This window comes from Flavilitoribacter nigricans DSM 23189 = NBRC 102662, assembly GCF_002646595.1.
Taxonomy (GTDB): domain Bacteria; phylum Bacteroidota; class Bacteroidia; order Chitinophagales; family Saprospiraceae; genus Flavilitoribacter; species Flavilitoribacter nigricans.
The window spans coordinates 1-42,286 of sequence record NZ_PDUD01000006.1; the positions used below are offsets into that span (position 1 = coordinate 1).

Consider the following 42,286-nt stretch of genomic DNA (forward strand, 5'->3'; position numbering starts at 1 on the left):
CCTGTTCAAAATACCGAACAAGCCTTGCAAATTGTTCAATGGTATTTATGGCGATGGACTATCGAACAATTATTCCGAACCCTTAAATCTAAAGGGCTCAACATGGAAAAAGCGGAAGTAGAGTCGTTCCATGGACTGGTTAATTTAGCCACTATGGCCTTAATAGCGGCCGTGCAAGTCATGCAACTAGTCCAGGCCAGAGATGGGCAAACACTACAAAGAATAGGCGATGCCTTTTTTGAGCCTGAAATACAATGCCTGACTGCCCTAAATACCAAAGTAGAAGGCAAAACCCAAAAACAAAAAAATCCACATCCTCCAAACACCCTCTCTTTTGCCGCTTGGATCATCGCCAGACTCGGAGGATGGTCAGGTTACCAAAAGGACAAACCACCAGGACCCATTACTTTTATTAGAGGCTTAAACCGCTTCTATAACATCCTCGAAGGATATTATTTATTCAGGTAGCAATCTTGTCAAAGAACTTACACAAAATGTGTGCATACCGTAAGTTTCGAAAAAACTTAGAAAGTCTTGTAAGAAAGTCTCGTAATCAATTACCGGATCACCACCGGAATATAAAATCCTTTGATCTTGCTATCAAAAGCCACCGTACCGGGCTGAAACCGAATAATCCCTTTGGAGGTAAATGTTTTGGGAACTTGGGCCGGTATATACCGGTAGCGGAAGGGGAGAGTTAGACTTTCTAAGTTTCGAAAAAACTTAGAAAGTCTTGTAAGAAAGTCTCGTAATCAATTATCGGATCACCACCGGAATATAAAAGCCTTTGATCTTGCTGTCAAAAGCCACCGTACCGGGCTGGAACTGAATAATCCCTTTGGAGGTAAATTGTTTGGAAACGTGAGCCGGTATCGTTACCGGACGGGGGATCTCCAGCATCTGGATCATTTCCATCGCCGGACCGTTATAGCTCATGCGCATGAAAGTCTTTCCGGAATTATCTTCCACCAGGGTCTGGCGGAAAGAGTAGCTAGAGACCGGCTTGCCGCGCTTATCGGCCATGAAATTGCTGAAATCCTTACCGCTATTGCCTTTACGCTTTTCGTCTTTCAGGTAGTTCTGGGGAGACATACCCCGCAGGCCGCTGTTGCCTTTGATCCCGTTCAGGACCAGTCCGGCCCGGCCGGATTTCCAGGCATTAGCCATTTTGAACTGCACGTACATGCCTTTGCCTTCGATCTTCCGGTTCATGCTCAGTTCCACTCCGGTATAATCCATCGCATTGATGGAAAAATCCAGGGGTACTTCCTGGCTGACCTCCGCTACAATAGTTGGAATAGGGGGAAGCGGTTCGCGGACAAAGCCCATCCAGGCCAGACTGCCGGCCACCAGCACCATCACGATGAAAGCAAACTTTTTCATATTTTAATTTTTTCCGAAAGTAAGATTATTCCGCCAGCTTTACCAATTGCTGACGGATTTCTTCGACCATTTCTGCCGCCTTTTCGTGAGTGGTTTCCGCCGTGAGATAAGTGAAATCCAGACTGATGGACCCGAACAGGACTTTTCCGAAGGCGGACAATTCCGGTCCGTACTGATTATTGGTAATGAAGGCCCGTACGTGCCGCAAATTTACCGGTCCGTAGGACTCCTGCAGGTCGAGTTTGCCGATGAAACTGATCGCTCCGATACCCAGCCGACTGTTCTTCAATGTAAAAGCCAGCTGGACCAGCCGCTTGCTCATCATCGACATGAGAAAAACGTCACCACGCCGACTGGCCTGAAACATCGCCCGCCGGATCTCGCGGGCCAGTTGCCAGATATCCGGTTCGTCCGTCAGCGGCACGCTCAGCCGCAGCATGGAAATATAGCAGCCCATCTGCTGTCGGGAAACGGAAGGCTCCAGCGCCGTTCGCAGATCGGCAAAGCTGAGGACGCGCGCCAGTTTGCCGGCATCCGAACCGTAGCGCTGCCGTATGACCGCCGCCGCGATGGCCGCCAGCAGAATGGTATTCAGGCTCTGCCCGGCCCGACCGGCTTTCACGCTTAACCGGCGGGAAACATCGGCCTCCAGCCGGAGACTGATGATCGCATTTTTGGAATTTTTGGGAACGGGATTGGCCAGTCCGCCGGACCGGTAGCGCCATTCGTCCTTTAACTGAAAGGCCGCAAAATGCAGCATTTTCTTCAGGAGGCCGGTTCCCCGACGATAAGGAGCCGGAAAGCGGGGCGGTTCCACCGGAACTTCCGGTTCCGGCAGGGAAACGCCGCCGGCCAGCGATAGTATTTCGTGCAGGATCAAACGGGCGGAAGCTCCGTCGATGATCGCGTGGTGGAAGCAGATGATCAATTCGGATTCCTGCTCTCCGGGCCGGTTTACCAGCCAGCAGCGCATCAGCGGTCCGCCGGCATCGAAGCTGGTATTCACGGCATCGGTCGCCGTCGGTTGCCAGCTTTCTGCGTGTTGGCGGTCCACAGTAGTGAAGGAGATCGGCGGTACCGGATCCAAAGTTTCAAAATAGGACCGGCTTCCACTTTCTACGATCCCACAACGCAGCAGTGGGTGCCTTTCCTGCAATTGCTGCAATGCGTCGGCCCACTCGTCGGTTCCCGGTGCATTTTCCAGGTGGAGAACGCAGACCACACAAAGCGGCAAACGGGCGTTGGACCAGGTGAAGGCCGCCTCCATGTCATTGAGTTTCCGAACGATACTGGATCTGCTAATCATCGAATTGTCGGTGAGCTTAAGTGCCCGAAAATAAAGATATTTTGCTCATGAACCGACTGGCAGGGGGAAAGACGAAAAAAATTCCTAATTTGAAATGCAAAACCAACTTTTATGAGTTTCCGGAATATCCTCCTGCCGGTGCTGGTGATCGGGCTGATCGGTAGTCTTTCCTTCTGGCAGTGCCGCTCCACGTCGGCTACCATCAGTTACAATCAACACATCCGGCCCATTTTCAATGCCAAATGTCTGGCTTGTCACGGCGGCGTTCGCAAAAGCGGTGGTTTCAGCCTGCTTTTCGAGGAAGAGGCGTTCGCCGCCACGGAATCCGGCAAAGCGGCCATCGTACCGGGCCAACACGGAAAGAGTGAGCTCTTCCGGCGTCTGACCCACCAGGATCCGGAGTTGCGTATGCCGCTGGACGGGCAGCACCTGACAGAGGAGGAGATCGATCTGATCGCCCGCTGGATCGATGAGGGCGCCAAGTGGGAAGAACATTGGGCTTATATCCCGCCGCAGCCGATAGCGATTCCGCAGAGTGGCGCGGACTGGAAGAAAAATGATATTGATCCTTTTGTATTCCGGAAATTGCAGGCTTTGGAACTGGAACCGGCACCGGAAGCTGACCGCTCCGCTCTTCTTCGGCGGGTCAGCCTCGATCTGACCGGACTGCCGCCTACCCCCGAAGCGGTCGATGCTTTTCTGACGGACGATTCTCCCGATGCCTACGAAAAACTGGTCGATAGCCTGCTGGCTTCCCCGCATTTCGGTGAGCACTGGGCCGCCATGTGGCTCGATCTGGCCCGCTATGCCGATTCCAAAGGCTACGAAAAAGATCCGTACCGAAACATCTGGCGCTACCGGGACTGGGTGATCGGGGCTTTCAATCGCGACCTGCCGTTCGATGAATTTACCATCGAACAACTGGCCGGCGATATGCTGCCCGATCCCGACCGGGATCAACTGATCGCCACCGCTTTCCACCGGAATACCATGACCAATACCGAAGGGGGGACCGATGATGAAGAATTCCGGGTAGCGGCCGTGATCGACCGCCTGAATACGACCTACGAGGTCTGGCAGGCGACTACCATGAGCTGTGTGCAGTGCCACAGTCACCCGTACGATCCGATCCGGCATGAAGCCTTTTACGAGTCCTATGATTATTTCAACCAGAGTCAGGACGGAGACCTGGATAACGAAATGCCCCGGCTGGCTACTTTTCCGCGGGTGGAAGCAGAACGCGTCCGGGAGATCATCGGGTTCATTCAGGATCTGGGACCGTCGCAGACGATCGACACCAGTGCCGATCTGGAAACTCAGATCCGACAGGCCCTTTTTCCGGAATTACTCCCGACCCAGGCCGATGATTTTGAAAATGTTTCTTTCAACAATAACGGGGTCGTTTCCAACTGGATCTATAATCTGAAATCCATTGCCGGGAAGCGCTTCCGCTTTATGTTTGAGCAGGTCGATCTGGATCAGCTGGAGCAAATTCGCTTCCGCTACCAGAGCCAGGGGAACGATGCCTGGATCGAACTCCGGATCGACGAACCGGAAGGTCGGCTGCTGGCTAAGCAACAGTTTACCGCCAATGCCAATGTAAACGGCGAATGGGGTGGGGATCTGCTGGTACCGGTGGAAGCCGGTAGCGGTAAACACGATCTTTATTTCGAGATCATCAACACGACCAATAAGGCGCCCGACGGGATGGTCCGGATCAGTGAGATCGAACTACAATACGCCGAAGCGGCGGTCGCTGATCCTCAGTTGCAGGCCTACCGGAAAGAACTGCGGGAAATTCAGACCCAGCGGGTGGATTACACCCCGGTGATGAAACCCAAGGTCACCGCCATGGAACGGCAGACCAAACTGTTCGACCGCGGCAACTGGATGGTACAGACCACTCCGCTGGAAGGCGGCGTACCCCGGGTGATGCTGCAGGGAGAGGAGATGCCCGCCAATCGACTGGCCTTCGCCCGCTGGCTGGTGAGTGAGGACAACCCGCTGACGGCCCGGGTGATCGTCAACCGCTTTTGGGCCCGGATATTTGGCCGGGGACTGATCGAGACGCTGGAGGATTTTGGCACCCAGAGTGATCCGCCCACCCATCCCGAATTACTGGATCATCTGGCGCTGCGGTTTATGCAGGAGCACGGTTGGAGTGTCAAAAGCCTGCTGCGGGAGATCGTCACTTCCGCTACTTACCGGCAATCCTCGAAAGCCAATGCTCAGAAACTCGAACTGGATCCGGATAACCGCTGGTTATCGCGCGGGCCGCGTTTCCGGCTTACCGCCGAACAGATCCGGGATCAGGCGCTGGCGGTGAGCGGCCTCCTGAACGATTCTATCGGTGGGCGAAGCGTCATGCCGCCCCAGCCCGAAGGTGTCTGGCAGATCGTCTACAGCGGAGAACAGTGGCGAACCTCCTCGGATTCAATGCGGCACCGGCGCGGATTGTATACCTACTGGAAACGCACGACGCCCTATCCCTCCATGATCGCTTTTGACAGTCCGAGCCGGGAATTTTGCGTGTCCCGTCGTATCCGCACCAATACACCCTTACAGGCACTCGTAACCCTCAATGATCCGGCATTCCTGGAAGCGGCACAGGCGCTCGCCCAACGCATGCGGGAAGCCGGCGGCCAGGATTTGGAAGCGGCCATCCGTGCGGGTTACAAGCGGGCGCTGGGACAGGAAGCCGACGCGGAAACGGTGGCTATCCTGCGCGATCTGCACCTGCGGGCCCAATCCGAAATGGATGGCCCGACCGCCCGGGCGAGAACGATCGCTTTTACAGAAGACCCCAATGAAATTGAATTGACCGATCCGATGGCCGTGGTGGCCAATGCGATCCTGAATCTGGATGGGTTCCTGACCAAACAATGATTCCATTTACCAATCAACGGAATGATTTCGGACTATTGAAAAACTGACCACCGACCATGAAAATTTACGAAGAAGCCAAACATCAATACTACCAATATCATACCCGGCGGCACTTTTTAAAAAGCTGTACGACCGGACTGGGAGCTATCGCTCTGGGCTCACTTTTTGGGTGTAATACCGGAAGTGCCAATGACGTAGAAAAAGCGATACAGACCATGACGGGAGCCGGCGCCCATTTTGCGCCCCGGGCCAAGCGGGTGATCTATCTGCACATGGCCGGAGCCCCCTCGCAATTGGAGCTATTCGATTATAAACCGACGCTGAACCAGCTCAATGGTAAGCCCTGCCCTCCTTCTCTGTTGGAGGGTAAACGCTTCGCCTTTATCAGTGGGGTGCCGGATATGCTGGGCCACCAGGCGGAATTTCAGCAGCACGGGGAATCCGGAGCCTGGATCTCGGACCGGCTGCCGCATTTTTCCACTATGGCAGATGAGGTCTGTTTTTTAAAGGCCATGCACACCGATGAGTTCAACCACGCCCCGGCGCAGTTGCTGTTGTATTCCGGTAGCCCGCGATTGGGCCGTCCGAGTATGGGTTCCTGGGTGACTTACGGTCTGGGATCGATGAACGATAATCTGCCCGGCTACGTCGTCATGGTATCCGGCGGGAAGACCCCCAGTGCCGGGAAAAGCGTGTGGGGGAGCGGTTTTCTGCCGTCGGTATATCAGGGGGTGCAGTGCCGCTCCGAAGGCGATCCGGTATTGTACGTCTCGGATCCGAAAGGCATGAGCCGGGATCTGCGCAAACAGTCGATCGATGCGATCAATCGCATCAACCGCAAGGAATACGAAGAATTTCAGGATCCAGAGATCCTGACGCGGGTTTCCCAGTACGAGATGGCCTTTAAGATGCAACTCTCCGTACCGGAAGCCATGGATATCTCTAAAGAACCGGAATACATCCACGAACTTTACGGGACCGAACCGGGCCGATCTTCCTTTGCCAATAATTGTCTGCTGGCCCGGAGACTGGCCGAACGCGGCGTGCGTTTTATTCAGCTTTTCCAATGGGGGTGGGATTCGCACGGAGCGGGCAAAAATGAAGCCCTGAATCTCGGGTTCAAAGAACGCTGCAAAGAAGTAGACCAGCCGATGACGGCCCTGCTGAAAGACCTCAAGCAACGCGGCCTGCTCGAAGACACGCTCGTGGTCTGGGGTGGGGAATTCGGACGTACGCCCATGCAGGAAAACCGCAACGGCGTGGCCGTACCATTTTCCGGTCGCGATCACCAAACCGAAGCCTTTACGGTCTGGATGGCCGGCGGGGGCATCAAATCGGGCATTTCCTTCGGCGAAACGGATGAGATCGGCTACGCCGGGATCAAAGACCGGGTACATGTACACGATCTGCAGGCGACCATTCTGCACAATCTGGGGCTGAACCACGAAAAGCTGACCTACCATTTTCAGGGCCGGGATTTTCGGCTGACGGATCAGTTTGGGCGGGTGGTCAAGGAAATTTTAGCTTAATCTTTCAACCGCGTACCAGCGATGCGGCACGATTATAAATGTCTTGTAGGCGGATGGCTGCTGCCGCTACATTCCGGTCCGGATTGTAATATTTGCAAAATGCCCGCCAGTTGCGATTTCGCAGATAAACCAGTAATTCTCCGCGCTCCGGTGCATCACGATGCAGGCAATAATCAAAGAATCCAAGGATCTGAGCACGTAGACTGTTCTGAAAGGCATTATACATTTTTCGGCTGGATGTATAGCCCAGGTCGGCATAGTGAAGGGGCAAGATCTGAGGCTCTCCCAGCCGGAAAGCCTGGATCGCTTTTTCTGGATCAGCTATTTTTTTAGCAAATTGCAGTACCCGGTATTCCTGCTCCTGACTCTTGTGTACGAGTTGAAAAGCGGCAGCTTCCATTTTTCTGAATTGATGCTGTTGCCAGGCATTCCCACTAATACCGGCGTGCCCTCCGTGGCGGAAGTGGCGGTCGTAGATCTTTTGGTTATGGACTCCCCAGATCCGGTAAAAGCGGTGATTTTCAAAGCGACCCGGGGTTTTGCCCGTTCGATGTCGGCGTCCGTGACTTTCACTGACCCAAACGGCGATGGTGCAGGCAAGATCCAGGTTGACCCGATCCGCTAATTCCCGCATCAATTTCCCCTGCCGATTGTAGATCTCTGTGATCCGGCCGCTTATCCCGTCTTTTTGCGGTAGCCGATCTGCCGGTTGCAGACTTATGCTTTTTAGGGTTGCATTATCCTTAAAGTAGTCCTTATCTTTTGGTGGTGCCAGGGAAATCTTGGAAGTGATACCCAGTACCCGCCGCAAGGATCTCCAGGTAGTGGTATCTATAATACCGTTGGCGCGTATACCTTTGCGTTTTTGCCAGCGGGCGACAGCCCGGACAAAGGCCCGGTCGATCGACGAAGCGGACAACAATCCGAGCAACTTTCGAATGCGGCTTTGGTATCGATCCCATCCCAGGATGCGGGCAAATTTTAAATTCTGGCGGATCGCCTGGGGAAAACGGGAGGTTTTGATAAGTGTGCTTACTGTTATGGCGGGTCTTTTTATTCTTCTTTTTCCCAGCAGGAGGTTTCTCTTTTTTCTCCGCTTTAATTTCCATCGTTTTCCACCGGCAATTGGTTTGGTTCGTTTGACAGGTACAATTCGTTTAATCTTTTTAGCTATGATCCGTTTCTTGATCCTGGGTTTTCTCCTTACGACCCGGGTTCTTCGGGGAGATCGGCTGCGCCGAATTTCCGATTCCGGTTCAGGATAAAAAGAAAGACTGGTCTTTTGCAATCGGGTTGAATTGATCCTGGCGCGCTCTTTCCTGCAGGCGGAGCATTGACAGACCTTGGTTGGAGGAAAATCTAATATAGTATCAAGATAATCTTTCATGATCTCGGTTTTTTGAAAATTCCAAAACATATTCCGGAAATACACCCTGCGAACCTATCCATTTGTAAATCGCCGGACTGAGCAAGGCCGCAACATTGGCTTTACTACCGGGGCGATAGTCCAGAAAACTGCTATGCACGCCGACCAGTCGAAAATGATTTCCAGTTTCCCGTATCCATACCGGACTACCACTCATGCCGGCGCTGGTATCAGCCAGATAAAAGATGAGATCCTGTTGCCGATTATTGATTCGGTGAAAAGCCTCGACGATCCTTCCGGAAGACCGGTAGGCGGCCCCGCAGGCGATAGGTCCCTTTTCTCCCGGATAACCGGCAAGCTGTGCCTGCCGGCCAATGAGCCGCCTGCGTAATTTGTCGGGCACTTCTCGCAAATGATAATTTTCATTGGCTCCCCACCAACCCAGTCGGGTATCGGTCCAATCGGATAATTCTACCAAACCGACATCCTGGGAGAGCGAATTTTTGATGAGATTAATATCTGCCCGTAAAGGTGATTCCAATATTTGCTTAAAGCCCGGGTAGGTCAGTACCCGTCTACTGGTATAAGTACCCAGTGGCCAGTTGTGCCCACGATCCATTTCATTTCGTCCGGGCATCACTTTAACCCGGCTGGCCGGTACCAATTGAAAGCGTTCCCCATTTACATGACGGCTCTGCACCCTTTTTAATCCGGCAATAACATGCGCAGAGGTAAGCACATGCCGGGGAGAAATGAGCAGCCCGGAACCACAACCCTCCGTAGTGGCCTGGAGGGTCTGCCATTGTTTACCCGGTTGTTCCAGGGGACCAAGCGGGTAGAGTACCGGTTCGGGAAATTCTACTTCCAACGAGCAAACCCAACGATGGGGGATGGCGGTGGTATCCCTTACCGGGAGACGGTCATCCGAAAAAAGAACGATCTCCCGGTGTTCATCTCTATCTTTGGAACGGAAGTGCATGGAAAAATACTTTCTTTAGTAATGGTTCAAACAGTTTAAGTGTCGGCTGGTGATCCGGCAGGCGTGAGCCAGGTCCTCGAACCGGTGATCCGCCCGGATCAGAAAAGCCGGGTGGACTTGTTCCCGTGCTCCGGCCACCAGGAATATCCGGATCCCGGCCTTGTCGAGTTCCAATTGTAATTGCTGCGCAAGCGGCCCCGGCATTCCTCCTAGTTTTTGCAATGGAAAGGTCGTGTTAGAATCAAGGATCCCGTATGGTCCAAGCTTGCTCCGGAAAAATTGCACATTGGACAATAGCCGCTCGCGACATCGGTGACCGTACTTTTGATTAATGAGTAAGGCACGGTGCCCGGCCATGACGGATGCATGATCCGGTGGACTACAATGCTGACGGGTCAGGCTGTCTTTTTTTACTTTTGCGATCCGCGGGTGGCTGCCCGCGAGTACCGCCAGCGGTGTACCGAAACCTTTAGCCAGCGAACTGCCGATGATCACATTTTCTGCCTGCAGGCCCAGCCAACGTAAGGTACCTCCGCCTCCCCGGCCGTAGGGCAGATCCGGAGTAGGTCCTTGCCCCAGAATACCGAGGGCCTGGGTATCATCCATCACTAAAAGACCTTTATGCGGGCTTAGAATTTCCAGATATTGTCGGATAGGCATTACGCTTTCGCAGTGGGTACACCAGCCATCGGTTATTATGACCGGCATGCGACCCGAAGCTTTAATCCGACCTTTTAACCCTCGATGATCACCGTGGGAAAAAGTCATTACGGGAATTCGCTGGCCATTCAGCCATTTAGCACCCCAACCAGCAATTGGATAAGCTTCCCGATCGATAAAAACAGCCACCGGTCTCCGTCCCAGACTTTGGAAAAGATCCCAAAAAAGGTGCAGGGTGGATGGATAGAGCAAGCCTGCTTCCAGTCCCTGTAAGCGAGCGACTGATTGAGCCAGGGATATGGAAGCAGGATGTTCTTCCAGCAGGGCCGGTTTGCCATTGGTCAAAGGTAGCCGGGAAGTGAGCGCATTACTGCTGTGTTGCATACCTAGGTAGGACGCAGAACAGAAGTCGATAGATCTGCCCACTTACCAGGATTCTTTTTTTACCTTACCATTTGTACTGGTTGTCGTTTTACCAGATCGGGTAGAGGAACCACTAGCCGCAGCCGGTTTCCCGTTACCGTTTTGTTGTTCCGACAGTCTTTTCGCCAGATGGTAAGAGGGTGGCCGGGTATCAACATCCGTGACCATCGTTCTTTCCGCCGCCAGATCGATGCCGGTCACTGCGTGGTAGGCATGGATGTATTCCTGTACGGCCTGCCGCCAGAAATTGGCCCAGATCGCCGCCTGGTTGGCAGAAGTATTGGTGATACTCCAGCTACCAAAGCGGATGGATAAAAGCAATTGCTCTCCGAAAATGGCCAGATTGTTGAAATGGATGATCGAGGTGCCGGTCCAATCCATCATTTTGTTGACGGAGGCCACTCTGTCCATCCAGGGTTCCGGATAAGCGACCATGTTTCGACTCGGAATAAACTGACGGAATTCCGGACGGGCCAGCAGGTACTGTTGCATCAACATCTCGATCCGTGCGGTGGAAGGTAGATCGCCGTAACCGTTGTGTGCTCCTTCGGCCAGGATGAGGTGTACTTCCCGCAGTGAATTTCGAATGGGGAAGGCATCCGCCTGAATTGTTTTGTTGTCTTCCTGCTTGTAAAACTGAGAGCAGAGGTTCAGCAACTTGTGAAAGGCCTCGATGAACCGGGAACGGCTGTCCGCCGGCCGAAAATCATTGATGGCTTTACCCTTAATGGAAAATCCATAATGATGATCGTATTCGTAGGCACGGCGCACTACGGATAGGCGGTGCTGCTCGTCCTGCACGTAGCCCCAGATCAGATTATTCAAAGGCTGTAGTGGATCAATGTGAAGGCCCGCCAGCGGATCATTTTTACCGCTACCCCGGATATTCTGGAAGCGACGGGTGATCACGTTGAGCACCTGTACCAGCATGGCTTCTTCGTGCCAGTAGGACCAGATCAATTCCAGGAAGCAGGGGTTGTTTAATTTGCTTACGATCAGTCCTTTGCAGGTACTTTGCACGATACCCCGGGGAGTGGTGGATGCTTCACTACTTACCCGTTTTTTACTTTTGCCGGTGTAAACCGGTTTTTCAATATTATCCAGTATCTGATCTATCGCCGTTAATTTCAGCGGAAGATCATTCAACTTATCCCTTACCAGATATAGATAGGGAATAGTGAAAATATCCTTTATGGCCTGATTGTTAGGATCGGCCTGTTGGATCTGGACAATGTATTCGTTCCAGATCTGGTTGTATTCCGGCGGGGCATCGGCAATATTGAAAACCCTTTCCTCGATCAGATCATCGATCTCTCCCTCGTTAAAGACATCCATAGTTCCGGTAGGACTGACGTCGATCTCGCAATTGGTCATCACAAAAGCTTCCGTAGCGGCCTTAAGGGTCCGGTAGGAATCGGTATCATTAAAGGGTAGGAATCGATTTTTTACATTTCTGATCAGGTTGCTCCTCAGATTGTTTTCCTGAGGACCCGGGCCGCAGAAAAGCAGATCCATGTAATCCAGATAGTTGTTGAAACTCAGCCGTTTGGAACTTCGCAGGATCTTAATCCATAAAGGCAGATCGGTAGAACGGGGGCGGTCGGTGCTCTTCAAAGCAACACCCACTTCGTTACTGGCGGGGGTCACCGTGAGGGTGCCCGTATTGATGATATCGTCCCCATTTACAATGTCCAGGGTAAATCCCCGCGCCTCCAGGTTGGAAGTGTCTATTTCCCAGGTGTAGAGGTTAGCGTTCGCTTGTTTGGTAAATTTTTCCGGGGACAGTTCCTCAAATTCCTCCGGGCCCAATCTAAGCTGATACGGGCGTTCGTCTCCCAGCGGGTCGGGCTGGTCGATCAGTCTGATGGTCACCAGGCTGCCCTTTTTTACCGTTTCGGGTATGATCACTAATTGACTGTTATGGTCCATGATTATTTTTTTTGATGTAAAAAATTGAAAATTTCGAGCGGCTTCCGGTAAAGCGTAGGAAGCTACAGCACGCGTTTAAGCGCCCAGTACGTCAGCATATTTCTTAAATGTCGATTTTCACGCCGGGGTGAAATGACTTGATCGGCCCGGGCCTGACCGATGGCAGCGAAAACGATGGAAGGGCGATAACGCTTCATGTCCCGCGGGTTTTTCACCCATTGCTGGTAAAGCTGCCGCAGGCGCTTTGGCTGCCGGTACTCGACGGGAAATACTTCTCTGAGCATTTTTCCTTTTAGAGATGGAGGCCGGTGATTTACGAGCAGATCTGCAAATTCTGGAACGAGCTGGTCCAGATGTTGGAAGATCCGACTTTTTTCAGGCCCCGCCAGTTTGATGGGATACAGACGATCCCAGAGCTGACGTAGTCGTTCCCACTGCTGATCGGGGAAAAGTACCGCTCCAAAGGCAATGCTCAGCCGAAGGCGTATCCAGGGCGGCGGATGAGGATCATCCGGTTTCAGGCGAAACACGAAATAGCTGGGTACACTTACCACGTTCATCAGTCCGGTAGTAGAGCCGATACCGATCATAGCTACACTCCAGAAGTCGGACAGGATCTCCGATATCCAGCGATCAAACCAATTCCAGAGGGTAGCTGATTCCGGTTCCATTTTAACTCGTTCCTGGATGACCTTTCGCATGGAGGGGATCAATCCCAAAAGCGATGCCCCCTGATGACCGACCTCATGGACCAGTGACGATGCAATCCCGGTAGAGATCATCCTCTCCCGGGGTACCCGGATGACGGCAACCGGATTCGATTTGCCGCCGGGTAAGCGGGTACGGGCACGCCGGATAGCGGCGCCGTGGCCGCGGTCGAGATAAGTAACCAGCGGCGGGGCTTTAAAATAAGACCCCTTGAGCAATAGCGTATCCTCCGCGAGTACATCCATGCCCGCCAGCCAGGTTCCCGTGTGGTGCTCGCTGCGTAAACTCAGTACGTCAGCGAAAATATCCAGACTGTCCAGCAACCAGTTGAACTGAAGTTTTAACAGGGTATAAGCTTTTTGGGCGTCGGCCGCTCCAATTCGCTTATCGACCTGCAATAACTTCATAAAGTCCCTAACCTTGGCTTCCATTTCCTGTACACCTTCCGAAAGGAGATACTGGATCCCCCTCCGGGCGGGGCGGGAGAGGCTAGCTGCTTCCACCATAGGCACCATTAGTGCGAAAGGTTGCACTTGTCCCAGACGGCTAAGGAGAGCCTGAGCTTCGGAAATAAGAAAGGACCGATGATCGGTAAAACTGGATCGGGCAACAGACGTAGTCGAAAGTCTTCCGGCAGAAAGACGGCGGTGTTGAGGACCAACACGACCGGTCTTTCTGCGGAATTGCTTTAGCCTGGGGCCCTTGGTATCGGGAAACAACATAACAAGGGGTTTTAAATTTTAACCTGAGGCCGGCCGGCATATGCCGGTAGACGTGAATGTATGCTGGGGAACACAAGTTCCTGGACGCCTATAAGTTAGTATCAACTCACTACTAGCCAGAGACCGTGGAAAAGCGCATGGGTTTGACAGTGTATACGTAAAGTGGCTGTATAGCTGACGTTTACACTTATACACCTTTCCACTGCTGCCGGGGCGTAGTCTTGTTATCTACAGTTATAATTGTCCTGGTACTTACTCTTCTTAGCTTAGGCGCCAAAGAGTACGATCCGGTTTCCACGACGCATCCAACGGCCTGATTTTCCTTTGGATCTACCCCGTCCTGCCCGGCTACCGGCACCTTTCAATAGACCGGGAGCATGTTTGCGGGCAGCAGCTTTAAAGCCTACTTGAACGGCTTTGGCGGCTGGCATTTTGGTGGACAATTTCATGGAATTCCGGGCGGCATTACCTCCGAAACGTACAAAGCGGCGGGCAATTTCAAATTCCTGATCTTCAGCGCTCAGGCCTTCCAGTTCCATTTCGAACAGGTTGGAAGCCCAACTGCCAAGTTTGCTGCCTACTTTTCCGCCCAGGGGACCACCAAAATAGGTGCCAACGGCGCGTCCGGCAATGGGCAACGCTTTCTTAGCGACTTTCTTCAGCCCCTTTTTGGCGTAACTCCAGGCTTTGCCCGAATATTTTCTAACCCCCCGCTTAGCTTTTCTCCACAGGCTTTTGAGGAATTCGTCCATCTCCGCTTCATTGGTGACGGAGAGGAACTCCATGGCGAGTTCGGCTTCTTCCTCTTCGGAGAAAGGACTGTCGCTCATTTCGTATCCGAATTCATCATCGTATTCATCCTCGAATTCGTCTTCAAATTCGAATTCGTCATCAAACTCATCTTCGAATTCGTAATCAAATTCGTCTTCGTAGTCGTAGCCATTGGCCTCATAAGTGGTTCTATCCAGATCGTGCATGATAAATGGTTTTGGTTATGAAATAAGTTCTGACCCTTATTAGGCAAGCAACGTGCCAAACGACTAAATGGAGGTTTTAAGAGGGGTTTTGCGAAAAAAATTGCGGAAAGCTGGATTTTGGCCTGATCAGTACGAATTTTTTTTCGCCGTATGATACTTATTCTCAATACATCGCCGTATATTATGTAGACTTATTTGTACCCAGTTAAATTTTCAGTTGAAATTCGGTTGCCCGGCAACCCAACCATTTACTAAACTCCAAAACCAAACCCCTATGCTTGCCAACCAGCCCCTGCAGCAAGTGTGGCTACTCAGTCTGTCTGCCACTTACTCAAAGTCATTGGAAAATATCAGACAATGGCTCCTCCAGAAGAAAATTGATGGAATTCCCTACGAAAAGGCCGATTGTGATGTCGGTATCGTATTACTTGATGAGACCTGCCTCGATGAAAGCGCGGTGGCCTCTTTAAAGGCCTGCCTGGAAAAGAGCAAACATATTATTGCGATCAATGCAGGTGAAGAGATTTTACCCTTCTACAAAGCCTGGGAGCTGCTCTGTCTCGGCATTGATGACATTTTACCGTGGCGCTACCAGGAACATATTGCTCAGATCATCCAAAACCGCCTCAATCGCTGGTCGATCGTGGAGCACACCCTGGAATCGGATCGGATCAGTAATCAACTGATCGGCAGTTGCCGGAAATGGAAAAAACTGCTTCGGCAGGTAGTGGAAATTGCCTGCTTTAGCAATGCACCGGTGCTCATTCTGGGAGAAAGCGGTACCGGAAAAGAATTGGTGGCACGGCTCATCCATGATCTGGATAAAAGACCGGATAAAGAGGACCTGGTCCTGCTGGATTGTTCCACCATCGTGCCGGATCTGTTCGGCAGCGAATTTTTTGGGCATGAGAAAGGAGCTTATACCAATGCGGTCTCTATTCGTGAGGGAGCTTTTGCCCTGGCCAATAAGGGCAGCCTCTTTTTAGATGAGATCGGAGAATTGCCACTCAATCTTCAGGCCGCTCTGTTGCGGGTTATTCAGGAAGGCACTTATAAGCGGATCGGAAGTAACCAATGGCGGAAAACCCGTTTTCGGCTGATCAGTGCTACCAACCGGGATCTGGTCGATTTTGCGGAAAAAGGTTCGTTTCGTCAGGATCTTCTATTTCGGATCAATGCGCTGACCATCCAACTTCCCAGTCTGGCCGAAAGAAAAGAAGATATCCCGGCACTGGCGGCTCATTTCCTGCGGCAGGCCATGAACCGATCGGAAGTGCCGGACATTGAAAAACCGGTGTTGGAATACCTTATGACCCGGGAATATCGAGGAAACTTACGGGAATTGAAACAGTTGATGTCCCGAATTGCGTATCGATACGCGGGTACCGGTGCGCTTACCCTGGGTTGCTTACCGGAGATTGACCGCGTGACGCCCACCCGGCGACCCCGTGATTGGCAAAATAACGGACTCAGAAATGCCATTCGCCTGGCTTTGGCCAATGGGGTTGGTCTGAAAGATATCAAACGTTCGGCCGGTGATATCGCCCTGGAAATGGCGGTGCAAATGGCGGAGGGACAATTGCCGGTAGCTGCCAAAAAACTGGGGGTCTCCGAACGCCTGGTCCAGGGTTGGTGGAAAGAAAAAAGGCAGGATTAAAAAGGGTGGTTCACTATAGGTAGGGATTTAATTAGTGTCCGGGAATCCCGACCCTTCGGGAGGCTGGGCAAGTTGTTCGATGGCTCGATTGTTCGATACTGAATGGATCGAAAGGATCGGCAGTGGAGCCATTGAACAATGGAGGCGTCAAGCGAGGAATAAGGAGCGTGGAACTGAGAAAACGTCCATTTCCATATTATCATTTTCTTTGCTATGTTTGTTGCGCAACCATGTTCTATAATTGGTATTGTGATTTTCAAACGAGACCTCATGTCCAGTAAACTTATCGCTCCTTTTTGCCTGATCGCTATTTTATTATCTGTCCACCTTCCCGCTACCACCTACTATCTCGACTACACCAACGGCTCAAACGCCAACGACGGTCAGTCGGAGGCCAACGCCTGGAAAGATCTGTTCAAGATCCGGGATGTTGGGCCTATGCCCGGCGATGTCTTTCTATTTAAACGCGGAGAAGTATGGCCCGGCTTGCAAATGTACGTAACGGCCTCCGGTACAGCCGGCAACCCGATCACCTACGGGGCTTACGGCGACCTGGCGGATGATCTGCCCATTATTACAACGGTGGATGCATTGACCGATGCGAATACCGCCGGCAACTGGACCGAATCCATGACCAATATCTGGACTTTATCCCTGCCCATAACGCCCGGTCGGCTTTACCTGGACGGCACGGAGTACCTGCGTGCGAGTACACTGGCCGATGTGGGGACCAGCGATAGCGAAGGGAGCTTCGGGCACTGGTTTTACGATGCTGCTGCCGATCTGCTCTATCTCTACGCCACGGAGAACCCCGCCGGCTTATACTCACTTTTTGCGGGCAGTAAGGAGTTTTATTCCGCCCTGGTATTCGATGCTGACTACATGATCTTTGAAAATCTGGATTTCCGGGGCGGCTCGGGAGCGGCATTAGCCGTGCTGGGCGGTGCTAATATCGAGATCCGTAACTGTCGATTGGGCAATGCCGGTAATACCGGTGTCCTGCTGGCCGACGCTACGGTGAGTGCAATGAGCCAGACGAGTTCCAACATTACCGTGACGGATAATGTCTTCGATTCTGATTTTACTTTTTTCTACGGCCTGGGCTCGGAACGGGGATGCGGGGATGGGCTACGACTCCGCAAAGGGGCGAATGATTGCACGGTATCCAACAATACGTTTATCAACTGGGCGCACAACGCCATCGAATTACTGGGTGACGGCGCTACCGCCGATGGTGTGAATAACAATCAGTTTTACGACAACCATATTTCGGCACCGGATATCCCCTACGCGCATCCGCTGGGAGCTGACGGTTATTCCGGAAAATGCCAGAATAATGAGTTTTACCGCAATTATATTGAAGATTGCCGCACGGCCTCCCAGATTAATGGTAACAATAACTGGGTACACCATAACATCATTATCGGGATGCGTCGGTCGCCCTCCAAAGCCCAGGCTACGGCCCATGCTTTTGTGCTGGGGATCTACGGGACCGGATTGGTTAGTGAGAACAATCGCTTTGACCACAATCTGATCATCGATACGGACGAATCCGCCTTTCTGGTCCGCGGTTACGGGTACGCTGGGCAGGTGGAGAACAACGCCATTCGCAACAATATCCTCTACGAAACCGGACTGGCGCCCTACGGCAATGCCTATCCCACGGGCACCGGCCTGGTCATTTATGATACCAACCTGGATGGAGTAGGGGCCAATACCTACCAGAACAACCTTTTTTACAGCAGTATCCTGGGACCCGAAGCTGTGTACGATCAGGATAACGCCATGATCTATACCAGCACGGAATTCAACGCCCTCAATGGAACCGACGGTAACACCATCTCGGCTAACGATACGGGCGACCCGCTATTCACCGATTTTGCAAATGGGAATTTCCTGCCCATGGATAACTCTCCAGCCGTTAATGCGGGCATCGACGTGGGGCTGTTGGTAGACTATGCGCTGCAGGATCGCTTCGTCGGCCCGGCCCCGGATATCGGACCGTTGGAAACGGATGTGACGGCTCCGCTCCCGGTGGAATGGGGTGGCTTCGGGCTGGAACTGGTAGCAGAAACCGTGGAACTGACCTGGACCACACTCCTGGAGGTCAATGCCGATCATTTTCAGGTAGAGCGCAGTGCCGATGGGCTGCATTTCACTTCGATCGGCCGAGTAATGGCGGTGGGCAATAGCTCCGTCCCCCGGGATTATCAATTTACCGATAATTTTCCGCCCGTAGGATTGGTGTACTACCGACTGCGGCAGGTGGACGTGGACGGTGCTTTTGAATATTCCAGCATACTGAGCGTCGACATAGCGAAAGAGGTGGAACTGCAACTGATACGTCCGTACCGGGAGCAACTGCAGATCGTCGCTCCGGCGGACTGGGACTGGTCCGGAACCACCGTCCGGGTCTTCAGTATGAACGGCCGGAAACTTCTGGAAGCAAAGGGTACCGACCGCATCTCGCTGCGGGAACTGCCGCGGGCGGCCTATCTGGTATTGTTGCAAAGTGGCGGCCGGTCCGAAACTTTTCAATTTGTGAAATAATGCGGAATACCCTAAAAACCAGGTAGTACTGCCACCAGAGAGGGACTGGGATGCATCTTACCAAGAGACACAAGTTGCTGTCAAATGCTCCATACAAAAGTAGTACACCTCATGAAATGCATCCTCTTTCTGGCTTTTTTTATCAGTATTAACTGCATATATGCACAGTCCGGGACCAAGGCGGAACGTATCGCCAAACTGGTCACGGCCATTGCGGCTGAAAATACATTAATGGGTGAAGGAGTCGGGATCGGCGGGATACGGCCCGAGCAATACGACCGTTTTGAAAGGCTGAAAACCATTGCTAGTGAAAATGATCTCCGGCGATTGACCCGGCACGATAATGCCGTAGTCCGCTGCTACGCTTTCTGGGCGCTGGCGGATCAACAAAGTCCGGGTCTGTTTCCGATCCTCCGCGACCATCTGCAGGATACCGCCCGGGTGGAGCAGATTTTCGGTTGTGTCATCAGTCAGATTTCCGTAGCGGGCTTCTACATTGAATTGTTGATGCCGCCTTTTCTGGTCACCGAAGATTATTACCGGGAAAATCAGTCCCAGCTATCCGCCAGCGAGAAAAGTCAGCTGGACAGCATCGTACTTTACCAGGAAATTGCTCTGCCTTACCGTAATGATGTACTCCGTGATCATACGCCCAAAGCGGCCGACTACAATCGCATCCGGGAACTGGTAGTGGATAGGATGCACGTTGCTCTATCGGCACTGGCGCGCTACCGGAAAAAAGACGACCGGGAACTGATACTTTCCTTCCGGGAGAATATGGAAGGTAATGGTGTTTTTACCGATCAGGATGAATCGCTTTTTTCGGCTATTGCGGCTTTCCCGGATGATTACTTCCTGCCTTTTCTGGAAGATCACGGCCGGCAGATCCTGGAAAAAGATTATTTCAGTAGTCCCTGGGCTACTTTTACGAAGCCTGTGCGGTGTACGACCGGCCCCGAACCCGGGCGATCCTGGAGCGCGCGATCCGGCAAAAAATGAAGGTGTCCATCAAGGAGAGGCATCTGGAATTTATTGCCAGGGCACTAGGTAAGTATCCATCGGCGCAACATCAAGCGCTGATCGTCGAATTGTGGCGGGATCACAAATACATCAACCCGGAAGCATTTACCTATATAAGCCGACAAGATCGGGAACGTACGTTTCAGCTATTGGTCCCCTATCTGGAAGCATTCGAAAAAAACCACCGAACCATTGGTGAAGAGCGGCTGGTACAGCCTATGGTTTCATTTCTGCTCAATTATGATCGTGAAGTGGCCGTGCGGGTGATTGCTACTAATCTGCGTACCGCTGATATCCCCTACTTTGAGGAATTCGTACCCTTTGTCCGTTTGCTGAAAGAAGATGCATTTATCGAGCCACTATTTTACCGGCTTGAGCGAGAGTGGAATGCTTATATCGTCTTCGATGCGGTAGAAGCCCTACTCGTTTACGATCGCCCGGAAATCCAGGAGCGAATTTTGCCGGCAAGCCGGAAAAACGAAGAGATTGTAGATCAGTATTTTTCGAGAGCGGATCTGGAAAGGACAATCCGAAAAATGCTGGCCAAGTAACAAGCAGAGCGGGTATTGGTCGAAAGTGTTTGGATTTACGGGCCGTTTTTATCAGGTTAGCGATTTAATTTATCCCGGCGGAGCCTTATCTTAGCCCGCCATTTCCGGCCGGCCTCCGGCTCCGCCAACACCAAACCTGACAAGCATTCATGATCACTGAAAAATCAATCGCGGTACTTCCCTTTGTCAATATGAGTGCCGATCCCGAGAATGAGTATTTCAGTGACGGTATTACCGAGGAGATCATCAATGCACTCACCAAGGTGCAGGGCCTGAAAGTGACCGCCCGGACTTCTTCTTTTGCCTTCAAAAATAAAAATGCGGATGTACGTAGTATCGGGCAGCAACTGGGTGTAGCTACGGTGCTGGAAGGCAGTGTGCGCAAAGCCGGACAAAAAGTGCGGATCACGGCCCAGTTGATCCAGGCCCGGAACGGCTTCCATCTCTGGGCCCGAAATTTTGATCGGGAGCTGAAAGATATTTTCGCCGTGCAGGATGAGATCAGCTTGCTGATCGCCGATCAGATCCGCGAAAATTTTGGCCACCTCGAGATCCAGGATCATCTCATCGCGGCTCCAACTCAGAATATCCAGGCTTATAACCTATATTTGAAAGCCCGCTACAACCACCTGAAGTGGGATTCCGAAGGGATCAGTCAGGGGATCCGTTATTACCAGGAGTGTATCGAGCTGGATCCCGGGTTTGCGCTGCCTTATTTCGGCATTGGGTTCAGTTACGCCATGCGGGCCTCGTGGGGCGGCAATAATTCGCTGGTGCAAACTGCCGAAGAATATCTGCAGAAAGGCGCCCGGCTGGATGATCAGTCCTACCTTGGGCATTTCACCCGGGCAACCATCAGCTTCTGGGGCAAGTGGGATTTCAAAGCCGGTCACCGGGAATACCAGCAGGCCATGGCCCTAAATCCTTCCTTCACGGAAGCCGAAGAAGGGCTGGCGGAATTGTACACCGTTATTGGGGCATTCGAAAAAGCGATGCACCATACCCAAAACATCCTGGTCCTCAATCCGCTCTCGCCCAACCATTATTACACCAAGGGCAATATCCTGTTCCTATCGCGGCAATACGAAGCGGCCCTGGAAAGCCTGCACGCCGGCCTGCAGGTTGACCCGAATTTCCTTTTCGCGATCGAAATGAGCCAGCTTTGCTATATCATGTTGCAGGACTATGCGGGCTTAGATGCCTTCCTGCAGGCCCATCCACAGGCCCAACGACCTCATATGTGCCGGGCGCTGTACAAGTTGATGTACCCCGACGAAGCGGTCGACATAGATCTGAAAAACGCCGGCGTACTGGACAAAGCGGGCAGCGGCACCGACCTGTTTCCCTGGCATCTGTATCTCCAGATCTATCTGGGACACCACGATTTGGCGCTGGATATGCTGGAAGAAGCGGTCCGAAACCAGAGCGGCAAACTGGCGAGTTTCCGCTATTCGCCGCTGCTGGAACCCCTCCATACCTACGATCGTTTCGACGCGCTTGTCCGGGAGACGTTTCACCCATCCCGTTTACCGGAAGAGACGACCGCCGCTGCTGCCGAAGCTAGCGGTAAAAAAAGCCTGGATGAACGGGAGGTGGAGCACTATATGAACACCACCGTAGAAGTGCTGGAGCAGGAAAAGCTCTACCTCGACCCGGCATTGTCGCTCAAAACTCTCGCCGAACGGCTCGATCTGCATCCCAATAAACTGTCCCGGCTGCTCAACGATCACATCGGCAAGAATTTCAACGAATTCGTCAATTCCTATCGCCTCGAGACCTTTAAAGTATTGGCACTCGATCCGGCCAACAGCCATCTCACCCTGCTGGGGCTTGCCTACGAAAGCGGCTTCAATTCCAAAACGGTATTCAATGCGTTCTTTAAAAAAATGGAAGGCAAAACACCCCGCGCCTGGCTAAAAGCCGCCCAGCTCCGCTAGCCCCATCCCCCCTTCACCCCCTCTCCAAATCTCCCCCTCTCCCCATCACTCCCTCTCCCCCTCTCCAAGTCACCAAGTCAAAAAAACGTTCCAAATCTCACCAAAAGTCCCAAATCTCACGACTAAGTTCGAATTAACAATTGCGAACGATCGGCGGTCTCATTCCCTTCATCTTTGTCGGGTCAATCAGATCAAACATCTGATCACCTATTCCAAACTCACTATTAACAAAACGTAAAAGATGAAAATCGTTAAAACCTTGATCACCGGCCTGTTCCTGTTTATGATGCTGACCGGCAACTACGCCCAGGAGACCTATTTCGACATTATCCTGAATTACAGCCCCACCAATTTTAATTACGGCGATTCGGAAGCCCTCTTGAAAGATTACAAGAAAAACCTCGGCGGCATTCAGGTAGGAGCCGGTTTCCAGGGAGGGATCACCAAAAATTTCTCCCTGGTGTCCGAGCTGTATTTTATGATGAAGGGCGCCGGACTGGAAGCCGGGAATCCGCTGACCACCAACGAATCGAAAATCCGCTTATTTACCGTAGAAATGCCGGTGCTGGCCCGGGTACACTTTCGTGGCATCTACCTGAATGCCGGTCCTACGCTCGGCTATAATATCGGTGGTAAAGTGAAGGTAGAAGGCTCCGAAGAAGTGCCCCGGGAGTATTATAATATTTCTTTCGACGGCAGTGAAGGCGCCTACAAACGCTGGGATGCCGGTGTGCAGTTCGGCGGAGGTTACGAGTTCAAAGTGAAAAATACCCGGGTGGCCATTGACGCGCGCTACCAGTACGGACTGACGAATGTGTATCAGAGTGGAGAACGCTACAACCGCAATTTTACCTGGAATATCACCCTGTCCAAGGCCTGGAAATCTAACCCGCTGGCCAAAAAGCAGTAGTCAACAGGTTTTTAAACCGAAAGGGTGCGCGGCTGCCTGACTGGTATGTCTACCGGCGGGTAGCTGCGGACTTTCGGGATCCTATCTTCAAAACTTATCTCAAACATGAGTTTCTCATTTTCCAAAAAACTGGCGGGCATTGCGGGACTGTTGTACCTCGCCGTTATTCTGTTCGGCGTGTTCGCCGAAGTATATGTGCGGGGGGAATTGCTGGTCCCCGGTAACGCCGCCGAAACGATCACCCGACTACAAGCTGACCCGGGCTGGTTCCGCCTGGGGTTTGTGAGCGATCTGCTCATGATCACCGCTTTTTTCCTGCTGCCCCTGCCGCTGTACCGGCTGTTGCGTCCCATTCAGCGGGAACTGGCCGCCACGATGGTACTTTGCGTGCTCGTATCCGTGGCCGTAATGTGCGCAAATATGCTTAATCACTTCGCCATCCTGTTGGTGCTGGATCCAATGAACGCGCCTTTCGCTCCGGAACAAACCCAATCCCTGGTCCGGCTTTTTGCCGAACTTCACAAAAACGGTTATCGTATCGCGCAGATCTTTTTCGGTCTGTGGTTGCTTCCTCTGGGCATCCTGAGCTGGCGTTCGGGCTTTGTGCCCCGTTGGATCGCGATATCTCTGGTGGTGGCCTGTTTTAGTTTTCTGTTGGACTTCTTTTTGTTCTTTCTGCTGCCGGGGTATTCAGCGGAGACCTCTTCCTGGGTCACCTTGCCGACCGTGATCGGGGAGTTTTCTTTTTGCGGCTGGCTTCTGATCCAGGGAATTTCTTACATTCCGGGCAAAAAATAACTCGGATGTTCAAACCATATACTTATTGCCGGAGCATCAACTGGATGCCCGTCCTGCTGGCAGTTGCTCTTTCATTCCCGGGCTTCAGGCTGGTAGCCCAGTCGGTTTTACCCTATCGGCGTGCCGATCTGCCCGTTGAAACCCGGGTGGATGATCTGTTATCCCGGATGACGCTGGAGGAAAAATTCTGGCAAATGTTCATGATCCCCGGCGATCTGAGCGATGGGAAGGAAAAGTACAAAAACGGCATTTTCGGTTTTCAGGTTTCCACCAAAGGAAAGGATGGCGCGGCGGCGCAACAATTGCTGGAATACGGGCCTTCCGGCAGTGCGCAGGAAGTCGCAGCGCGCATCAACGCTATCCAGCGTTATTTTGTGGAGGAGACCCGGCTGGGTATCCCGATCATCGCCTTTGACGAAGCTCTGCATGGCCTGGTGCGGGACGGAGCTACGGCCTTCCCACAGGCCATCGCACTGGCGGCTACCTGGGACACCGCCCGCGTGGGGGAAGTCGGCCTGGCCATTACCCGGGAAACCAGATCGCGAGGCATCCGGCAGATCCTCTCGCCGGTACTGAATATCGCCCGCGACGTACGCTGGGGGCGCACCGAGGAAACCTACGGTGAAGACCCCTACCTAACCACCCAGATGGCAACGGCCTTTATCGGAGCCTTTGAACGTTCGGGGGTGATCACTACTCCCAAACACTTCGTGGCCAATGTGGGCGACGGAGGCCGTGACAGTTATCCCATCCATTTTAACGAGCGGCTGCTGGAAGAGATCTACTTCCCGGCCTTTAGGTCCATTTTTACGAAAACCGGTGCCCGTTCGGTGATGACTTCCTACAATTCGCTGGACGGAACGCCCTGCACGTCCAACGAGTGGTTGCTTCGCCAAAAGCTGAAAGGGGAATGGGGCTTCGACGGTTTTGTAATTTCCGATGCCGGTGCTACCGGTGGGGCCAATGTGCTGCACTTTACGGCCGCGGATTACGCCGAATCCACGGAGGATGCGGTGGAAGGTGGCCTGGACGTGATCTTTCAGACTTCCTACGATCACTATCCCCTATTTTGGGAAGCATACGAAAAAGGGATGATCGATCCGGAAGCCATCGACGAGGCGGTGCGCCGGGTACTGCGGGCCAAATTCGAACTGGGACTCTTTGAAAACCCCTACGTTGAACCCGAGCAGGCATCCTACTGGAATAACCGCCGGGAGCACCGGGACCTGGCCCGTACGGCGGCGGCAGAATCCATGGTGCTGCTGCAAAATAATAACGAGATCCTTCCTCTCAGTACGTCGGGTCAAAAGCTGGCGCTGATCGGCTACGATGCTAAAGCCGGTCGCCTGGGTGGGTATAGTGGTCCCGGTAACGATATCGTGTCTATGTACGACGGGATCAGCGCCGTGATTGGAGCGGAAAACATCATCTACGCAGAGGGAGTGGGTTTGCATAGCGAAACCTACGCCACCGTGGCGCCGGAATACCTGAGTACGGTGCAAAATGGCAAAAGGACGCCGGGCCTGCAGGGCGATTATTTTGATAATATCCAACTCAGCGGGACGCCGGTAGTACAGCGGACCGACGGGAGGGTAGCTTTCGGCTGGACGCTCTTTTCGCCCGATCCAAAACTCGCTTACGACTGGTATTCCGTCCGCTGGACGGGGCAGCTCCGATCTCCGAAGTCCGGTACCTACCGCATCGGTGTCGAAGGTAATGACGGCTACCGGCTCTATCTGGATGGTCAACTATTGATCGACAACTGGCAAAAGCGTTCCTATCAGACCCTGACTGAGGAATTCACCTTTGAAGCCGGTAAGAACCACGACCTGAAGATCGAATTCTTTGAGCCGGAAGGCAACGCCCGCTTTAAACTGATCTGGGATCTGCCGGTGGAAGACGACTCGGAAACGGCTATTGCCGAAGCGGTAGCTGCCGCCGAAAAGAGCGATGTGGCCGTGGTCTTCGCCGGTATTCACGAAGGTGAATTCCAGGATCGGGCCCTGCTCAGCCTACCCGGACAGCAGGAAGCGTTGATCCGGGCCGTAGCGGCTACGGGTAAACCGACGGTAGTGGTATTAGTGGCCGGGAGTGCCGTCACCATGTCCAACTGGATCAACGAAGTGGACGGCATTTTACTAGCCTGGTATCCCGGTGAGAATGGAGGTAATGCATTGGCCGATGTACTGTTCGGAAAGACCAATCCGGCGGGCCGCCTGCCCATTACTTTTCCGGTACACGAGGCGCAGTGTCCATTGTATTACAACCACAAACCGACCGGGCGGGGAGATGATTACTATAATCTGACCGGGCAGCCCTTGTTTCCCTTTGGGTACGGGCTGAGTTACACCCAATTTACCTATACCGATCTGACTTTCAGTAAAAGTGCCATCGCGGCGGACGAAACAGTGACCGTTTCCTGTACGGTGCAGAATACCGGCACCCTGGCCGGAGACGAGGTGGTGCAGCTCTACATCCGGGATGAACTGGCTTCGGTCGCCCGACCGATCAAGGAACTAAAGGGTTTCCAAAGAATAAAGCTCGAACCCGGAGAACAGCAGCAACTGACTTTTGAACTGACTCCGGAAATGCTGAGTATGCTCGATAAAGATCTCCAGCGGGTAGTGGAACCCGGTGATTTTCGCATTATGATCGGTGCTTCTTCCAAGGATATCCGGCTGCGGAGTATTTTGACCGTAGAATAGGAGAGGGAGTTTACGACGCAGCGCGGTCTGGGAACTTCCCAAACCGCGCTGCATTAGTACAATTGCCGCTAAGCGCTTATTATTTGAAAAAGTAATTGGCAAAGCGGGTGACCTTCTTATCACCGTCCAGGACGAACATCACTTCTTCGTATACCATGATCTCGCCGGCCGTCAATGGAAGCGAGAAATTGGGCTCTCCGTACTCATCGGTGATCTCTTTGCGGGCGGTGCCGATTTTATAACCGTCGAAAGTCTCTCCCGGATAGCCGGGTTTGGTAAGGTGAATATAAACGTCGGTACTCATGGCCGATCCCGTGGGTGGTTTGCAAACGTAGATCTTGGAATTTCGGAGTTCACCCATATCCTGCCAGGCCCGGAAATCGATCTGTCCGAACAATTCCTGTTCCTTTTTCTCCCGGCGGTTATTTCTGGTGAAGTTATAGACGCCATTCTGATCGATGCCGTCGATGGATTCATCCTCGGGACCGTCCTCTTTGCGGCCACGAGGAGGTGCCTGGCCGTTCATGATGAACAGGTTGTAATTGGCAACGGAGGATTGGTCCTTGATCGCGGTCAGCATACTGATGGCCTTGGTTTTATTGCCCGCCTTTTCTTCCAATAGAGCGAGCAGTACTTCCGCATCCAATGCAGTTCGTGGGTATTTATCAGCCATAGCTGCGGCTTTTTGCTTGGCTTCCACCCCCGCATAAAAGCGGGCCCGTTCGAGATTGGCCGGATCTTCCAGTAGAAAATACGCGCAGGCTTTATTTAGAAAAGCAGGCGCATAATCCGGGTCCATACTGGTGGCATTGTCGAAGTATTGGATGGCCTCCTGGAGCAGCTTTCTTCTTTTTTCTACTCTTTCCGAGAAGCCGTCCCGGGTGCCGCCTCCGGCGAAATCCAGGTCCAGTTCTACCGGCATCCGGTACTTCAGCTCGGAATCTGTGAAATAGTTGGTGATGGCCGAAAGTACGGTCAACACGCCGAGGTTGTTATAGATCTCCCGACCCTGGTACTGGGTGAGGATGTGTTTGTAAAAGGCCCGGGCGTCGTCGTAGCGGCCGATGGCCGTCATCAGGTTGGCCATTTCGAAAACTTCCACCAGGTCGTTCAATTTTTCCAGGGATTTTACCGCGAGGGCTTTCCGGTCGTCCTTGGAAGCGTAACCGGACATGGTATCCGGTAGCCGGTATTGCTGGTAGATCAGATCGTAAAAATCCGGCAGTTTAGCGTAAACGGGATAGCCGGCAGAATAGGCGAGGAAGCCGCCCAGGTAATCGGACTGGGTTTCGCAGTTCACTTTGTACAGATCGGTAGTAGACTTGAGTTCCCGGCCCACTTTCAGGTCGATATAGGCATCGGCGAAACCGCGCCGCCACTGGTGTTTCTCGTAGAAGTGGGTGAGTTCGTGCCCGAGCAGGGCCGCCATGGCGTTTTCGCCTTCTTTTTCACCCAGGCTCATGCACAGGTCGTAGGCTTTTTCTTCCAGCCCGATGCTGAGACCGTCCCCTTCCAGGTAGGCGACATTCTGCTCGCTGGAGGACATGACAAAAGCCGGCAGGGGAAAGCGACGATCGCCGCGGGCGTCGGCCAGTTTGTTGTATACTTTCAGCGCTCGTTCGTATTTGGGGCCGGATGTGAACCGGGTATCCTGAGACTCGGTAACGGATTTGGCAATGAATTCAAAACTGGTCTGTCCGCTTAAAAAAGCCGGCAGCAGGGTTGTAGTCAGGAGTATGGATAGAATTTGACGTAATCTCATGTGTCAAGCAATTTAAGTAGATGTTTATGTGAAGTGAATTGGCAATCAATCTAAATTACGGACATAGGTCTCATCGTGCTTTTAGCGAAAGCACAGGTCTTAGAGACTGTTTGAAAACCTCTCACTGGGTTACCCGTACGGGCCGCCACTTTGCACCTATTTTTAACTCCGTAGCTGGGCTATGCAGTGAAAAATAGCTTTCAATTGACGCCAAAATCCGGGTTTTTCTCCGGCAGCAGAAGTTTTCAAACAGTCTCTTAGAGCGGGACCGATCCGTTTAATTTAGGGACAGGAAGTAACCAGAGCGGGTTGTTCTTCGTGTAATGCAGGGGAAACGAAGCGCCCGGAGATCTTGCTTCGGCATTCGTTTTCATAGCGGGCGGTGAAAAAATCATAATTCACAGCTTCTATTTGATAACTTGCCGAAAAGTAACTTAGATCCTGGTAACTTTAGACACAAAATAGTAAATTATCTGGCTACTTGTTTCGATTGACGGCCGCAAGTTTCGGTAAAATTAAAATTCTCATTCTGTCGATGAAATGAACGGGCAGCCTGCAAACGAACGAGCCGTCAACTATCTTTGAAGATCCCGGATTTTCGGATACGCCGGCCGCTCTCCGGTAACTTTTTGCCTTTGCCCAAAATACATAGCTATAATGGCCATCAATTTTTTCCCGATGAGGTTATTGCAAATCGTCATATTCTGCCTGGCATCGCTGTTTTTTGGTGATAATGGGTATAGTCAGATCAGGCCCATCAAGCCTTTCGGCAAGGTGAGTGCACTGATTGTTGGGATTTCTCATTACCAAAACAGCAAGATCCCCCAGTTGGAATTCGCCCACCGGGATGCGGAAGCGTTTGCCCACTATCTGGAATTTGAAACGCCCTGGAATGTAGCGCCGGAAAATATTGCTTTGCTGACTAATGAAAACGCCACCTACGGGAAATTCATCAACGAACTGAACGCCTTGGTGGACAGCAGCCAACCCAACGACCGGCTGATCCTGTATTTTTCCGGTCACGGCGATATTGAAAAAGTAGAGGAAGAACTGATGGGGTACCTGCTGTTCTACGATGCCTCTCCCACCACATACGCTTCCGGAGGCGCCTGCATGGTCAACACCCTCAACGACTATCTCGAAAAACTGGTACTGGAAAAAAAGACCGAAGTCATCCTGATTTCCGATGCCTGCCGCGCCGGCACCCTGGCCGGAAGCGCTTCCGGCGGGCCACAGGCCACCACGTCGGCATTGTCCCAGCTGTTCAATAATACGACCAAGATCCTTTCCTGCGAATCCACCCAGAAATCGATCGAGGGTCCGCAGTGGGGAGGAGGCCGGGGCCTATTTTCCTACTACTTCCTGAAGGGGATCAAGGGAATGGCCGATAGGGATCAGGACCGCTATGTAGACCTTTTTGAGATCGAACGCTTTGTGCAGGATAGTGTACGTAAGGCCTCCAATCGCAAGCAGTTGCCGGTAGTAAAGGGGCTGAGTAGTACCCGGCTGGCCCGGGTGGATCGGAAAAAATCGGAACCTGTCCCGACCCCGGAACCGAAGGAAACGGTAGCATCAGCGCCCAAAGATACCGGTTACCTGACCCAACTGGCGCTATTTGAAGCGGCCCTGGAACGAAAACACCTCTTGTTTCCCGAAGAAGGCTCGGCCAATCAGATCTACGAATCCGTGGGGGATGAGCCGGCGGCGCGTTCCATCAAAAAGGTGATGAAGATCTCGCTGGCTACCGCCCTGCAGGATGAAGCACAGCAGGCGCTGAACGAGTATATCGTTTCGCCCGCCCGGGAACTGGCCCGCCGCTGGTCGGACGTATCGGTCTACGATTATTATCCCGATTACCTGGGCCGGGCGGCGGAATTGCTGGGACCGGATAATTATTTCTACAACGATATAAAATCCCGCGAGCACTACTTTCGGGGGGTGAACCTTCGTCTGCGGTTCGATGCCGAAAAGGACAACAAAGCGCTCTTGGAAACGGCGATGACTGAACAGCAACAGGCGCTGAAATTACAGCCCATTGCTCCCCACATTTACAATGAGCTGGGCTTACTCTACAAACGGACAGATCAGGAAATGCAGGCGATCAGCGCTTTTCAGCAGGCCCTGAACTACTCTCCGAAATGGAACCTGGCGCTGACCAATCTGGCCATCATCTACCGCGAAATGAAACAATACGCCCAGGCCGAAAAGTTTTACCGGGATGCTATCCAACTGGATACTACTTTTGCCCTTTCCCGATATAATCTGGCCGTCATGTTCGAACAGATGGAGCAGCCGGAAAAGGCAAAGGTTGAACTGGAAAATACCATCCGTGTTGATCCGAAGTTTGCGGAAGCTTATTACAATCTCGCCAGCCTGTCTCTGGGAGATCCCACGGCGGAAAAGTACCTGCTGCAGTATATTCAGTTGGAGCCCGATGACCCGGATGGATTTAACCTGCTGGGCTACATCTACCACAGTAGCGATCGCTTTCCAGAGGCCCGCCAGGCTTACCAGTCCGCCTTGATGATCAATCCTAATTCGTATTACACGCTCAGTAGTCTGGCGTATGTCCTCAAGGAACTGGGCGAATTCGAAGCGGCCGTTCAACTTTGGAATAATTACCTCCAGGAACATCCGGATAGCGGCAGGGCATTTTTCAAACTGGCCGGAGTACATTCGCGGAGCGGACAGCAGGCGGCAGCTATGGAAGCCTTCCGCAAGGCACTCGAAAAGGGTTACGATAACCAGAACGAGGTGTTGAAAGATCCGGACCTGGATGGATTGCGGGCCATGCCGGAGTACAAGTCGCTGGTGGAAAAATATTTTCCGGATAAAAAATAGCGCTGGCGGTGTTCTGCCGGCGCATGGCGGGTGATCTATTTCATGGGCGGCAGTGTCTGAGATCAGTTTCATCTGCAGCGTTTCGGGGCGAAATTAAGCAAAGGAAAATTTGCTTAACCGGTGGGGCGTTCGCCACACCACAAAAGCCTCGCCTTATGTTATATTTTCGAGACCCCGGATGGAAAAAAGCGATCGCTTATTTTTTTGTCCTGCAGTTGTTGTTCTTATCAACCGGCTGCTTTCACGAGTTCTACAAAGCCAATCCTTCTAATGTAACCTCTTTCCAGCAGATGGTCAGATCGGCCGAAATTGAGCAGGAAAGATATTGTGTGATCCACTACCAGGGTAAAGCCATGCACGTGGATCAGTTGAGTATCAATGGCGGTGACCTGGAAGGCGTTTTGAGCGAACTTCCGGCCGACCGGGCCCGGATGGTAGCGCAGGAACAGGAATTTTTAAAAACGGTGGAAAAGTTGAGAGGACGGCGTTATCGGCCGACCGAAAAATTTGTCTTACAAGATATTCACCTCTACCTGAATGATCAGGTGCCGGTACTGTTTGCCGCCGGTAAACTCTCGCTGCCCACCAGTGCGATCGAAAAGGTCTACGTCTACGGTAAGGATCAGGTAGCTACGAGTGTATCCCACATCGGAGGTGCTTTAGCTATTTCCATTCCGGTGGCCGTTGGTGTGGTCCTGGCTACCGGCGGATTGGATATGGGATTTAATTTCAATATGGCCGCTATCCGGTAATCTTTTCCGGGCCTGGACCAGGACAACTTCTACGGCTACTGGTAGGAGTGGGACTATCTTGATCGATGCCCAAATGGTATTTTATTCTGTCTCCGGAAGTGCCCGGTCCAGGGCTCTTATGATCTGCCGGGCCAATTGGTCGGGATTTTCGGCCGGCCGGATTTCCAGGTCTACCGGAGGCTGATCGTTGTGGAAAAGCTTGACTTTGGCCCGAATGGTGTTGCCTTCCCGGGTGTAGATCCCGCCGAGGGAGTAGGCACCCGGGTAATCCGTCACATCTACGTAGATCAGATCGGCATTATTCCCTTTTTCGGTTTCCTTCCGGAATTTGGCCTCCAGTAAGCGGATCAGGCCCAGATCATCCCGCAGGGTCTCTTCGTTGAGAAATGCGGACCGGATCAAGACCGGCTTTTTCTTAACGATCGGAATATTTACCGAGTTATTGAGGATTCCGATATCAAAACTGGCACCCTGCCGGGGAAAACCCAGCATCGGCGTCTGGATGCTGTTAATTGTGGCGGCCAGTCGAGGCACTTCGTCCCGGGCGTACTGGAAAAGTTTCATGACATCCACGTAATCGCCATCGGTCGTTTTGCGGGTGGCTACTCCGAGCATACCCTGGAGTAAGGAATAAGTCAGTAGCCCCTGCCCGTAGGCCGAAGATTCAAAACTGACCTTGTTGGCGGCGCTACCGGAGAGGATGAACATGCCGGTGCGATCCTGCATCCGGTCGAGGGCCCGAACCTGACTGGTGTTGACTGCCTTGGAGCCCCCGGTGATCTCCTGGACGACGCCACCGGAATTGCAGGCGTCAACGATCAGGATCTGTTTGAGTGCCGCAATCCCGTTCATCCACAGGGTAAGTTCCTCACTGGAAATGGTAAAGGCCCGGCGAATATCGGTGTCACTGAGATCTTCACTGGCAATGCCCTGGGTGAGGTAATGGAACTGCGCCTGCTCCGCGCTTCCGTGGGTGGTGCCGTGACCGGATAGATAAACGATAAGTACATCTTCCGCCCGGGCTTTTCCCCGAATGGTATTGAATACCGCCTGCACATTTTCTTTACTGGCGTATTGCCAGGTGATCGGCGTACCTTCCAGCCCGGTATTTTCACCCGGGGCAGTAGACAGGCAAAATACTTCCAGACCATTTCCTCCGGAGAACAGGTTGGCGCCAACCGATTGCAGCGCCCGGGCCATCATGCTTGCATCCTGATCGGCGAATTGCAGGTCCATGCGGGTACCCCGGTAGTCGGACGTTCCTACGGCTACTACGTATAATTTAGGATCTACCTCGCCGACCCAGCCCTGATTGCCGGATTCCCGCTCCGTTCCCCGGGCTCCGGTATAGCTGTACGGGAGTTCTAACAGCCGGCTCTTTAGCCAGCCGGCTTCGTTATAGGCGCGGATCCCGATTACATTGCTACTATCCGGATGGCGGTACAGGTACTGTCGGTAGGGTTGCAGGTCCAAACGGATCCGGCGACTGCGTTGGGCGTTTTCCCGGCGGGGTAGGGGATTGGCATCCGGAACGACCTCTTTTCCGTTGACAAAAATGCTGACCCGTCCGATGCCTCCGTTGCGTTCCCGGAGGTCGATCTGTAGTTCATGGCCTTCGATCATGGCATTTATTGTCGGGTAAAGCTCGACGGTACGGAACTGCTCGACCGGCCGGAGGATCTCTTCGGAGTAGCCCAGCAACTGTGGCAGCAGCCCCGGTTCGTAGTAGCGGATCTTGAGTTGATCCAGTTCGATGATCTCCCATACGCCGTCATAATTGAGGATGTAGTACATATCCCGCAGGGCACCGGGAGAGGCATCAAAAAGCCCTTCGGGCGTGGTGACCACCCAATCCTGCTCTCCGATCGCAAAGAAGGAAGCCAGTACGGAGCCCGTTTCCAGATCCCAAAGTAGAGATCGGTGATCGCGCCCACTGGTGATCAGCCGGCGGTTGTCCTGGAAAAATACGGCGCTGCTGACCGCCCGACCGTGCTCCCGGGCGGAGAACAAGAGCTGGGAATTTTGGGTATTCCAGACTTTGAGCTCTCCGTCATCACTTGCCGTTAGCATCCGGCTGCCGTCGGGCGAGAATGCCAGGGTGATTACGGAACTCCGGTGTAAGGATGATAAGGGCTTTTTTTGCCCGCTGTTGACCTCCCAGACCACGGCCTGTCCTTTACTGCCACCGGTAAGGATTTGCTGCCCGTCAGGCGCAAGCGCAATCGGGAAGGACTCAAAATCGTAAAGAAGGTCCATTTCCGCTTCCCGGAAGCTGCGGAGCAATTGGCCGCTGGTCTGATCCCAAACGTTTACACTACCGTCCAGACTACCCGTAAATACTTTGCTTTCGGTAGGGGAGAAAGCTACCCAGTGGATCTCATAGCTGTGACCTTCCAGGGTATGAAGTATTTGCCGATTGCGGTAGTCCCAGAGAACGGCGGCATCCTCGCCGCTACTGAGCAATAGGGTACCATCCGGCGAGAAGGCCAGGTCGCGGATAGCACCGTGATCTCCGGATAGCGTAAACAATTCTCTTTCTTCCCGAAGATCCATAATATGAATGATCCCGTCGGTCCCGGCAACCGCCAGTTGGGGATCAGTCGGGGAATAGGCAACGGATAAAATAGCTTCATCTTCGGTAGCAAGCTGAAATTGCTCCTGCGTGCTGGGAAGGCTCCAGGTCCGGGAGCTTCCCTGAAAGGCTCCGGCTGTAAACTGAGTGCCATCCGGGGAAAAGGCCATGGACGAGGCGGCGTAGGAATGACCTTGCCGGGCGGCCAGCAGACGCCCCTGCCAGAAATCCCACAGCCGCAGTTCCTGGTTTCGGTTGCCGGTGAGTAGCTGCCGGTTGTCCGGGGACAAGCGGGTGGAAAATGCTTCAATGCTGTGTCCCCGGAGGGTTTGCAGCAGTGCACCGGTAGCGGTATCCCAGATGCGGGCCGTACTGTCCTGGCTCCCGGTGAGGAGGCGATCGCCCTCGGGGGAGAACGCCAGATCGTATACGCGTTGCCCGTGTCCGGATAGGATGTGCAGGATGTCGCCCCGGTCGGAATCCAGGAGCAGTACGGAGCCTTCCTCCGTGCCGACGGCCATTTGTTGTCCGTCCGGAGAGGCGGCCACGGAAAGGAAGTCGAAGTCGCTGTTTTGGAAAGAGGCAAGTGCCTGTCCGGTGCTGAGGTCCCATTTACGGATGATCCCGTCGCCTCCAATACTCAGTAACCGGGATGGATCATTGGTAAACGATAAGGACTGCACGCCGCCCCGGGGGCTTCGGAAATATCCCGCTTACCGTCTTTGCCGTAGACCCGAAGGTTGCCCCGGGCGCTTCCGCATACCAGTTGATCCTGGGGGCCGGCGGTGAGGGACAGGATCGCTTCTTGCTCCCGGAGCGAGCGGAACAGCATCCCGTTGGCCGTTTTCCAGGTCTTCAGGCTACCGTCCTCTCCGCCGGTGTATAGTTGCATGCCATCGGAGGAAAAGGCCAGCGCCAGTACTCCGCCCCGATCCATACTCAGGGTGTGTAATAGGTTGCCGGTATGGCTGTCCCAGAGGATGGCGGTACCGTCCTGACTCCCGGTAGCAAGGGTGCGACCGTCCGGCGCAAAAGCCACGGCTTCGATCCCCAGTCGGTGTTCGGTAAAAATGTGGAGTAATTTACCACTCGCTACTTCCCAGAGGATAGCGGTACCATCTTCACTCCCGGTGAGCGCCCACCGGGCGTCCGGAGAAAAAGCGACCCCGTTGACCATATCGGTATGGCCGATGGGGATGATCAATTCGGGTTGTTGGGCGGCCGCCCATACCGTGAGGCAAAGAAAACTCAGGATATAGCCAATCTGCTTCATACCAGCATGCTTAGGTTAGAATTTTTCGGGGTATAGTTAGGTTAGACTTTTTAAGTTTTCGAAACTTAGAAAGTCTAACCATCTTCCTGTCATTACTATTCCAAAGCCCGCTTCACCTCCCGCAAAATCAATCGCACCAGCCGTTTCGGATCATCCGTCGCCGGTATTTGCAGGTCTTTGGGGTTTTGTCCGTTCTCAAAGAGTTTGACCGTCAGGTTGATGTTTTCCCCGTCTTTGGTATACAGACCACTCAGGGAGTAGGCGCCCGGATAATCGGTTACATCCACGTAGATCAGATCGGCATCCTTGCCTTTTTCGGTTTCCTGCCGGAACTCCGTTTCCAGCAGTTTTATCAATCCCAGATCATCTTTCAGGCTCGCCTGGTTCAGGAAGTTCGACCGGATGATGACCGGCTTTTTATTGCCGATGGGGATCTTCGTGTTTTGGTCCACGATGCCAATATCAAAGCTCGCACCGGTTTTCGGAAAGCCCAGCATTGGGGTTTGCACACCGTTGATGGTAGTGGCCAGGCGAGGTACTTCGTCGCGGGCGTATTGGAAGAGTTTCATCACATCCACGTAGTCGCCGTCGGCGGTTTTGCGGGTGGCCACACCCAGCATACCCTGGAGCAGGGAGTAGGTCAGCAGGCCCTGTCCGTATTCACTGGCTTCGTAGCTCACTTTATCGGCGGCACTGCCCGACAGCACGAACATACCGGTGCGGTCTTTCATGCGATCCAGCGCTCGGATCTGACTGGAATTCAGGTTCCGGGTGCCGCCGGTTAGGTTTTCCACCACTTTACCCGAGTTGCAGGCATCAATAACGAGTACCTGTTTCAGGGCCGGGATGTCGTTGATCCACTGGGTCAGTTCCCCGCTGGAAATGGTGTACTTGCCGCGCACTTCGGCATCTTCGATCATGGCTTCGCTGGCCATACTGCCGGTGAGGTAATAGAATTGGGATTGCTCCGCACTGCCGTGGGTGACGCCGTGGCCGGAAAGGTAGACCAGCAAGACATCTTCGGCTTTCGCTTTCTGTTTAATCGACGTGAGCACCGCTTGCAGGTTTTCTTTGCTGGCGAATTGCCATTGTACCGGCGTTCCCTCCAGCCCGGTAGAATCCGGGGAGGCCGTGGTCAGGCAGTATACTTCCGTGCCCTCGCCGCCGGAAAAGAGATTACTACCCACCGACTGTAGGGCCAGCGCAATGGCGGTGGCGTCCTGGGTGGCGTACTGCAGATCCAGATTGGTACCCGTATAATCCGAGGTGCCGAGGCTGACCACGAACATTTTCGGATCCAGTTTTCCCGTCCAGCCGGAGTTGCCGCCGCTGCCGCTCCCTTTGGACCAGGCCGTGGGCCGGTAGGCGACATCGATCGATGAACTCTTCAGCCAGCCGTCCTTATTGTACACGCGCAGACTGATCAGATTGGTGCTGTCCGGATGACGGAAAAGATAGGCCTGGGCGAGACGGAGATCGTAACTGACCGTTGTTTTTCGCTGCGGGTTGGCATCATTAGCGATCTCTTTGCCGTTGGCAAAAATGCTGACCTGCCCGATGCCCCCGCTGCGGGCGGTCAGTTGGACGTTCAGCTGATCCCCTTTAATCTCGGCCTGCACTTCCGGATAGAGGGACACCTGGTCCAGACCGGCTACGGAGCGGGTACGCTCCCCGGAGAAGCCCAATATCTTTTGTAACAGGCCGGGTTCGTAATAGCGGGCTTTGAGTTGTTCGAGTTCGACAATGTCGGTCTTACCCTTATTTTCTACCAGATAGTAGAGTCGGTTCATGGCGTTCTGGGAGGCATCGAATAGCCCGCCCGGACTGACCACTACCCAGTCTTCCTCATCCACGTGGATCATGTAGAGCAACTCTTCGTGGGTATTGGTGTCCCAGATCCGGATCGTTCCATCGGCGGAACTGGAATACAGCTTTTGCCCGTCGGCGGAAAATATCATACGGGCTACGCTGCCACCGTGCCCCGGGAAAGCATGGAGCAGTTTCCCGCTGGACGCTGCGTATAGATTGATCTTCCCTTCGTGGTTACCGATGACGATGAAGTTGCCGTCCGGCGAAAAAGCCAGGGCCGAGGTAACGTCGTAGCCTTCTTGCGGAAAAGCATGGATCAACTTTCCACTTTCCAGTTCGACCAGGCGGGAAGTCGATTTTCTCATACTCCAGAAGTCATTCTCACCGAGCAGCAGGAATTTTTTATCCGGGGAGAAAACCCCCATACCGGGACTGAATATTTCGGTCCGGATATCATCCAACTGCCGGAGCTTTTGCTTGGTGGCCATATCCCAGATACTTATACTGAGTTTGCTCTCGGGAAAACCGTCGGGACCTAGATTATCGTAATCATTTTCCCCGGTCCAGCTCGCTCCTATGGCGCCATCTTCGCTGAGGGCGACTACCCTTACTTCCTCCGTGAGCATGATGGGTGCCCCGCCGTAAGTGTTGGGCCAATAGGCGTCTCCCTGCCGGGCTACCTCCTGCTGGTCGGCTGCGGAGGTGAAAAAGGGTGTATTGGACGGGTCGGTCAGTTCCGTATTTCCCAGCGCCCGGGAGCGACTCATGCGGCCGGTAGTGAAATCCCAGTAATGGAGCCGCCGGTCGTTGGTGGTAATGGAAACCAAACTACGCTGATCCGGGTCTAAGTAAATAAAACCGACACCCGGCGTATGGGCTTCCATTTTGCGGAGGGTACGGCCGCTTTCCCGGTCGAACAGGATGATCTTTCCTTCGCCGCCACCCCAGGCCACCAGCCGGTTATCCGGACTTAAAGCGGCAACGGCTCCACCCATGGGGCCACCCGTCATCATCATGATCTCAGACTGGTCGTCGGACACGGGAGCCGGATAGGTCTGGGTAAACTGCTGCCGGTCCAGATCAAAGAGTTTGGCATCGCCGTTATTTTCCGTGATCAGCATATATTTTCCGTCCAACGAGATGTCTTGTAGCGATTGCAGCTCCTCATTAATCTCTGGGAGTTGAAGGGGCGGCACTAACTGACCGTCCGATATCCGCCAGGATTTTTCGATTCGCTCATTCGTGTCAAGGTCGATGGTCGATACGCTCACGATCTGGCCGTCTTTACTGAAGCGGAGCCTGTCGCCGTACATTTCGGGTAGTCCTTCCAGGGCCAGCGTTCGGGTAAGCTTGCGGGTAGACAGATCGTACAAATGCATTTGCCCCGGGTTGGTCTGGTAAAATGATTTTCCATCCGGAGTAAATCCATGGGGTTGTACGCCCTCGGGTAGCGTTTGTTTTTCCTGTGCAGGATAACTGACCAGATTCTTCTCATAATCGATCCCCCAGCGGCCGTCGGGGGAAAGCTGGGCCAGGTTGAATTCGTTTATGAAAAAATTTCGGTCAGCGCGAATATCCCAGACTTTGGCTCGTCCTTCCGTAAACGACCAGGCGTAGAAGGCGTAGTTACCGTCTGGCGAAAACTTTGCACCGAAAACGGCCTGGTTTTGCTTAGACGAGCTTTTGATCAGTTTTCCCGTGGTGACATCCCAGATCATCAGGGTGCCGTCGGAGGAAGCAGACAACAACTGGCTGCCGTCACTGGAAAAATCCAGGCTAAGTACAGCCTGAGTATGGCCGTAAGGCAGACCCAGCACGGGACGCTGGGCCGTGAGTAAAAGGGGCAAACATAACAGGGCCCAAAGGTGGATAGCTTTTTTCATCATTTTGGTAGATTTTGCATTTGCGGTTGCTATGTTGAATGTATAAACGATGCTTAAATTCGTATGAATAATTATGCTCAGGGAATCTCCTTTTTTACCGCTCGTACGATCAGTTTTACCAACTTTTCCAGGTCCTCCGTTACCGGTATCTCCAGCGTTACCGGCGCTTCATCGCCGTGCAGTAATCTTAGCTTCAGCGCTATGCCGTCCGCCCTTTGCCGGTAGAATCCGCCGAGGGAATAGGCATTGGGGTAATCGTAGACATCCACGTAGACGAGATCGGCATCTGCTCCTTTTTTTGTCTCCTCGCGGAAGGCAGCCTCCAGGCTGTCGGCCAACCGGAGATCATCCCGGTAGGTGGCCTCATTCAAAAAAGTACTCCGGATCATTATTGGTTTCCCTTTGGTGATCGGTATGGCCACACTGGCCTGATCATTCAGGATACCGATGTCAAAGCTGGCGGCCCGGCTGGGAAAGCCCAGCATCGGGGTCTGGATGCCGTTGATACTGGTGGCCAGTTCGGGAACGCGGTCCCGGGCGTACTGGAAAAGCGTCATGACGTCGATCATTTTTACCATTTCTTTTCCGTCCGTCACCGATCGGGTCGCCGAGCGCATGCCTTCCAGCAGGGCGTAGGTAAGTAATCCCTGTCCGTATTCACTGGCTTCGTAGCTCACTTTATCCGCGGCACTGCCCGAAAGCACAAACATGCCGGTACGGTCCTGCATGCGATCCAGCGCCCGGATCTGACTGGAATTGAGTGCTTTGGTACCACCGGTGAGGTTCTCCACGATCTGCCCGGAATTGCAGGCGTCGATGATCAACACCTGCTTCAGAGCGGGGATGGCTTTGAGCCAGTCGGTGAGTTCTTCGCTGGAAATGGCATAGGCCCGGCGGGTGGCGGGGTCCGACAGTGCATCTTCGCTGGCGATATCCTTGGTGAGGTAGTAAAACAAGGTCTGATCGGTGCCACCCTGGGTAACCCCGTGACCGGACAGGTAGACCACCACGATATCTTCTGCCTTGGCCTGGTTTTTTATTTTATCGAAAACCGATCTAATGTCGTTTTTACCCGCGTTATGCCAGGCGATGGGCGTTCCTTCCAAACCGGTGCTATCGGCCCGGGCCGTCGTCAGGCAGTGTACCTCCAGGCTATCCGCTTCCAACAGGGCCGTACCCACGGCCTGGAAGGCTCGGGCCATCATGGTGGCATCCTGATCGCCGTATTGAAGGTCCAGTTTGGTGCCGGAGTAATCGGAGGTGCCGATGGTGATGACGTAGAGTTTGGGGTCGAATTTTCCAGTCCAGGAGGAATTGTTTCCGGTACCCTCTCCGCCTCGGCTTCGGGCCGCTGCTACCTGGTATTCCAGATTGAAGGCGGGGCTTTTCAGCCAGCCTGCTTCGTTGTAGACCCGGATGCTGACGGTATTGGTGCTGTCGGGATGTCGGAAGAGATAGTTTCGGTATTTGCTGAGATCAATCTGGATGCTGCTGTCCCGTTGGGCATTTTCCCGGCGGGGTAGGGGATTGGCCTCTTCTTCTACCTCCTTACCGTTGATAAAGAGGCTGACCTTGCCGATGCCGCCGTTGCGCTCGGAAAGTTGAAGTTGGAGCGTACCGGTGGAATCGATTTGGGCCAGTTTGATCTTGGGGTAAAGGGCGACGGTGTCGAAATTTTCGACGGGGCGGAGGCCTTCGTTGGTATTGCCTAATATTTTTTGGAGCAGACCGGGTTCGTAGTAGCGGGCTTTGAGTTGTTCGAGTTCGATAGCCAGGTATTCCCGGTTTTTTTGGTCGAAAACACTATAATGCATCCAATTCATGGCTCCGGGGGAGGCATCAAACAGGCCGTCGGGAGTAGTGACGATCCAGTCGCTAGTGTCGATAGCCACTAGTGTGGCGAGCTCTTTCGGTTTGCTAGCATCATTTAGTTGCACCGTGGTGGACCAAAGTTTTTGGGTATTATCCTTTGATCCGGTGAGGATGAATTGCCCTTTGGGGGAGAAGGCTACGGAAGTAACCTCATTTGAATGTCCTTCAAAGCTTTTGATTTTCTGTCCCTCCAGGTCCCATAGTATTGCGGTACCATCCCATGATCCGGTGAGGATGAATTGCCCGTTGGGGGAGAAGGCTACGGAAGTAACCTCATTTGAATGTCCTTCAAAGCTTTTGATTTTCTGTCCCTCCAGGTCCCACAGTATTGCGGTACCATTCCATGATCCGGTGAGGATGAATTGCCCGTTGGGGGAGAAGGCCACGGAAGTGACTATATTTGAATACCCTTCAAATGTTTTGATTATCTGTCCCTCCAGGTCCCACAGTATTGCGGTATCATCACGGGATCCGGTGAGGATGAATTGCCCGTTGGGGGAGAAGGCTACGGAAGTAACACCATTTG

Annotated in this window: 26 protein-coding genes; 13 read left to right on the forward strand and 13 right to left on the reverse strand. The window is 53.2% G+C overall.

What is annotated here, in order from left to right; all coding sequences use genetic code 11:
• Positions 1-468 (forward strand): transposase (locus CRP01_RS04720; protein ID WP_143473273.1); only part of this gene is annotated, 468 nt, incomplete at its 5' end.
• A gap of 288 nt (positions 469-756) precedes the next feature.
• On the opposite strand, the gene CRP01_RS04725 is transcribed toward CRP01_RS04720, so the two are convergent.
• Together CRP01_RS04725 and CRP01_RS04730 are read right to left on the reverse strand one after the other, a co-directional pair.
• Positions 757-1,383: a hypothetical protein gene (locus CRP01_RS04725; protein WP_099148860.1), complete on the reverse strand. Its 627-nt coding sequence runs from the start codon at positions 1,381-1,383 to the stop codon at positions 757-759.
• 25 nt (positions 1,384-1,408) lie between these two features.
• A complete protein-coding gene (locus tag CRP01_RS04730) occupies positions 1,409-2,689 on the reverse strand; it encodes a condensation domain-containing protein (RefSeq protein ID WP_099148861.1) in 1,281 nt (426 codons plus the stop codon).
• 111 nt (positions 2,690-2,800) lie between these two features.
• Between CRP01_RS04730 and CRP01_RS04735 the strand changes: the two genes are divergently transcribed.
• Together CRP01_RS04735 and CRP01_RS04740 are read left to right on the forward strand one after the other, a co-directional pair.
• A complete protein-coding gene (locus CRP01_RS04735) occupies positions 2,801-5,575 on the forward strand; it encodes a DUF1553 domain-containing protein (protein ID WP_099148862.1) in 2,775 nt (924 codons plus the stop codon).
• 56 nt (positions 5,576-5,631) lie between these two features.
• On the forward strand, positions 5,632-7,104 hold the full coding sequence (locus tag CRP01_RS04740) for a DUF1501 domain-containing protein (RefSeq protein WP_099148863.1): 1,473 nt from the start codon (positions 5,632-5,634) through the stop codon (positions 7,102-7,104).
• 4 nt (positions 7,105-7,108) lie between these two features.
• Here CRP01_RS04740 and CRP01_RS04745 read toward each other — a convergent pair whose 3' ends face one another.
• The 6 genes from CRP01_RS04745 to CRP01_RS04770 all read right to left on the reverse strand — a co-directional run bounded on the left by CRP01_RS04745 (position 7,109) and on the right by CRP01_RS04770 (position 14,868).
• On the reverse strand, positions 7,109-8,035 hold the full coding sequence (locus CRP01_RS04745) for an N-acetylmuramidase domain-containing protein (protein WP_170110227.1): 927 nt from the start codon (positions 8,033-8,035) through the stop codon (positions 7,109-7,111).
• 439 nt (positions 8,036-8,474) lie between these two features.
• On the reverse strand, positions 8,475-9,449 hold the full coding sequence (locus CRP01_RS04750; protein WP_099148865.1) for a trypsin-like serine peptidase: 975 nt from the start codon (positions 9,447-9,449) through the stop codon (positions 8,475-8,477).
• Between the two features lie 15 nt (positions 9,450-9,464).
• Positions 9,465-10,535 (reverse strand): PLP-dependent aminotransferase family protein, encoded by a 1,071-nt coding sequence (locus CRP01_RS04755; protein WP_143473274.1) that lies wholly within the window; start codon positions 10,533-10,535, stop codon positions 9,465-9,467.
• Positions 10,536-12,461: a hypothetical protein gene (locus tag CRP01_RS04760; RefSeq protein ID WP_099148867.1), complete on the reverse strand. Its 1,926-nt coding sequence runs from the start codon at positions 12,459-12,461 to the stop codon at positions 10,536-10,538. It lies immediately after the preceding gene.
• Positions 12,462-12,523: 62 nt separating this feature from the next.
• The gene (locus tag CRP01_RS04765; protein WP_143473275.1) at positions 12,524-13,675 is read right to left on the reverse strand and encodes a hypothetical protein; all 1,152 of its coding nucleotides are present in this window, start codon (positions 13,673-13,675) and stop codon (positions 12,524-12,526) included.
• A gap of 482 nt (positions 13,676-14,157) precedes the next feature.
• Positions 14,158-14,868, reverse strand: coding sequence for a hypothetical protein (locus CRP01_RS04770; RefSeq protein WP_099148869.1), 711 nt, complete (start codon positions 14,866-14,868; stop codon positions 14,158-14,160).
• Positions 14,869-15,142: 274 nt separating this feature from the next.
• Between CRP01_RS04770 and CRP01_RS04775 the strand changes: the two genes are divergently transcribed.
• The 8 genes from CRP01_RS04775 to CRP01_RS04810 all read left to right on the forward strand — a co-directional run bounded on the left by CRP01_RS04775 (position 15,143) and on the right by CRP01_RS04810 (position 26,996).
• Entirely contained in the window at positions 15,143-16,525 is a 1,383-nt protein-coding gene (locus CRP01_RS04775) for a sigma 54-interacting transcriptional regulator (RefSeq protein ID WP_099148870.1), read from the forward strand.
• 270 nt (positions 16,526-16,795) lie between these two features.
• Positions 16,796-19,075, forward strand: a complete 2,280-nt coding sequence (locus CRP01_RS04780) for a right-handed parallel beta-helix repeat-containing protein (RefSeq protein WP_170110228.1) — start codon at positions 16,796-16,798, stop codon at positions 19,073-19,075.
• A gap of 111 nt (positions 19,076-19,186) precedes the next feature.
• A complete protein-coding gene (locus CRP01_RS04785) occupies positions 19,187-20,074 on the forward strand; it encodes a hypothetical protein (RefSeq protein WP_099148872.1) in 888 nt (295 codons plus the stop codon).
• A complete protein-coding gene (locus CRP01_RS04790; protein WP_099148873.1) occupies positions 20,071-20,646 on the forward strand; it encodes a hypothetical protein in 576 nt (191 codons plus the stop codon). The genes CRP01_RS04785 and CRP01_RS04790 overlap by 4 nt, the downstream gene beginning before the upstream one ends.
• Positions 20,647-20,795: 149 nt before the next feature.
• Entirely contained in the window at positions 20,796-22,583 is a 1,788-nt protein-coding gene (locus CRP01_RS04795; RefSeq protein WP_233752630.1) for a helix-turn-helix domain-containing protein, read from the forward strand.
• A gap of 241 nt (positions 22,584-22,824) precedes the next feature.
• Positions 22,825-23,493: a porin family protein gene (locus CRP01_RS04800; protein ID WP_099148874.1), complete on the forward strand. Its 669-nt coding sequence runs from the start codon at positions 22,825-22,827 to the stop codon at positions 23,491-23,493.
• 105 nt (positions 23,494-23,598) lie between these two features.
• On the forward strand, positions 23,599-24,291 hold the full coding sequence (locus tag CRP01_RS04805; RefSeq protein ID WP_099148875.1) for a DUF4386 domain-containing protein: 693 nt from the start codon (positions 23,599-23,601) through the stop codon (positions 24,289-24,291).
• 5 nt (positions 24,292-24,296) lie between these two features.
• Positions 24,297-26,996 (forward strand): glycoside hydrolase family 3 C-terminal domain-containing protein, encoded by a 2,700-nt coding sequence (locus CRP01_RS04810; RefSeq protein WP_222845658.1) that lies wholly within the window; start codon positions 24,297-24,299, stop codon positions 26,994-26,996.
• A 79-nt stretch (positions 26,997-27,075) separates the two neighbouring features.
• On the opposite strand, the gene CRP01_RS04815 is transcribed toward CRP01_RS04810, so the two are convergent.
• A complete protein-coding gene (locus CRP01_RS04815) occupies positions 27,076-28,758 on the reverse strand; it encodes a tetratricopeptide repeat protein (protein ID WP_099148876.1) in 1,683 nt (560 codons plus the stop codon).
• A gap of 678 nt (positions 28,759-29,436) precedes the next feature.
• Between CRP01_RS04815 and CRP01_RS04820 the strand changes: the two genes are divergently transcribed.
• Positions 29,437-31,599, forward strand: coding sequence for a tetratricopeptide repeat protein (locus CRP01_RS04820; RefSeq protein WP_170110229.1), 2,163 nt, complete (start codon positions 29,437-29,439; stop codon positions 31,597-31,599).
• 155 nt (positions 31,600-31,754) lie between these two features.
• A complete protein-coding gene (locus CRP01_RS04825; RefSeq protein WP_099148878.1) occupies positions 31,755-32,351 on the forward strand; it encodes a hypothetical protein in 597 nt (198 codons plus the stop codon).
• An 81-nt stretch (positions 32,352-32,432) separates the two neighbouring features.
• On the opposite strand, the gene CRP01_RS04830 is transcribed toward CRP01_RS04825, so the two are convergent.
• From CRP01_RS04830 to CRP01_RS04845, 4 genes are all read right to left on the reverse strand, one after another.
• Complete coding sequence (locus CRP01_RS04830; protein ID WP_099148879.1) at positions 32,433-35,606, reverse strand: caspase family protein; 3,174 nt, start codon at positions 35,604-35,606, stop codon at positions 32,433-32,435.
• On the reverse strand, positions 35,564-36,196 hold the full coding sequence (locus CRP01_RS04835; protein ID WP_099148880.1) for a WD40 repeat domain-containing protein: 633 nt from the start codon (positions 36,194-36,196) through the stop codon (positions 35,564-35,566). The genes CRP01_RS04830 and CRP01_RS04835 overlap by 43 nt, the downstream gene beginning before the upstream one ends.
• 95 nt (positions 36,197-36,291) lie before the next feature.
• Positions 36,292-39,891, reverse strand: a complete 3,600-nt coding sequence (locus tag CRP01_RS04840; protein WP_099148881.1) for a WD40 domain-containing protein — start codon at positions 39,889-39,891, stop codon at positions 36,292-36,294.
• Between the two features lie 74 nt (positions 39,892-39,965).
• Positions 39,966-42,286, reverse strand: a 2,321-nt coding sequence (locus CRP01_RS04845) for a caspase family protein (protein WP_185154549.1), incomplete at its 5' end; no start/stop codon positions are given.

Bases quoted from the DNA above. Each gene is read 5' to 3' on its own strand.
- CRP01_RS04725 (WP_099148860.1), bottom strand. From the start codon at position 1,383: ATGAAAAAGTTTGCTTTCATCGTGATGGTGCTGGTGGCCGGCAGTCTG.
- CRP01_RS04730 (WP_099148861.1), bottom strand. From the start codon at position 2,689: ATGATTAGCAGATCCAGTATCGTTCGGAAACTCAATGACATGGAGGCG.
- CRP01_RS04735 (WP_099148862.1), top strand. From the start codon at position 2,801: ATGAGTTTCCGGAATATCCTCCTGCCGGTGCTGGTGATCGGGCTGATC.
- CRP01_RS04740 (WP_099148863.1), top strand. From the start codon at position 5,632: ATGAAAATTTACGAAGAAGCCAAACATCAATACTACCAATATCATACC.
- CRP01_RS04750 (WP_099148865.1), bottom strand. From the start codon at position 9,449: ATGCACTTCCGTTCCAAAGATAGAGATGAACACCGGGAGATCGTTCTT.
- CRP01_RS04760 (WP_099148867.1), bottom strand. From the start codon at position 12,461: ATGGACCATAACAGTCAATTAGTGATCATACCCGAAACGGTAAAAAAG.
- CRP01_RS04765 (WP_143473275.1), bottom strand. From the start codon at position 13,675: ATGGTGGAAGCAGCTAGCCTCTCCCGCCCCGCCCGGAGGGGGATCCAG.
- CRP01_RS04770 (WP_099148869.1), bottom strand. From the start codon at position 14,868: ATGCACGATCTGGATAGAACCACTTATGAGGCCAATGGCTACGACTAC.
- CRP01_RS04775 (WP_099148870.1), top strand. From the start codon at position 15,143: ATGCTTGCCAACCAGCCCCTGCAGCAAGTGTGGCTACTCAGTCTGTCT.
- CRP01_RS04780 (WP_170110228.1), top strand. From the start codon at position 16,796: ATGTCCAGTAAACTTATCGCTCCTTTTTGCCTGATCGCTATTTTATTA.
- CRP01_RS04785 (WP_099148872.1), top strand. From the start codon at position 19,187: ATGAAATGCATCCTCTTTCTGGCTTTTTTTATCAGTATTAACTGCATA.
- CRP01_RS04790 (WP_099148873.1), top strand. From the start codon at position 20,071: ATGAAGGTGTCCATCAAGGAGAGGCATCTGGAATTTATTGCCAGGGCA.
- CRP01_RS04795 (WP_233752630.1), top strand. From the start codon at position 20,796: ATGATCACTGAAAAATCAATCGCGGTACTTCCCTTTGTCAATATGAGT.
- CRP01_RS04800 (WP_099148874.1), top strand. From the start codon at position 22,825: ATGAAAATCGTTAAAACCTTGATCACCGGCCTGTTCCTGTTTATGATG.
- CRP01_RS04805 (WP_099148875.1), top strand. From the start codon at position 23,599: ATGAGTTTCTCATTTTCCAAAAAACTGGCGGGCATTGCGGGACTGTTG.
- CRP01_RS04810 (WP_222845658.1), top strand. From the start codon at position 24,297: ATGTTCAAACCATATACTTATTGCCGGAGCATCAACTGGATGCCCGTC.
- CRP01_RS04815 (WP_099148876.1), bottom strand. From the start codon at position 28,758: ATGAGATTACGTCAAATTCTATCCATACTCCTGACTACAACCCTGCTG.
- CRP01_RS04820 (WP_170110229.1), top strand. From the start codon at position 29,437: ATGAGGTTATTGCAAATCGTCATATTCTGCCTGGCATCGCTGTTTTTT.
- CRP01_RS04825 (WP_099148878.1), top strand. From the start codon at position 31,755: ATGTTATATTTTCGAGACCCCGGATGGAAAAAAGCGATCGCTTATTTT.
- CRP01_RS04835 (WP_099148880.1), bottom strand. From the start codon at position 36,196: ATGAAGCAGATTGGCTATATCCTGAGTTTTCTTTGCCTCACGGTATGG.
- CRP01_RS04840 (WP_099148881.1), bottom strand. From the start codon at position 39,891: ATGATGAAAAAAGCTATCCACCTTTGGGCCCTGTTATGTTTGCCCCTT.